This window comes from Mycobacterium sp. (assembly GCF_025933915.1).
Taxonomy (GTDB): domain Bacteria; phylum Actinomycetota; class Actinomycetes; order Mycobacteriales; family Mycobacteriaceae; genus Mycobacterium.
The window spans coordinates 1-50,447 of sequence record NZ_JAICZA010000012.1 but is presented as its reverse complement, the minus strand read 5'-3'; the positions used below and the strand labels follow the sequence as shown (position 1 = coordinate 50,447).

Sequence of the window (50,447 nt, the reverse complement as noted above, 5' to 3'; positions counted from 1 at the left end):
CTGATCAAGGGGGACACCCCGTTCCTGGACGGCGAGGTCCCCGCCGCGAACGGCGTGGTGACCGGGCGGGGCCTGGCCAAGATGTTCGCGGCGCTGGCCAACGACGGCCGGATCGACGGCAAGAAGTTCCTGTCCGAGGAGCTGGCCCGGGGGCTGGCCGGACAGGCGCGGCGCAAGTGGCCCGACGCAAACATGGTGGTGCCCATGCCTTTTCACCTCGGCTATCACGAGTCGCCGGTACCCGGTTTGCTCCGCGGTTTCGGTCACGTCGGGCTGGGGGGAACGCTCGGCTGGGCCGACCCCGAGACCGGCAGCGCCTTCGGCTTCGTGCACAACCGGCTGCTGACGCCGCTGCTGTTCGACATGGGATCCTTTGCGGGCCTGGCTCGTCCGCTGCGCAATGCCATCGAGGCGGTCCGCGATCAGGGTCCGCTCGCGGTGCCGCCGCTGGGGGCCCGCTACGCCAAATCCGCTCGGCGCACGGCGGCTCTATAGCCCGACATGCGCGTTGCCCCGGGGCAGTGTCAGCGGAAGGTCGGCGTAGGTGGCGATGCCGGGCGCGGCGGCGACGACGGCTCCAATCGCGTTGATCGCCGGCATCGCGGTCATGATGTGACCGAGGTCCATGAATTCCTCGAGGGTGGTGGCTTCGAAGTATGGCGGCGGCAGGAAGCCCACCTTGGTGGTCACCGTGGGTTGCCCGTCGACCTGGATGACCCAGCCGTCCTGCTCGATCTTCCAGTCCGGGTCGAGCGTCTGTCCCTTGCGCCACCGCACGTTCAAATCAATCAGGGTCTTGCCGTTGACGATTCCCTGCCAGCTGATGTAGGTGCCCGCAACGTGTCCCGCGGGGATGGTCCAGGACGCCATGACGAGATCCTCGGTGGTTTGGGCGAACTCGGCCACGCAGCGCACCTCGTCGAGTTCCACGCCGAGGGCGTCGCCCACCAGTCGGACGGCCTCGCCGAAGATGGCCGTCCCCTTCGCGGCCATCGCCGGCAGGTCCGGATGGTCGATCGGCTGGCCGAAGCCCACCGGCTTCTCGGTTTCGGGTGAGTCGTAGAACGTGGTGTCGGCGGCCTCGTTGACGGTGACCTTGTCGATGCGGTTGCACACCATCGCCGACACGATGGCCAACAGCTCGGCGAAACCCGGGCTGACACCGGACCCGAAGATCGTGGATCCGCCCTTCTGGCACGCCTCCACGATCCGGTCGCGGCCGTCGCCGAGGTTTCCGCCGGTGATGAACGACGCCGTGGTCACCACGTTGACGCCCGCGGACAGGATGCGCACCAGCTCGTCGACGTCGAACCACATCGGGTTGTAGACCACGCAGTCCGGCTTGAGGGCCAGGAGCGCTTCGACGTCATTGGTGGCCGCGACGCCCACCGGTGCGATGCCGACGAGCTCACCGGCGTCGCGCCCGACCTTGTCTTTGGACCAGGCGTAGCACCCGACTAATTCCAGCGTGGGGTTGGTGACGATCGACTTCAGCGAGCTCTTGCCGACGTTGCCGGTGTTCCACTGAACCACTCGATAGTTGTTTGGCACTCGCTCAGCATAGGGAATCGCCGGGGTTCTTAGTAGGCCTAATAGCGACCGCGATCGGTGGCTGTAGCCTCAGCCGCCCGCCGGAACGAACACGTCCTTCATCTCCCGAAGCCACGACTTCAACGGCAGCGCCTCAAAACCGAGCATTTTCGGTGTGAAGCACCGCTCGGTGCCGTGCAAGCTGTTGCCGCTCTTCAGCAGCTCTTCGATGAAGGGAACCTCGTGGTGACAGTAGGTGAGGATGTACTCGGCGGCGTCGTCGCGGCGGTAGTACGTGCGCAGCCCCTCACCGAGTTCGCGCAGAAATGCTTCGTCCGTGCCGTCGTAGCCGATTGGCACGCCCCACGCGTCGCTCATCATCTGCGGGATCTTGCTGAACATGACCAGGTCGTCGATGCCGTTTTCCAGATGAACGGTCTCGCCAATCTCGGTCAGCGACGGATTCAGAAGGAGCTCGGCTACGCAGCGGCCGATGTCGCGGGTGGCAATGAAGTTCATTGGCCGATCGGCAGCCATGACGAACGTCCGCTTGTCGCGGATGGGGTCGAGGAGAAATCCGGAGAAGTCCTCGAAGAACCACCCCGGGACGTTGGCGTAGACGACCGGCACGCCTGCACCCGTTAAGACCTTGCGGGCGCGCAGATGCTGGACATTCATCTTCTCGTCGTCGAAGCCCGGCAACGTGGTGACTTCCGACTCATCGCGGAGCCCCGGCGGGTCGCCGATCAGCCGGATGAGTCGGACCAGCGCGCCCGATGCTTTGATCGCGCCGGCCACATTGGTCATGGCGGTCTGCTCGTCCAGGAAATCCGGAGTGACGACGAATGCCGCATCGATCCCATCGAAGGCCGCGATCATGTGGTCGGCGTCCAAATAGTCAGCGATCATGACTTCTGCACCCGGGTGCACGTTGGCGAGATCGGCGGCCATGTCTGGCCGGCTCGAGACGACGCGAATTTTTGCCGTCGGATGCCGCTCGGCGAGCCATTGGGCACACGGACCACCAATGTGCCCGGCGGCGCCGAAGACAAGAAACGACGGGTCGGACGGCAATGTCATGTTGGATTCCTTTGTAGCGGCGGGCAGTTCGGCGATCAGCCGAGGATGACGTTCTCCTCCTGGACGTACATCGTCACGCCGCCGGTCGCGAAGTTGGCGACATCGGCCCCGGCGGCTTGCATTTCCGGTGAGGTCAGGCCCGCTTTGAGCGACGCGGCGGTCTCGAAGCCCAGCTTGGCCACCATGTAATACGGTGGCTCGGAACGGTCCAGCGACCGACATTTTCCGGTGGTAAAGCTCACCAGCCCAGGCACTTTCAACGCCAGCGGCGCGTGGGTACCGGCGTAGTAGTCGTCGAATGCGGTCGGGTCGGTGGGCTGGCGGTAGCAGACGGAAACGACATGCATCAGTGCTCCTCGCAGGTGATGGGTTGCTTGGCGACCAGTGTCAACACGTCGTAGGTCGCCACCGGTGAGTCGTCCTGATTGGTGACGACTGCGTCCCACCGGACTTCGCCGTAGTCGGCGGAAATTCTCGGGGTGAGCTGTTTGGCGGTCAGCGTGACGGTCAGCGCGTCGCCCGCCTTGACCGGGGTGAGGAATCGCAGCGCGTCGACACCGAAGTTGGCCAGTACCGGACCGGGCTTGGGCTCGACGAACAGGCCCGCCGCCAGCGACACCACCAGGTAGCCATGCGCGACGATGCCGCCGAACAGCGGATTTTGCGCCGCGGCGTCGGGATCGGTGTGCGCATAGAACGTGTCGCCGGTGAACTCGGCGAAGTGGTTGATGTCGTCGAGCGTCACCGTGCGCGGCCCGCCGATGATCGTGTCGCCGATCCGCAGTTCCTCCAGGTGTTTCCGGAACGGGTGCACGTCGCCGACGTCGCGGGCCGCACCGGTCGTCCACCGGCCGGTGATGGCGGTCAGCATGTCGGGGGAGGCCTGCACGGCGCTGCGCTGCATGTGGTGCAGCACGCCGCGGATGCCGCCGAGTTCCTCACCGCCGCCGGCGCGTCCGGGCCCGCCGTGCACCAGGGTGGGCAGCGGGGAGCCGTGCCCGGTGGATTCCTTGGCGTCGTCGCGGTCCAGCACCAGCATCCGGCCGTGGTACGGGGCGATACCGATGACCACGCGGCGGGCGATGTCGGGGTCGTGGGTGACGACCGAGCCGACCAGGCTGCCGTGACCGAGGGCGGCCAGCGTGATCGCCTCCTCCACGTCGCGGTAACCGATGACGGTGCTGACCGGGCCGAACGCCTCCACGTCGTGCAGCGCGGCGGCGGTGTTGTCGTCGGCGCGCAACAGCAACGGCGGCAGGAACGCACCGCGATCGGCGTCGGCGCCGTGGACCGTGAAGTTGTCCGGGTCACCACTGACCAGGGTGGCGGCGTCGGTCAGGCTCTTCAGCGAGCGCAGCACTTCGTCGCGTTGGGCGAGGCTGGCCAGTGCGCCCATCGTCACCCCGTCGGCGTCCGGCTTGCCGACCACCACCGAGGCCAGGCGGGCGCGAGCGGCATCCACCACGTCGTCGACCAGGTCGCGCGGAACCAGAGCGCGGCGGATGGCGGTGCATTTCTGCCCGGCCTTGGCGGTCATCTCGGCGACGAGTTGCTTGATGTAGAGGGCGAATTCGGGCGTGTCGGGGGTGGCGTCGGGCCCCAGGATCGAGCAGTTCAGCGAGTCGGCTTCGGCGTTGAACCGCACACCCGCACTGACGACGTTCGGGTGGGCGCGCAGTGCCGCGGCCGTGGCGGCGGACCCGGTGAACGCAACGAGATCCTGCTCGCCGAGTTGGTCGAGCAATCCGTGCGGGCTGGCGCACACCAGCTGCAGCGAGCCTTCGGGCAGCAGGCCCGAGTCGATGATGTGTCGCACCACCAGTTCGGTCAGGTACGCCGTCTGGTGGGCGGGCTTGACGACGGTCGGGACACCGGCCAGAAACGCCGGCGCCAGCTTCTCCAACATGCCCCACACCGGGAAGTTGAACGCGTTGATCTGCACCGCGACGCCGGGGCGTGAGGTGTAGATGTGCTGGCCGACGAATGTCCCTGCGCGGCCGATGCTTTCGGTCGGGCCGTCCAGATAGACCGTGTCATTGGGTAGCTCGCGGGTGCCGTTGCTCGCGTAGCCCAGCAGCGTGCCGATGCCGCCGTCGACGTCGATGGCCGAGTCCCGCGCGGTCGCGCCGGTGGCGAACGACAGCGGATAGAACTGCTCCTTGTCGGCCATCAACCGCTTGCCGAGCTGCTTGAGCCGCGCGGCCCGCTGATGGAAGGTGAGCTCGCGCAGGGCCGGCCCCCCGACGCGTCGGCCATGGTCGACGACGGCGGCGAAATCGAGGCCCTGTGTCGAGAACCGCGCCACCGCCTCGCCAGTGGCGGCGTCGGCGAGTGCGACGCCGTCATCCGGTGCGGTGCACCACTGCCCGTTGACGTAACTCTGCAACAACGCAGCCATCCGACCCGATCCTTTCCCAACCGTCCGTTCGTTCGGTTATCAGACTGGCAGCCGAGCGAGTCGGCGTCAAGCGCCGTCGGGTGACCGCGCGAGAACCGGACCGGGTCAGCGTTGGCTGGAGGGAACCACGCGCAAGCCGTCGAACAGCACCGTGACGACCGCGTCGGCCAGTTCATCGGCGCCCAGGCCGCGCGTCGGCTTGTACCACTCGACGAGCGAGTTGACCGTGCCGAAAATCAGCCGGCTGGTCAGGGCGGGGTCGACGTCCGGTCGTACGCTGCCCTCGGCGCAGGCGTCGGCCACCAGTTGCTCAACGATCTGATCGAACTCGCGACGACGCGCCAGCGCGCGGCGCTCGACGGTGGTGTTACCCCGGATTCGCAGCAGCAGTGTCACGTACGGAAGCTGGTCTACCAGCACATGAATGCTTCGCCGGACCAGATTCTCCAGCCGATCGATAGCCGGTCCGGTGGTGGTGTCGGATGTCCTGGTGGCCGCGAACAGCGCATCGAGTGCCCGGTTGACCGATAGCCGCAGCAGCTCGGCCTTGCCGGGCACATGGTGATAGATCGACGACTTGGTGATCCCGAGTCGGCTCGCTAGATGCTCCATGCTGGTGCCGTCGTAGCCCCGCTGGTTGAACACCGTCACAGCGACGGCCAACAGCGAGTCCAGGTCGTAGCCCGGGCGCCCGACCTGGCCGGCGGGTCGAGAGTGCAGCGCAGCCATACCGCACATCATCGCACTGCGGAAGCCGCCGACCGCGCCGATCGGCCAACCCCACCTTGATAACCGACCGAAAGGTCGGTTATTGTTGCGCCTGTGACGGTCTTCGACACGCTCCGGGTGCACGCGGCCAATGATCGTGTCGTCGTCGAACTGCACCGACCGCAGCAGCGCAACGCCATCAACGCCGCGATGGTCGCCGAGTTGCACCGGGTCTGCGCCGACCTGGAACGGGATCCGCGGCTGCTCATCATCACCGGCGCGGGAAGCGACTTCGCCGCCGGCGCCGACATCGCCGAACTGCGGGCGCGGCGCCGCGACGACGCGCTGGCCGGGATCAACCGCGCGGTATTCGATCGGATCGCCGCCCTGGCGATGCCGACCATCGCCGCCGTGGAAGGCAATGCGTTGGGCGGCGGCGCCGAACTGGCCTACGCCTGCGACCTACGTATCGCCGGCGCGGGTGCCCGGTTCGGCAATCCGGAACCCGGATTGGGCATCCTGGCCGCGGCCGGCGCCGGCTACCGGCTCGCCGACCTGGTCGGCAGGTCGATCGCCAAACAGGTCATCCTGGGCGGTCGGCTGCTCGACGCCGAGGCCGCCGCGCGCCACGGACTGGTGTGCGAGGTCGTCGGGGCGGGCTCGGCGCTCTCCGCCGCCCACGCGCTGGCCGACCGCATCGGGCGCTGCTCCGGGCTGGCGCTGCGGTTGTCGAAAGCCGTGCTCGACGCGGCCGCACCGCACCCGCTGCTCGATGACCTCGCGCAGGCGGTGCTGTTCGAGAGTCACGACAAGACCGACCGGATGACCCGATTCCTGGAAAGGAGCGGCGCATGACCGGCCTGCCCAGCACGGTCGCGGTGATCGGCGGCGGGCGGATGGGCGCCGGCATCGCCCAGGTCTTCGCCGCCGCGGGCGCGACGGTGACCATCGCCGAAGCGAACGCCCACACCGCCACGGCCGCGCGGGACCGGGTGGCTCGTGGCCTGACCAAGGCCGCACAGAAGCAGTCGCACGACCATCAACTCGACACCATCCTGGCGCGGCTGCACACCGTCACCGCACTGACCCACCTGCCGTCCGACGCCGGCCTGGTAATCGAGGCGGTGCCCGAACGCGTCGAGGACAAGATCGCCGTGCTGAGCGCCGCCGAGAAAGTCGTCGGCGGTGATGCGGTGCTGGCCAGCAACACCAGTTCGCTGTCCATCGCCGATCTCGGTGCCGCCCTGGCGCAACCGCGCCGTTTTGTGGGTATGCACTTCTTCAACCCGGTCCCGGCATCCAGCCTCATCGAGGTGGTGCGCGGACCCGACACCGATGACGCGACCATCGAATCGGCACTGCGATGGGTCAAAGTGCTCGGCAAAAGCGATGTCCTGGTGAATGATTCGCCGGGATTCGCGACCAGCCGCCTGGGCGTGGCGCTCGGGCTGGAAGCCATCCGCATGCTCGACGAGGGGGTCGCCGATGCGGCGGCCATCGACCGCGCCATGGAACTTGGCTATCGCCACGCGATGGGGCCGCTGCGCTCGACTGACCTGGTGGGCCTGGATGTGCGGCTGGCGATCGCCCAACACCTGCACGAGACCCTGGGCGAGCGGTTCCGGCCGCCGCACCTGTTGCGGGACAAAGTCGCCCGCGGCGAGCTGGGTCGCAAGTCCGGCCAGGGCTTCTACTCCTGGCCTCCTACCGAAGGAGGACAGTCCCGATGACCACCGTCACCTACACGGTCGATGACGGCCTCGCCAGTATCGACCTGGACCGTCCCACGGCGTCCAACGCCCTGGATTGCGCCATGAAAGAGCTTCTGCTGCAAGCGCTGTCGGCCGTTCGCTACGATGCGACCATCCGAGCGGTGGCCCTGACCGCGTCCGGGAAGAACTTCTGTGTCGGCCAAGACCTCGGCGAGCATGTCGAGGCGCTGCGAGCCGACCCCGGCCACGCGATGGACACCGTCACGCAGCATTACAACCCGATCATGCTGGCGCTGGACGCCATCGAAGTTCCGGTCGTCGCCGGCATCGGCGGAGCCTGCGTCGGCGCCGGCCTCGGCATCGCACTGGGCGCCGACATCCGCATCGCCGGGCAGCGCGCCAAGTTCGGCACGGCCTTCTGCGGGATCGGGCTGGCGAGCGACTCGGGGCTGAGCGCGACCCTGGCCACTCTGATCGGCAGAAGCAGGGCTACCGGGCTGTTCATGCTCGGCGACACCATCGACGCCGACACCGCGCTGGCCTGGGGTCTGATCCATCGAGTGGTGCCCGACCCCGACGTCACCTCCGAAACCACCGCGCTGGCACGACAACTCGCGACCGGGCCAACGGCCGCGTTCAAAGCAGTCAAACAGTTGATTACCGACAACGCGGGCGCGGCCCTGGGCGACGTGCTGACCCGCGAAGCCCGCGCCCAGGCGCTGCTCGGCGCCAGCACCGATCACACCACCGCCGTCGAGGCGTTCCTGGACAAACGGCGTCCGGCTTTTGTCGGGCAGTGAGGGCCATCCGATGACTGACACCTTCGACAAGGTGATCGCCGCCGGGCAGCGGGTAGAGCCGCGTGATCAGATGCCCGACGGCTACCGCAACACGCTGATCCGCCAGATCGCCCAGCACGCGCATTCGGAGATCATCGGCATGCAGCCCGAGGGCAATTGGCTGACCCGGGCTCCGTCGCTGCGTCGCAAGGCGATCCTGTTGGCCAAGGTGCAAGACGAAGCCGGCCATGGCCTGTACCTGTATTCGGCCGCGGAAACCCTCGGCGCCGACCGCGCCGACCTGACCGCGAAACTCATTGCCGGCCAGCAGAAATACTCGTCGATCTTCAACTATCCGACGCGCAGCTACGCCGACGTGGGTGTGATCGGCTGGCTGGTCGACGGCGCGGCGATCTGCAATCAGGTGCCGCTGTGCCGCAGCTCGTATGGACCCTATGCCCGCGCGATGATCCGGATCTGCAAGGAGGAGTCGTTTCACCAGCGGCAGGGCTACGAACTGCTGATGACGATGATGCGCGGGACGGATGCGCAACGCGTCATGGTGCAAGACGCGGTGGATCGGTGGTGGTGGCCGGCGTTGATGATGTTCGGGCCACCCGACGACCAGTCACCCAACACCGCCAAGTCGATGGCCTGGGGCATCAAACGCCACACCAACGATGAGCTGCGGCAGCGGTTCGTGGACATGACGGTCCCGCAGGGCGCGGTCCTCGGGGTCCGGTTTCCCGATTCCGGTTTGGTGTGGAACGAGCAGCGCGGATCCTACGACTTCAGCGCGCCCGACTGGTCGGAGTTCATGGCCGTCGTCAACGGGGACGGCCCCTGTAACGAAGAACGGATCGCCACCCGCAGATCCGCCCACGACGAGGGCCGCTGGGTACGGGAGGCCGCTACCGCCTTCGCCGACAAGAGGAAACACGATGAGCAGCAAGCAGGTTGATGCCGCCTGGCCGCTGTATGAGGTGTTCGTCCGCGGCAAGCGTGGCCTCAACCACGTCCATGTGGGATCGCTGCACGCCGCCGACGACGAGATGGCTCTACGCCACGCCCGCGACGTCTATACCCGACGCAACGAGGGCGTCAGCATCTGGGTGGTGCGTTCCGCGGCGATCACCGCGTCGAGCCCCAGCGAGAAAGACCCGTACTTCGCGCCCAGCGGCGACAAGGTCTACCGCCATCCCACCTTCTACGACATCCCCGACACCGTCGCGCACATGTGAGGTGAGGAGCAGCCATGATTGACCACGATTCGGCCTACGCCGGCCTCGTCGACCTCGACGCCGCCGACCAGTGGGCGTTCGGGACCAGCTTTGACGACCCGCTGGCCGGGGTGGACACCCGCCTGGCCGACGGTATCGACGGCACGGATCTGGCCGGCTACTGCCTGATGCTCGGCGACGACGCGCTGATCGCCGCGCAGCGCCTGACCCAATGGGTCACCCGCGCACCCGAACTCGAAGAGGAAGTGGCACTGGCCAATATCGGCCTGGACCTGCTCGGCCAGGCGCGACTGCTGCTGGCCCGCGCCGCGGCCGCCGACCCCGGCGTGGTGCCCGTCCTGCCCGCGGGGTCGCCCGTTTCCGCCGAGGATAGGCTCGCGTTCTTCCGCGACGAACCGCAGTTCCGCAACGTGCGGCTGGTCGAACCGGCCAACGGCGACTTCGCCGTCTCCATCACCCGGTTGCTCGTCTTCGCCACCTACCGGCTGGCGCTGCTGCACCGGTTGGGCAGCTCCCGCGATCCGGTCCTGGCGGCGGTGGCGGCCAAGGGCGTCAAAGAGGTTACCTACCATCGCGACTACGCCGCCCGCTGGCTGATCACGCTGGCCCGCGGTACCGACGAATCCCGTCGCCGCGTCGATGCGGCGGTCGCCGTGGTCTGGCCGTACGTCGGCGAGCTGTTCACCGGCCATCCGATCGAGATCCGGCTGGCGACGGTCGGCGCCGGTGTCGACCCGGCCAACCTGCGCGCCGAGTTCGACGCGGTGATGACGCAGGTGCTTCACGCCGCCGAACTACCGATTCCGGCGACGGCGACTGCGGGTGGCCGGACCGGGCGCGACGGCGGTCACACCGAAGCGATGCGAGTCTTGCTCGCCGAGATGCAGTCGGTCGCCCGCGCACACCCATTGGGGCAGTGGTGATCCCGCTGGACCGGGCGCGGCGCGCCGTCGCCGCGGTCACCGACCCGGAGATGCCGATGCTGACACTTGCCGACCTCGGGGTGCTGCGCGACGTGTCCTGCGACGAGCAGGGCCGGGTGGTCGTCACCATCACGCCCACGTATTCCGGTTGCCCCGCGATGGCCGCTATCCGAGCTGATCTGCGACGGGCGCTGGTCGCGGCGGGGTTCGCCGACGCGCAGGTCCGCACGACGCTGAGCCCGGCGTGGAGCTCGAACTGGATCAGCGCCGACGGCCGGCGCAAACTCGCCGACTACGGCATCGCGCCGCCCGGGGTCGTGTCCAGCTCGGGCGCCGGCCCGGTGCTGCTCACCCTGACTCCGCGTCGCCAGGTGGTCGGCTGCCCGCGGTGCGGGTCGGTCGACACCGAAATGACCTCGGAATTCGGTGCCACACCGTGTAAATCGCTGCACCGCTGCCGGTCCTGCGCCGAGCCGTTCGAGCGGGTCAAGGAGATCTAGAATGCCCACCCGCACCAGACCATTTCACCCGCTGTCGGTGGCCGCGGTGCAGCACCTCTGCACCGACGCCGTCGCCATCACGTTCGCGATACCCGACGAGCTGCGAGCCGACTTCGCGTTCCGCCCCGGACAGTCGGTGACAGTGCGAAAGACGGTGGACGGCAACGAAGAACGGCGCAGCTATTCGATCTGCGCACCGGCCGGCGGGCCGCTAAGGATCGGTGTGCGGGAAGTCGCGGGCGGTAACTTCTCCCCGTGGCTTGTCCGCGACATCCGTCCCGGCGACACGGTCGAGGCGCAGACACCGTCGGGCAGCTTTGCCGCGGCACCGCAGAGCGGTGAACGACACGTGCTGATCGCCGCGGGATCCGGCATCACCCCGATCCTCTCGATCGCCGAGAGCGTTCTGCGGCAACCTGATTCGCACGTGACGCTGTTTTACGGGAATCGGCACGTCAACTCGGTGATGTTCGCCGAGGAACTCGCCGACCTCAAGGACAGGTTTCGGGCGCGATTCGAATTGGTCCACGTTCTCTCCCGCGAGCCCCGCGGCGTGGACCTGTTCAGCGGCCGTCTCGACGCCGCCCGCATCCAGGCGCTGCTGCAAACGCTTGTCCCGATCGGTGCCGTCGACCATTTCTGGCTGTGCGGGCCGCTCGGCATGGTCATCGAGGCCCAACAGGTGCTGCGCGACCTCGGCGTCGCCGAGGACCGGGTCCATCGAGAACTGTTCTTCGTCGAAGATGTTGCCCCGCAACCGGTCCATCACGTCGATGCCACCTCGGACGGGCCCACCAGCGAGGTCACCATCATCCTGGACGGGCGTTCCAGCACGCGCAGCCTGCCGCGGCACAGCACGGTGCTCGACGCCGCGCAACGGTCCCGCGACGACTTGCCCTTCGCGTGCAAGGGTGGAGTGTGTGGCACCTGCCGCGCCAAGGTGACCCACGGCGTCGTCGACATGCGCCGGAACTACGCGCTCGAAACCGCCGAAGTGAACGCTGGTTTCGTGCTGACCTGCCAATCGTTTCCGTCGAGCGACACCGTCATCGTCGACTTCGACGCCTGACCCGCGACCGAGGAGTCAGCTATGACCGAAACCGTCGACCGTCCCGGCGCGCGCGTCCCCCGCCCGCCGGATGAGCTCGAGCCGATCGAGACCGCCTCCCGCGACGAGATCTGCGCGCTGCAGCTGCACCGGCTGCAATGGTCCCTGCGGCACGCCTACAGCAACGTTCCGCACTACCGGGCGGCATTCGACGCCCACGGGGTACACCCGGGCGACCTCAAAGAGCTCGGCGACCTCGCGCTGTTCCCGTTCACCACCAAGGCCGATCTGCGGGCGAACTACCCGTTCGGCATGTTCGCCGTGCCCCAGTCGCAGGTGGCGCGGCTGCACGCATCCTCCGGCACCACCGGGCGTCCGACCGTCGTCGGCTACACCGCTGCCGACATTGACACCTGGGCCAGCCTGGTCGCCCGCTCGCTGCGCGCCGGTGGCGTCCGCTCCACCGACAAGGTCCACATCGCCTACGGTTACGGGCTTTTCACCGGCGGGATCGGCGCTCACTACGGGGCCGAACGACTCGGCTGCACCGTCATTCCGATGTCGGGTGGCATGACGGAACGACAAGTCCAGCTGATCACCGACTTTGCGCCCGACGCCATCATGGTCACCCCGTCCTACATGTTGACCATCGTCGACGCCATGGACGCGGCGGGCATCGACCCACGCAGCACGTCGCTGCGCATCGGTGTTTTCGGTGCCGAACCATGGACCGAGGAGATGCGCGCTGAACTCGAACACCGCGCCGGGATAGACGCCGTCGACATCTATGGCCTCTCTGAGGTGATGGGTCCCGGCGTCGCGCAGGAATGCGTGGAAACCAGAGACGGTCTACACATTTGGGAAGACCACTTCTACCCGGAGATCGTCGACCCGGACACCCGAGAGGTGTTGCCCGATGGCAGTGACGGCGAACTCGTGTTCACGTCGTTGACCAAGGAGGCGTTTCCGGTCATCCGGTATCGCACCCGCGACCTGACCGCACTGCTGCCCGGCACCGCTCGCTCCATGCGCCGGATGCGCAAGATCACCGGGCGCAGCGACGACATGATGATCCTGCGCGGCGTGAACGTATTCCCCAGCCAGATCGAGGAACTGATCTTGGCTCAGCGCGCCTTGGCGCCGCAGTTTCAGTGTGTGCTCGACCGTCCGGGCCGGCTCGAACAGCTAACGGTTCGGGTGGAGCACCGCCCCGGCGTTGCCGTCGAGCACCGTCAGCTCGCCGCTGATGCACTGGCGCAGCAGATCAAGAGTCGGATCGGCGTCAGCGTCATCGTGAGCGTCGTGGAATCCGGCTCGATCGAGCGCTCGGCCGGCAAGGCCACCCGCATTGTCGAACGCGGGCGGCGCTCATGACAGCAGCGCGGCGTCCTCCGCGGTCAGAATCCCGGCATCGGCCAGCCGCGCCACAAATCGTGTTAGGCGCGGGTTGCGCCGGGTGGCGTCGGCCAGCAGGCGTTGAGCCTCGTCGCATCGGCCCCAGCGGGCGTGCAGCACCGCAGACCAGAATGTGGCCTCGGGATTAGGGCCCAGCACACCGTCGGCGGCTGCGAGTGCCGTTGCGGCCGCGGTGTATTCGGCGTCGGATCGCTGAGCACCGAGAATGGCGCCCGACGGGTCGAACACCACCCGCGACACCTTGTCGAATGCGTCGTGGAGCTCCACGAGCCGAGCCAGTTCGCCGATCGGATCGGCGTGGTCGTCGACTCGCAGGTCATGCAGCAGACCCTCCCACGGTGCGTCGGTGCGCCGACCGTCGACGACGAGCAACGCGGCCGACTGGCTGCCACGGATGTCGCCGCCCGCCCGGTCGCCGCTACGCAGGCCGGCGATCAGGCGATGGGCCAGATCGCCCTCGGCTTGCTCGAAGCCGCGCAGCATCGCGCCGAGCACCGCGTCGCTCTCCAGCATGTTGCCCAGCGCGGCGGCGTGATCGTTGGCCGCGACGTCGGCGGCCGCGACACACCGGTTCCCGCTGTGGATGCCCAGGCACCCCGACGAGTCCAGGTAGGCGACTTGCCGCAGCTCCCGATGGGGGTCCGCGTCGAGCAGTAGCGATAATGCCTCGGCGGCGGAGTTGCCTTGCCTCATCAACGCCAAGCCCCGCGGGCCGTAGGCACGGTCCGGAATCGCCTGGGTCGCCACCACGCCGACGCCCGCTTCGGCCCACGTCACTACCGCCCCGACGCCGAGATAGTGGGACTGGGATGCAACACCCAACGCACCGGTGGCCGGCTCGCGGGCCAGTAACGAGAACGTCATCGGTCAGAATTCGGTTTCCTCGACCAGCTGCGCGTAATGGTTGCGGTATTCGGTGGTCTGCGTAATCGGCATCAGCGCCGCCAGCTTCGCGACATTGCCGGACAGCTTGACCCGGCCCTCCATGAACGCGGCATTCGGCGCCAGCTCGCCGCGCAGCATCGCGACAGAATCGGCGTACGACGCCGACATGGTGCCATCGGCAGCCGGGTCGTCGCCGATTCGCTGGTCGACGATGCGGCCATCCTGCACGTCGGCGAAATAGCGGATGTCATCACCGTCGGGAGCGTGAGTGAGGCGATACTGCACCCGCGCCGACGCGCCGGGCCGCCGACCGAACGCCTGCTGCAGCTCGCGCTGCCGATCCAGCCATTCCTGCGATGCGTACTTCATACTGTCTCCCTCGGTTGAGTGGTGGTGTTCTCTCGATCGAGCACGGCCAGCAAGCGTTCCGCGGTGATCGGAATGGTGTCGACGACCTCGCTGCTCTCCGAATCCAGCGCGTCGCGGATGGCGTTGGCCAGCACCGCGGGCAGCGGGATCGCGCCGCTCTCTCCGCAGCCCTTGGCGCCGTTGAGCGAGAACGGCGATGGTGTCTCCAGGTGGACCAGCTCGACGGCGGGCATGTTGCCCGGCAGCGGCGGAAAGTAGTCCCACAGCGACTCGACCACCGGCTGCCCGTCGGCGGTGTACGGCAGCTGTTCATACAGCGCCGCGCCGAGTCCCTGGGCGGCGCCGCCGATGATCTGCCCGGCGACGTTGGCCGGGTTGAGTTGCACACCGCAGTCGTGCCCGAACACCAGGCGCTGCACCGACACCGCCCCGGTGTCGCGGTCAATCTCCACCACGGCGGCCACCGCGCCATAGGCGAACGCGAACGCTTGCGGATCGTAGGTATACGACGACTCCAGCCCGGGCTCGGTCTCAGGTGGAAGATCCCGAGCCTGATAGGCCGATTCGGTGACCGCGGAAACCGTTACCGTGCAGCCTGATTCGTCGGCGAAGCCACCCTCGACGTCGCGCACCGCGCTGGGATCGGCGGCCTCCAGCAGGTGGGCGGCAATGCCGTGCATCCGCTCGCGCAGCCGCCGCGACGCCATCATCACCGCCGAACCGGCGACGCCGGCGCCCCGGCTGCCGCCGCTGCCGTACCCGGTATACGGGCAAGCCAACGTATCCCCGCAGATCACCGACACCGACGCCAGGGGCACCCCGAGCTCGTCGGCGGCGACCTGCGCCAGGACCGTCTCGAGTCCCTGACCCATCGGAATCTGGCCGGTCAATACCGTGACCAAGCCCGACTCATCCATCCGGACGACGGCGCGGTCGTGGCCCGGGCTGTTGATCCCCATCATCGCCGCCGTCAACGACGGGCCGAAATTGGTGGCCTCCAGGTAGCATGCGACACCGACGCCAACCAGGCGCCCGTCGTTGCGGGCTTCGCCAGCCTCCCGCCGCGTCCGGGGCCAGTCGATCTGCGCGGCAACAAGATCCAGCAACTCGCTGTAGCGTCCGCTGTCCAAACACATCATTGCCGCCGTCCAGTACGGCAGCTCGTCGGGGCGCAGCAGGTTGCGCCGGCGGATCTCGATCGGATCGATGCCGAGCCGCCGCGCGCCCTCGTCCATCGCGCGCTCGATGGCGAACGTCGCTTCGGGCATGCCGAATCCGCGGTAGGCGCCAATCGGTGTCTTGTTCGTCACCACGGCCACCAACTCGGACAGCGCGTCGGGAATTCGGTACGGACCGAGCACCGTAGCCGCGGTGACCATCCCGGTCCCACAGCCCACCATGTACGGCGTCGCGCCGCAGTCGAGCAGGACATTGGCCCGCAGCCCGGAGATCGCTCCGTCGGCGGTGAATCCCAATTCGAGGTCGACGACCGTGCCGCGACCGTGCACCGTGGCGACGAACGCCTCCGACCGGTTCTCGATCCAGCGGACCGGCCGGCGTACGGCGCGGGCCGCGAAGGCCACCAGAGTCTCCTCGATGTAGGCGCACGCCTTGTTGCCGAACGCGCCGCCGACATCAGGACATTGCACGCGGACGCAGCTCTCCGGGACCCGCAGCGTCGCGCTGAGTGAGCTGCGGACCTGGTGCGGCGATTGCGTGGAGGTCCAGACCGTGACCGACTCGCCGGTGATATCCCAGATGGCGCGTACCCCGCGGGCCTCCAACGACAATCCAGCGACGCGGCTGTTGGTGTAGCGCCCGCTGACGACCACCGCCGCATCGTCGAGCGCGATGGCGGCATCGCCCGCCTCGAAACGGTTGCGGCCGAACACATTATCCGGCCAGTCGTCGTAGAGCAGTGGCTGGCTGTCCGGACGCGCGTCGACCACCGCGGGCAGCCGCTCGTAGTGGACCTCGACGAGTTCGGCGGCGTCCTCCGCCTGATACGCGTCGTCGGCGACAACGGCGGCGATCGGCTCACCGACGTAACGGACCTTGTCCGTCGCTAGGCACCAGGTGGGTGCGGAGGCCTGGATCTGCGCATTCCACATCATCCCCATCGGCTCGGTAACATCGCGAACATCAGAGCCGACCAGCACCGCGTGAACGCCGGGCGCGGCACGGGCCCGCCGCGGATCCACCGAGATGCGGGCGTGCGGTTCCCGGGAGCGGACCACCACCAAATGCAGCTCGCCGGCGGCGTATTCGTCAGCCAGATAGCGCCCGCCGCCGGCCGCCAACCGCCGCAGGTGCGGCCCCGGCGGGCCCGCACCGACCTGCCGTGGCGCGCTCATCGGCTCTGCTCGACAATCTTGGCGGCGACGAGTTCCTCCGTGGCCGCCACGATCGGCGCGTAACCCGTACAGCGACATAACGACGCGGCCAACCGATCCCGCAGTTCGGCCGACGTGGGTCGGGCGCCCGCGTCGACCTCGGCCAGCAGCTCTTCGATCAACACCACGAATCCGGGGGTGCAGAAGCCACACTGCAGCGCACGGTGTCGTATCAGGCAGTCCTGGACCGCAGAGGGCTCCGCCGAGTGGCTCAGGCCCTCGATCGTCACGACATCCGACCCGTCGGCCTGCACCGCCAGCGTCAAACACGCGCGCACCGAACGAGAGTCGAGTAACACATTGCAACTGCCGCACAATCCTTGACCACAGCCGATATGAGTACCGGTCAGGCCGAGCCGCTCGCGCAGGAAGTCGGCCAGTGACATCCGCGCGGGCACATCCGCACGGGTCGGTCTACCGTTCACCCGTAGCTCGATGGTCACGGCAGGTCCTTCCGTAGCCGACGCAACAGCCGCGCGACAATATGTACCGCGAGCCGACGGCGATGGTCCGCGGAGCCGTGCGGGTCGCCGGTGAAGGAGAGGCCCGCTGAAAAGTTATGGGCGGCACGCTCGACCGCGTCGTCGTCGAGTCGCCCGGACAGCCCGCCGGTACTCGCCGGATCGGCGAGCACCGGTATCTGTCCGGCGCCGCCGACCACGATGCGCACGTCGGTGGCCTCGCCATCGACGACGCTGCCGGTGACGGCGGCACTGATCAGTGGCGTGTCGCCGGCACCGCGCAGCGTGACTTCGTCGAAATACCCGACGGATTCGGTCCTCGGCCGATGAAACATGACGCTGTGCACCAGTTCACCGGGTCGCAGGTCGGTTCGATGCGGTGCCCGGAAGAAATCGGCCGCTGCGATCTGACGGAACCCATTCGATGAGACGGCGGTGACCGCACCCCCGAGGGCGAGCAGACAGACACCGAGTTCGGCCGCCGGGTTGGCGTGGGCGATGCTGCCGCATACCGTGCCCCGGTTGCGTGTGGTCACTTTGCCCACGCGGGGAAGCGCTTGCGCGAGAACATGGAAACCGGCGATTGCGGCAGAGAACTCGGTGGTGCGTTGGGTGACGGCGGCGCCGATGCGCAATCCATCGACAGTGGTGTGCAGATCGCGTAGTTCGGCGATCCGGGTGATGTCGACCAGCCGTCGGGGCCGCTCCAGCCTGCGGACCATCCGTGGCATCAGGCTCTGTCCGCCGGCGAGAACCCGGGTACCGCAGGGATCTTCACGTAGGGCGGCGCAGGCGTCGTCGACTGAAGTAGCTGCCAGGTAATCGAATGGAGCCGGATGCATTGCGAAGCCTCAGCGGATCGGCACGCTGTCGACGTGCCGCAGGTGTTCGTCGATCAGCCCGGCGACGAGCATCGGATCCTCGATGTGGGCCAAGTGCCCGCGCCCGGCCAGCACGCGGCACCCGGTACCCAGTGCCGCCGCGAACTCGGCGCCGAGCACCGGGGGGCATGTTTGATCGTGTTCGCCGGTCAGTACCAGAGCCGGTGCGTCTACTTGGCTTGCGGCCGCGGAAATGTCGGCTGAGAATGCGCCGTCGATGATGTGCTCGACCGTGGGGCTGTCGTTGCGGACCGCCCAGCGGACCGAGTCGGCAAGCAGCGCGTCGTCGGTACCGGGCGCAAAGCTCAGCGCGGCGAACTTCTCGAAGAACAGCGTCGGGCCGAGCTGGCGTAACTCACCGACGACAGCGGCGCTGTCCACATCGGCGACACGCAGCGCTCCACCGATCACCGTCACCGACGCAACTCGCGCCGGCTGGGTAGCCGCGAGTGTGACGCACGTGCTGCCACCGAAAGAGGCGCCCACCAGATGGGCGCGCGCAATGCCGAGACCGTCCATGACCGCCGCGACGTCCGCGGCGTAATCCGCGGCGCCGTAGGTTCCGCCGGGGTCGGAAAACCCTTGTCCCCGTAAGTCGACCGCCACCGTGGCGCGGTCAGCGAGTGCCTCCATCACCGGCGACCACTGCGCGGCGGCGCCGTTGATGTTGTGGACGAAGACGACGGGAGTTCCCGGTCCGTCAGATGTTCGTCGTACACCCCCGATCAGACCGACCGGGCCCGACACCGAGAATCGCTCCATGGTCGCTACCGGTCACCGGTCGCATCGGGTGCATGGGCGGAGAAGTGCGCGTGCACCAGCTCCCAGTCGCCTTCGCGGCGCCGCCAGATCTCGGTGCTGCGCATGCCGGCGTTGTAGTTGCCCAGGTCGCCGAAGTCGGCCTGGTAGTGGTTGAGGTAGGTCACCCAGGCGACATCACCGACCACCTCGATGCGCTCGTCCCGGAGCTCGGCGCTTATTGCCTCGCCCCCCATGGCCGACGACAGCATGTCCCACAGCTGCGCAATGTGATCCTGCCCGACGTAGACCGCGCCGTTGAGGTTGTACCAGACCAGTTCGTCGGGTATCGCGGTCACGCGTCGCCGCAGATAACTCGAGTCGAGCGGACCGTTGGCGTCGACGAATTCGCGGTGCAGGCGCATGATCTCCTGTGCGTCGCCCTCGAGCAGGGTGTCGGTGTCGGTCATGGGCGGGTTCCGTTCTTTGGTCCGAGTTGGGCGGCGAGCCGGGGGCGGGACTCGGCTATCAGCGCGAGGAGGTCGGGCAACTGGTCGGGGGGTGCGAACGGCACGATCGCGATCTCGTCGATGCCGGTCTCGGCGTAGGCCGCCAACGATTCGCCGACGGCTTCGGGCGGGCACACCATCGCCACCGCATCGACAACCTCGGGGGTGAGGACCTTGGCGGCCTCGACGGGGCCGCCCCTGGCGATTGCCTCTACCAGCGCGCCGTCCGGGATCGCCCCGGCGGCAAGGTATTCGGTGGTCGCCGGGTCGAACGCGGACAGCAGCTCCGCCACCTGAATGCGGGCCGTCTGCACGTCGTCGGTAATGAATGCGGTGACCACAGCGGAAATTCGGAAGTTGTCACGCGGGCGGCCGGTGTCGGTGAGTGTCGCCTCCACCCGTTTCACGGTCTCGGCCAGGTACTTGCGCGATGAGCCGGCGCTCAGGCAGACACCGTCGGCATAGCGGGCGGCGGTTTCCACCATCCGCGGGCGCACGGCCATGATGTCCAGCGCGGGCGGCGCGGACAACGGGTTCAACCTGTATTGCTCGAATCGGAATCCGGGGAATTCGGCGGTCAGCTCGTCGCCGGCCAGCGCGCTCTTGAGCGCACGATGCAGCGCGATCGTCGACGCGATCGGCTTGTCGATCGACTTGCCGAGCGTGGCGATCATGTCCGGCACCCCGGTCCCGATCGCCGCCCGGACCCGGCCCGGTGCGATTTCGGCCAGCGACGCCAGCTCCATCGCGGCCACGCCGGGGTGACGTCCGGCGGCGCTGATCCCCATCAGGACGACTTCGAGCCGCTCGGTCTCCCGCAAGTACACGGTCGCGGGCACCACCGCATCGTGCGCGCCGATGTGTTCGGCGTACCACAGACCGTCAAAACCGTTTTCGTCGGCGGCCCGGACGGCCGGCAGGTCGGCAAGGATTGAGCCGAACCCGGTAAACGACAAACTGACTCGCACGGTCCGATCCCTCGCTGCTCGATCCGCCGGAAACATCATCGGTCCGGACACCGTAACTTCATCTGTGACACGGTGTCAACGTTATAGTTGTACATGCCGTCTGGACGTGCCAGACTTGGCGATGTGACGACGCGACAAAGCGATCTGCAGGCGCGCCGGCGCGAACACCGGCGCAATGCCCGGCGACGGCTACTCGACGCCGCCCATCGCCTGCTGGAGAACCAGCCCTGGGCTGAGATCTCGCTCGACGACATCACCTCCGCTGCCGAGGTCGCCCGGACCGCCTTCTACCGGCATTTCGAGGATCGTCAGCATCTGCTGATGGCGATGCTGGACGACGTCGGTCTGGAGTTGGGTCATGTCGCCGACGAGTGGATGGCCGATCACGATGACCCGGCCGCCGATCTTCGGCACAGCCTGGCCGACCTGACCGAGATATTCGTCGAACACGGCCGGCTCATCCAGGCGATCTCGGATACCGCGAGATACGACCCGGAGATCAGCGAGCTGTATTCCGCTCTGGCTGAAGGTCTCGTGACGGCGACCGCGCGCCGGATCCAAGCGGACATCGCGGAGGGCCGCAGCCAGATTGCGCAGCCTGGCGAGGTGGCGCGCGCCCTGACGTGGATGAACGAGCGCTACCTGCTGGCATCGTTCGGGCAGCGACCGTTCGCCGACCCGGCCGCGGCGACCGACGCGTTGACAACCATCTGGATCAACACGCTCTACCGGCAATCGGCGGAGGGACCGTGAGCCCGCGGCTGCTCGTCCACGGTGGGAGCGTTTTTGATCCGGTCTCCGGAACGGCGTCTCCCGCCGATGTGGTCATCGACGGTGAACGCATCGTCGAGGTGGGGCCGGGCCTGGACGGCGACTCCGCGCTGGATGCCACCGGACACCTGGTGGTACCGGGTTTTATCGACTGCCACGTCCATGTCACGCTCGACGATGTCGACGTACTACGGCTGATCCAAAGTCCGTTCTCGCTCAGGTTCTTTCAGGCAGTCCGCAACCTGCGCTTGACCCTGCACGCCGGAGTGACCACTGTCCGAGATGCGGCCGGCGCGGACCTCGGCGTCAAACAGGCGGTGGACACCGGGCTGATCGACGGCCCCGACATGCAAATCGCGATCGGTATGCTCAGCCAGACCGGCGGCCACGCCGACGAATGGATGCCATCGGGCGAGTGCGTGCACGCCCTGTGGCCGCCCCACCCCGGCTGCCCGTCGACAATCGTCGACGGCGTCGACGAGATGCGCCGCAAGGTCCGAGAACTGATCCGCGCCGGCGCCGACGTCATCAAGGTCGCCACCACGGGTGGGGTCGTCAGCCCGTGCAGTGACCCTCGCCGCGCGCATCTCGCCGCCGAAGAACTTGCGGTGATGATGGTTGAGGCTCGAGCCGCGCGGGTCCACGTCATGGCGCACGCGCAGGGCACCGATGGTGTCAAGAATGCCGTGCGGTGCGGTGTTCGTTCCATCGAGCACGGGGTGCATCTCGACGAGGAAGCGGTCGCGATGATGGTGGACAACGGAACCTGGCTGGTGCCAACACTATCCGCACCGCACGCCCTCTTACGCCTGGCGCAGACTGGCGCCGGCATCACCGCGACCACTCGGACAAAGGTGGCCGACGTGGTCGAGGCACACGGCGAATCGCTGAGGCTCGCGCACGCCGCGGGCGTCCGCATCGCGATGGGAACCGATGCCGGGATTGCGCCCCACGGGCACAACCTCGCCGAGCTTGAGCTGATGCATGGCCAGGGCCTCTCGCCGGCCGATGCGCTGCGCGCGGCAACAACGTCGGCGGCCGAATTGCTCGGTGTCGGTGACCAGATCGGTGAGTTGGCGCCCGGCAAGCGAGCGGACCTCGTGCTGTTGGACGGCACCGACATCGGCGTGCACGGTTTGTCCGAGCGGGTGCGGGCGGTGATTCACCGCGGCACCATCCATGTCGACAAGATCTCCACGCGGATTGCGCAGTGGGTGTGAGCGAGGAGATACGCCAGCGGTGGCTGCGCGGCGAAGCGGTCGCGGCGGCGACCGTGGTCCGAACGTGGGATTCGGCGCCGCGGCCGCCCGGGTCGATGATGTTTGTCGCCGAGGACGGTTCGGTCATCGGCAGCGTGTCGGGCGGATGTGTCGAATCGGCCGTGTATGAACTGGCACTTCAGGTGCTCACGGACGGAGTACCGGTTCTGCAGTGTTTCGGGTTGGCCAACAACGCCTTTGAGGCAGGCCTTACCTGTGGCGGCACCCTCGAGATCTTCATCGAGAGGATCCACCGCGACAGCTATCCGGAGTTCGGCGAAGTGGTTGGCCCGAAGCGGGAGTCGATGGTTGTCGCAACAACCGTCCGGGCGAGGGACCCGGCCTGGGTGGGCCGGCGACTGATCGTCCGACCCGGTTCGATCAGCGGCTCACTGGGCTCAGCTCGCGCCGACGCCTATGTGACGCGGACAGTACGCGGAACATGGAGCGCCGGTGGCCCGGCGGTGCTGCGTTACCGCTCAACAGGCGGTGGTATCGACGACGAACTCGAGATCTTCGTGTCCGCGCATCACGCGCAGGCCCGGATGATCGTCTTCGGGGCGATCGACTTCGCCGCGGCGACCGCGGGAATCGGCGCGTTTCTGGGCTATCACGTCACCGTTTGCGATCCGAGAGCGGTATTCGCCACGCCGACAAGGTTTCCCGATGCCGACGACATCGTGGTGCAGTGGCCACACTGTTATCTGAGGGCGGAGCGTGACGCCGGTCGCGTTGACGGTCGCACCGTCTTGGTGGTGTTGACCCATGACCCGAAATTCGACGTCCCCTTGCTCGAACTCGCCCTGCGTGATGGGGGCTGGAAGGAGCGACCGGCGTACGTCGGCGCGATCGGTTCCCGGCGGACCCATGCTGACCGTGCGGCTCGGCTGCGTGAAATCGGATTGACCGAACGGGAACTCGGCCGGCTGCGGGCACCCATCGGTCTGCAACTCGGTGCGATCACGCCCGAGGAGACGGCGGTCTCGATCGCCGCGGAGATCATCGCGGATCGCGGTGGCGGGAACGGAGGCCGGCTGACCGGGACCGACGCGCCCATTCACCCGTCGGTGGGATCCACGCAACATGCTCTCCGGGATCGAGTCGCGGCTCGGCCGACTGAACATGATGCACTCCGATCCGGTGGATGTGGACAATCTGTGTCCATTTTCGCGGCGTCAGATGCAAGCCTATCGTCAGATACCTAGGTTCTGTAGACGCATAGGGTTTCCGGTCAGAAGGGCTTCATCATGAGTTTGGACGATGTGTTGCGCTGGGACGGGGAATTGACGGTGACCCGTCACGACCCCGAGACCGGGGCATCGTTTGTCATCCGGGTGGACTCGACGCGGTTAGGGCAGGCGGCCGGCGGCACCCGGGCGGCGCAGTATTCGTCGCTTTCCGGCGCCCTGGACGACGCCGGGAAACTCGCCGGGGCAATGACGTTGAAGATGGCGGTGAGCGGCCTTCCCATGGGCGGCGGGAAATCCGTGATCGTGCTTCCGTCGCCGCGCAAAGACATCGAGGCGGCGGCCTGGCAGCGGATCTTGGAACTGCATGCCGAGAACATCGACCGGCTCAACGGCACCTACTGGACGGGACCCGACGTCAACACCAACTCCGCCGACATGGACATCCTCAACGAGACAACTGAATTCGTCTTCGGCCGCTCGGCTGATCGCGGCGGCGCCGGCTCCAGCGCCGTCAACACCGCGCTCGGGGTGTTTGAAGCCATGCAGGCTACCGCCGTACATGCCGGCCTCGGAGCGCTCGACGGACTGACCATTCTGATCCAGGGGCTGGGCGCGGTCGGCGGCCAGTTGGCCGCTTTCGCGTCGGAAGCCGGCGCCCGATTGTTGGTCTCCGACACCGACGTTGCGCGTCTCACCTGGGCTCGCCAATTCGGTTGCACCGTCGTCGAACCCGAAGACGTCTCGACCACACGCTGCGATATCTTCGCGCCGTGCGCGATGGGCGGTGTCATCGACAGCGCAACTGCCGCGCGGCTGACCACGTCCGCGGTCGTCGGGGCGGCCAACAACATCCTTGCTCATGACCAGGCCGGTGCCATTCTGCGCGACCGCGGCATTCTGTATGCGCCCGACTTCGTCGCCAATGCCGGAGGCGCCTTCCACCTTATCGGTCGCGAAGTGCTCGGGTGGGACGACGACACTGTCGCTGCGCACACCAGACGAATCGGCGATACCGTCATCGAGGTTTACGCGATCAGTGAGGCCGAGGACATCACCACCGCCGCCGCCGCCCGGATACTGGCCCGCCGCCGGATGAAAGCCGTGGGCGCAGCGCTTCCGGCTTGACGTAGCGCTGTTCAAAACCAGCCGGCCGGCAGGCCATTCCACTCCTCGAACACCAACCAGGTGCGGGTTGCGCGGATGCCGGCCATGCCGTGCAGCCGTTCCAGCACCACCGTGCGCAGGGTCGCATTGTCGGGGGCGCGGACCACGACGAGAACGTCGAAGTCGCCGCCCACCAGAGTGAACCGTTCGACGAACCGCAGTGTCTTCAACTGTGCCGACAAGCCGCGCCAGGCGTCCTGTTGAATGGACAACGCGATCAGCGCCGACGTCGCAAAGCCGGCTTTTTCCAGGTTGATTCGTGCGGTGAAGCCCTCGATTATCCCGCGCTGTTCGAGCCGCTCGATCCGCGCGTACACATGGGTGCGAGAGATGTGCGCCCGCTTGGCCAACTCCAGCATCGACACCCGGCCGTCTTTGACCAATTCCCGGATCAGCCGCCGATCGACATCGTCCAGTTCCAGAGATGCTGTCGTGTCGTCGTCCATCTGTTCGCCGCCTCGCCTCGTTCGATCAGGGGTATGAACAGTATGCATATAAATCCTCATGGCTAGGCCAATACATCCTCAAGTCCCGCGGCCACGATGCATTAATGGCCACAAACGTCGACTATTGGAGCGCAGGTAGTCAAATTGGGAGGCAGTTGTGGCGGTGGTTGAGCGCGTCGGCACGACGTACGCGAATTTTCTTCCGGCCGACGCTCCCGTGCAGTACCTCGACCCGACGGGTCAGCTGACCGACAGTGCTGCGAGGTACCTCCGGCCGTCCGGTCAACGACTGGTCGACATGTACCGAAACATGGTTCTGGGGCGCCGTTTTGACGAACAGGCGACGGCGCTGACCAAGCAGGGCCGGTTGGCGGTGTATCCGTCCGCACGAGGACAGGAGGCTTGTCAGGTCGCTGCCGCGATGTCGCTGCGGGCAACGGATTGGATGTTCCCGACGTACCGCGATTCGATGGCGTTGGTCACCCGGGGTGTGGATCCTGTCGAGGTCCTCACCATGGTGGCAGGCGATTGGCACTGCGGCTATGACCCGGCACGCCACCGCACCGCACCGCAGTGCACGCCGTTGGCGACCCAGCTTCTCCACGCGGCCGGGCTGGCGCATGCCCAGACCCGCAAAGGCCTCGACGCAGTGGTGCTGGCGCTTTGTGGCGACGGTGCGACCAGTGAAGGCGACTTTCACGAAGCCCTGAACTTCGCGGCGGTTTTCGGTGCGCCTGTGATTTTCTTGGTGCAGAACAACGGTTTTGCGATCAGCGTGCCATTGTCGAGGCAGACGGCCGCCCCGTCGTTGGCGCACAAAGGTATCGGATATGGCATCGGCAGTGAGCAGGTCGACGGCAACGATCCGGTGGCGATGCTGGCGGTGATGGACGAAGCGCGTAGCTATGTGCTGGACAGCAATGGCCCCGTAATCGTCGAAGCTCATACCTACCGGGTTGAGGGTCATACCAACGCCGATGATCCAACCCGGTACCGGACCAACGACGAAGTCGCGCACTGGCGCGCGCGGGATCCCATCGCCCGGCTCGAGACCTACCTGCGGGCCGAAGGCCTGGTTGACGACGCCCATGTGAGTGCTGTCGCCGCCGAAGCCGAAGACCGCGCCGCGGCGCTACGAGTCGGGATCAACGCCGATCGGCCGACTGATGTCGACGACCTTTTCCGTTACGTATTCGCCGAACCGACCAGTCAACTGCGCGAACAACAATCGCAGCTGCGAGCGGAATTAGCCGCCGAGGCCCGGGAGGCCTGACAAGGATGACCGTGATCACCATGGCGCAGGCTCTCAACACTGCGCTCCGCGACGCACTCGAGCAAGACGAATCCGTGTTGGTATTCGGCGAGGACGTCGGCGACCTGGGTGGGGTTTTCCGTGTCACCGACGGCCTCGCCAAAACGTTCGGCAGGGATCGGTGTTTCGACACACCGCTGGCCGAATCGGGAATCATCGGGTTCGCCATCGGCATGGCGATGGCGGGTTTTCGCCCGGTGGTGGAGATGCAGTTCGACGCCTTCGCCTACCCGGCGTTCGAGCAGATCGTGTCCCACGTCGCCAAGCTCAGGAACCGCACCAAAGGTGCGCTGTCGGCACCGATGGTGATCCGGATACCGTTCGCCGGCGGTATCGGCGGGGTCGAGCATCATTGCGATTCCAGCGAGGCGTACTACGCGCACACTCCCGGCCTCAAAGTCGTTGCGCCGGCGTCGGTCGCGGACGCCTACAGTCTGTTGCGGCACGCGATCGACGACCCCGATCCGGTGGTGTTCCTCGAACCCAAACGCCTCTATTTTTCCCGCGACGACGTCGACCTCGAGCGAGGCACCCCGATCGGGAGAGCGCGAATACTCCGGTCGGGACACGACGCCACGATGATCGCGTATGGGCCCGCGGTCGAACCCGCGTTGCAGGCTGCCGCCGCTGCTGCCGACGACGGGCGCGATGTCGAAGTGATCGACCTGCGGTCGATCGTCCCGTTCGACGACGAGACCGTCGCGGCATCGGTGCGAAAGACCGGTCGATGCATCGTGGTGCACGAGGCCCAAGGATTCGCCGGGGTGGGAGCCGAGATCGCGGCCCGGGTTCAGGAACGCTGCTTCCATCACCTGCAGGCGCCGGTGCTGCGCGTCTGCGGCTTCGACATTCCCTATCCGGCACCCAAATTCGAGGGGTTGCACCTGCCCTGCTGCGACCGGATTCTCGACGCACTCGGTCGGCTGCAATGGGACGACCGCATCGACACCCGATGGGCTCCGGCCCACGCATAACGACACATCGTCAAGTGAGAAGCATTGCCCGTCAACGTGATATGGATACCGAACAAGAGGAGTGAATCCGTGCTCAGTGCCATCGTAACCCTGTCATCGATGCTCTTGCTGATCTTGTTCCCGCTACTCATACCCGCGCTCGTCACCGTCGGGCACGCCCTGGGCACCGCGCGGTGGCGTCGGCATCGGCCCCGCAACGGCCCCAGGGCCGCGGCGAGCCGGGTGTTCGATCACCCGCGGGCGTCGGCAGCCGGTGTCAGCCCGTTGCGGGAGACGTCACCTGCCACGCCTGACGCAGACGGCTCACCCGATCGGGATGAGCCACTTCGGTTCCCGCCGAGTCCTATCCGCGAACCGCAAACGAAGCCCGCAACAAAAATGGTGCCCTAATGACCGACCAGACATTCGTGCTGCCCGACCTCGGTGAGGGCCTCGCGGAGGCCGTCATCGCGGACTGGCGAGTGCAGGTCGGCGACACCGTGACCGTCGACCAGGTGGTCGTCGAGGTCGAAACCGCCAAAGCGGCAGTCGAGGTTCCGGTCCCATTCGCGGGCAAGGTGATTGAACTGCACGCCGAAGTGGGTTCAACCCTGGCCGTGGGCGCTCCGTTGATCACTGTCGCCAGCGCCGGTGAACGCACAGAGGAGGGGCCGGGCTCGGGAAATGTGCTGATCGGGTACGGCACTCGTGAGCCAGATCCTCGTCGTCGCCGTCGAACGCCGGTACAGCAGCCGATCGCTCCGGTAGCCGCCACGACCAAGGTGATCTCGCCGGTGGTGCGAAAACTGGCCCGCGACAACGGTGTTGACCTCGCCCTCCTGGCGGCCGCCGGACCGGGCGGCGTGATCACTCGCGCAGATGTCGAACACGCCCTGACCCAGACCGCAACCAGCATGCGAGACGAAGTACGCACCCCAATCACCGGAACGCGCAAGGCGATTGGGGAGAAGCTGGTAACCAGCCGCCGCGAGATTCCCGATGCGACCACCTGGGTCGATGTCGACGCCACCGGACTGCTCGACGCCCGACGATCCGTCCAGGAGGTCGCGGGCCGCAAGGTCAGCCTGCTGGCGCTGCTGGCCCGGTTCGCCGTCGCCGCACTCCGGCAGTTCCCCGACCTCAATTCGTCGGTCGACACCGCACGATCGGAATTCGTCCGCTACCAACACGTCAACCTGGGAATCGCGGCCCAAACGCCGCGCGGGCTGGTGGTCCCGGTAATCAAGAACGCCGACACGCTCGACCTCCTTGCGTTATCCGATGTGTTGACCGCGACAACGACATTGGCCCGCAAGGACAATCTCCCGCCCGCCCGGCTCACCGGGGGAACGTTCACGCTGAACAACTACGGCGTCTTCGGTGTCGACGGGTCCACACCGATCATCAATTACCCCGAAGCCGCGATCCTGGGGATCGGCCGAATCGTCGACCGGCCCTGGGTGGTCGACGGCGAATTGACCGTGCGCAAAATGACGCAAGTTTCGCTGAGCTTCGATCACCGGGTGTGTGACGGCGCTACCGCCGGCGGATTCTTGCGACTGTTCGCCGATTTCATCGAGAACCCGATCGCGGCGTTGGCGCGGTTGTGATGGGCGATTCCCGGCCGGCCCAGCACAGCGACGTGCTGATTCTCGGCGGCGGCTCGGCCGGCTACGCCTGCGCGCTGCGGGCAGGTCAACTGGGCCTCTCCGCGACCCTGATCGAGACGGACAAGGTCGGCGGCACGTGTCTGCATCGCGGCTGCATTCCCACCAAAGCGCTGTTGCATGCGGCCGAGGTCGCCGACATGACGCGCGCGGCCGAGGGTTTCGGCGTGCGCGCAACCCTGACCGCCATCGACATGGCGGCCGTGCACGCCTACAAGCAGTCGGTGGTGGACCGGCTACACACCGGACTAAACGGGTTGATCGCCGGCCGCGGTATAGCGGTCATCCAGGGTGTCGGCCGCTATGTCGGAAACCGTACCGTCGTCGTGGACGGAAATCCCTACACGGGCCGGGCGGTGGTCCTGGCGACCGGTTCCGCCTCTCGAGCAATCGCGAACATCCCGATCGGTGACCGGATCATGTCCAGCGATCACGCCCTGCAGCTGCCCGAGATCCCGCGTACTGCGATCGTGCTCGGCGGCGGTGTGATTGGCGTCGAGTTCGCGAGCATGTGGGCGTCGTACGGCGCCGAGGTGACGGTGCTGGAAGCGATGCCCAGGCTGTTGCCCGGCGAAGACGACTGGAGTTCGACGACGCTCGAACGGGCGCTGCGTCGCCGGGGTATCACGGTCAAGACCGGCGCGACCGTCTCCGCGGCCAGACAGAACGGCGCCGGGGTTGCCGTGGAATTGGCCGACGGTGAGGCGATGGAGGCTGACGTGTTGCTGGTGGCCGTCGGCCGCGAACCCAGATCGGCCGGCTTCGCCGAGGCCGGAATCGCCACGGATCGCGGGTTTGTGGCGGTCGATCGCCGACTCACGACCAACCACGGCGACGTCTACGCAGTCGGCGACCTCGTGGCCGGGGCACAACTGGCCCACCGTGGCTTCGCGCATGGCGTTTACGTTGCCGAACAGATTGCCGGCCGGGACCCGGTACTGCTGGCGGACCAGCTGATTCCGCGGGTAACCTACGCCCACCCGCAGGTCGCTTCGGTGGGGCTCACCGAGTCGTCGGCGCGCGAGCAGTATGGCGAGATCACAACGATCGTCTACGACCTCGGTGGCAACGCGAAGAGCCAGATCCTACGAACTGCGGGCGGAGTCAAGGTAATTCGCCGCGGACGAGCCGACGGTGACGGCCCGGTGGTCGGTGTTCACATGGTGGGCGATCGCGTCGGCGAGCTGATCGGGGAGGCTCAGCTGATGGTTGGCTGGGAAGCGCTGCCTACGGACATCGCACCGTTTGTGCACGCCCATCCCACCCAGAACGAGGCGCTGGGCGAAGCGGTGCTGGCATTGGCCGGCTCGCCGCTACATATGCACGTGTGATCCCGCGGGCGTTAGGCTTGCCCACGGTCGACGACCCGTTGTGGCGGTTGCGCGCAGCGGGGTTGACCGAGGCGCAATCGGCCTGGATCTCGGCGCCCGGATGCTTTGGAGGCAACAGCCGTGTCGATCATCGCGGACATCAGCGCGCCGCTGGGGCGCATTCAGGACAACATGACTCCATGAGCCCCCGTATCGTTGGAGTGCTGCTGGCCGCCGGCGCCGGGCGACGCTATGGAAAGCCCAAGGTGCTGGTGGACGAGTGGCTCCGGATCGCTGTGCGAGCACTGCGCGACGGCGGGTGCGGTGCCGTCGTGCTCGTGCTCGGCGCCGCGGAGATCCCGGCTCCACCCGGTGTGGTTACGGTTACCGCGGCGGACTGGGATGAAGGGCTGAGCGCCTCGTTGCGCACCGGGCTGGCTCAGGCGGAGCGCATGGACGCCGACTACGTCGTGCTGCACCTCATCGACACCCCCGACGTCGGGGCGGCGGTTGTTGCCCGAGTCCTGCAGCGCGCGTTGGCCTCCCGCGAAGGACTAGGTCGAGCCTGGTTCGATGAACGGCCCGGCCACCCCGTCGTGATCGCACGCCGGCACTGGCCCCGCGTACTGGCCGCGGTATCGGGGGACGCGGGTGCCGGCGCCTACCTGCGCACCCGCGACGATGTCGAGAACGTGGACTGCAGCGACCTCGCCAGCGGGGCCGACATCGACGAACCGTAGTCGGCCGTCGTGCGTTTGTCCGTTGGCGGGAACCGTTTCATCGACGATTGCAGTTATCTATGAAGCATCCGAAATATGCTGGTCTGCGGCACACCAAGACGGTCAGGAGGCCCGCGATGCTCAGCGTGAAGTGGTTGGAAAAGCCAGAGGCCCATGACTTTCCGGCGGCGGCGAACTACCTCACCATGCTTGCGGATGCGCAGACGGTGAAGAAGGTGATCAAGAAGCTGAAGGCCGGAACGGTCACGCACAAAATGGCCAAAGACATTCTGCGGGCGGCGCAGTTGGGGCTGTTGCCGGTGGACAATCCCCACGTTGCCGCCGACCTGACCAAGATCGAGAAGGGCCTACCGCTGTCGCCCATCCTGCTGGTGCGCGGCGACTTCATGACCGGTGTTCCGTTGCAGATCGCCGACGGCTACCACCGAGTCTGCGCGAGTTATCACACCGACGAGAACACGGCCATTCCCGTGGTCCTCGCGGTGGTACGCCGCTGATTGCGCTCGCTAGTCCTCGTCGGCGGATTCGGTGGATTCGTCTAAGGCCACGCCGGCCCGAGTGCGCCTGCGCCGCATCCGATGCGATCCCTTGCCCGTCGGGCGCCGGTTTTGCAACTTGGCCCGCGGCTCGCTCTCTTCGGACGACTCGGACGCCTCGGCGGTGTCGGCTGCCGGTGCTGCCTGGGTCTCGGCGGATTCGTCGGCTGTCTGGGTGGCTTCCGTGACTTCCGTGGTTTCGGACTTCTCGGTTTCTGCGGCGTCTGCTTCGACGGCTTCGCCCGTCTCGTCAGGCTCGTCGGTTTCGTCTTCGTCGTCTTCGTCGGCGGCGAATTCCGCGTCGGCCTCCTCGCCCTTCCTGCGGCGAATCCCCCTCTTCTTGGTTTCCTTGGGCTTTTTCGCCTTGATCGGTTTGGGCGGCGGTGGTGGCAACTCGGCGACAAAGGAGAGATAGAAGGCAAAGAAGCCGAGCAACGCGATCGCCGCGGCGGCGCCGTAAATCCCGAACAACCATCGTCCGGCGGCGTCCAGTTTCAGCCAGATCTCGCTGATCGCTGTCCCGATGATCAGCGCGCCGGCCAGCACATGGGCCACAACCGAGGCGACCCGGAGGGACAGCGCCATGTGAGGGGTGCCCAGTTCCGGCTTGCGGGTCCGCAACAGGGTGAACACCACGGGCAGCGCCGCGAGCGCAAGGAGCACACCTGCCACGATGCGCAGCGCCGTCCCCAACGAATGCGTGGTGTCACCCATCAGCTCAGGCCAGCGGGGCAACACGAAAAAGAAGTAGAGGACGCCGGCAGCGATCGAAAATGACGCGTGCCACGGGATGGCGACCTTGCGCCCCATAAGCCTCCTCATGCTGGGTTGGCTCTAGCCAGCCTTCGAGCCAGCCTAGGTGCGACCAACTCGATTCCAAACCGCTTTGTGCGAGTCCGCGTGGCGGACCGATGGCGGAGGATGCGGGATTTGAACCCGCGAGGGCTGTTAACCCAACCCGCGTTCCAGGCGAGCGCCATAGGCCACTAGGCGAATCCTCCGTGGCCATGGTAACCGAGGGTCGGGCGGCCGCCGCCAGTTGCTCCGGCTCAGGTATTAGACTCTCGGTGGACCCCGCGCGGCGTCTATCCTGTGAACTCCCCCAGGGCCGGAAGGCAGCAAGGGTCAATGGGCTCTGTCGGGTGCGCGGGGTCCCCTAGGTTAAACGGGTGCCGACCCGCTGCGCCCGGCTTCGCCGCGCTTGCGATCGCCACTAGGTCCATGAGTGGCGACCCGCTGCGCCCGGCTTCGCCGCGCTTGCGATCGCCACCTCTCACGCTTTCGATAGCGAAAGGGTCCATGGTGTCGCTGGAGTCCCTCAGCCCCGCCGAGCTTGCCGCCGCACACACCCGCCACCAGCAGGATTACGCGGGCCTGCAGGCCAAGAAGCTGGCCCTGGACCTGACCCGCGGCAAGCCGGCCCCCGCCCAGCTCGACCTGTCCAACCCGCTGCTGAGCCTGCCCGGCGACGACTACCGCGACAGCGAGGGCACCGACACCCGCAACTACGGCGGCCTGCACGGCCTGCCGGAGCTGCGAGCCATCTTCGGAGAGCTGCTCGGCATCCCGGTGCAGAACCTGATCGCGGGAAACAACTCCAGCCTGGAACTGATGCACGACCTCGTCGCCTTCTCGATGCTGTACGGCGGCGTGGATTCGCATCGGCCTTGGATGCAGGAGCAGGACGGCATTAAATTCTTATGCCCCGTCCCCGGCTACGACCGGCACTTCGCCATCACCGAGACGATGGGCATCGAGATGATCCCCGTCCCGATGCTGTCCGACGGCCCGGACATCGGCCTGATCGAGGAACTGGTCGCCGCGGACCCCGCCATCAAGGGCATGTGGACCGTGCCGGTGTTCGGCAACCCCACCGGGGTCACCTACTCGTGGGACACGGTGCTGCGGCTCGTCCAGATGCGGACCGCGGCCCCCGATTTCCGACTGTTCTGGGACAACGCGTACGCGGTGCACACCCTGACGCACGACTTCGTCCGGCAGGTCGACGTGCTCGGCCTGGCGGCCGCGGCCGGCAACCCCAATCGGCCCTATGTGTTCGCGTCGACCTCCAAGATCACCTTCGCCGGCGCCGGCGTGAGCTTCCTGGGTGGATCGCTGGGCAACATCGCCTGGTATCTGCAATACGCCGGGAAGAAGTCGATCGGACCGGACAAGATCAACCAGCTGCGGCACCTGCGCTTCTTCCGTGACGCCGACGGCGTGCGCCTGCACATGCGGCGGCACCAGCAGATCCTGGCGCCGAAGTTCGCACTGGCGGCCGAGATCCTGGATCAGCGGCTCAGCGATTCCAAGATCGCCTCGTGGACCGACCCCAAGGGCGGCTACTTCATCAGCCTCGACGTTTTGTCCGGCACGGCCAAGCGGACCGTCGCGCTGGCCAAGGACGCCGGCATCGCGGTAACCGAGGCGGGTGCGTCGTTCCCGTACCGGAAAGATCCGAGCGACACGAACATCCGGATCGCCCCCACCTTCCCGTCGCTGCCGGATCTGCGCGACGCGGTCGACGGCCTGGCCACCTGCGCGCTGCTGGCGGCTTCGGAGTCGCTGCTGGCGCGCGATCGAGTGTGAGTCCGTCGACCGTGAACTGACGGCTTCGGCCGGGCACTGAGGGCGGACGCCAGCCGCGCTCTCGTCAGCGCACGCCGGTAGCCTGCTGACCGTGGCCCTCTACCGCAAGTACCGTCCGGCAACCTTCGCCGAAGTGGTGGGGCAGGAGCACGTCACCGAGCCGCTGTCGATCGCGCTGGAAGCGGGCCGGATCAACCACGCCTACCTGTTCTCGGGTCCGCGCGGCTGCGGAAAGACCTCCTCGGCGCGCATCCTGGCCCGGTCGCTGAACTGCGCTCAGGGACCGACGGCCACTCCCTGCGGAGTCTGCGACTCGTGCGTGGCGCTGGCGCCCAACGCGCCCGGCAGCATCGACGTGGTCGAGCTCGACGCCGCCAGCCACGGCGGTGTCGACGACACCCGCGAGCTGCGCGACCGCGCCTTCTACGCGCCGGCGCAGTCGCGCTACCGGGTGTTCATCGTCGACGAGGCGCACATGGTGACCACCGCGGGGTTCAATGCACTCCTCAAAATCGTGGAGGAACCCCCCGAGCACCTCATCTTCATCTTCGCCACCACCGAACCGGAGAAAGTGCTGCCGACGATTCGGTCGCGCACGCATCACTACCCGTTTCGGCTGTTGCCGCCGAAGACCATGCGGGCGTTGATCGGCCGGATCTGTGAGCAAGAGGGTGTCGTCGTCGACGACGCGGTCTACCCGCTGGTGATCCGCGCGGGCGGCGGTTCGCCCCGTGACACTCTGTCGGTGCTGGACCAACTGGTGGCCGGCTCTGAAACTGGACCGGCAGGCGCCCACGTGACCTACCAGCGGGCACTGGGCCTGCTGGGGGCCACCGACCTGGCGTTGATCGACGACGCCGTGGACGCGCTGGCCGCCGCGGATGCCGCGGCGCTGTTCGGTGCGGTGGAGTCGGTGATCGATGCGGGCCACGACCCACGGCGTTTCGCCACCGATCTGCTCGATCGGTTTCGCGACCTGATCCTGCTGCAAGCCGTCCCGGACGCGGCCAGCCGCGGCGTGGTGGACGCCCCGGAGGACGTGCTGGAGCGGATGCGCGACCAATCGACCCGGATCGGGACGGCGACCCTGACCCGGTACGCCGAGGTGGTGCAGGCGGGGCTCGGGGAGATGCGGGGTGCGACGGCGCCGCGCCTGCTGCTCGAGGTCGTGTGTGCGCGACTGCTGCTGCCCTCGGCCAGCGACACCGAATCCGCGCTGCTGCAACGCGTCGAGCGGATCGAGACCCGGCTGGACATGTCCATTCCCAGCTCCGAAACCACCGCGAGTGCTCCTCGCGGCGCGCCCCCACCGGCCGAGCCCGTCGACCGGCCGGCCCGGTTCACCCGCCCGTCCGCGGCACCTGCCGCCAAGCCCGAACCGAAGCCCGAACCGAAGCCCGAACCGAAGCCCGAGCCGGCTCCGGCGGAAGCACCGGCGCCGGCTCCCGAACCCGCCGTCGCGCCCGCATCCGAATCACCCTCTGCTCCTGGTGAACTCAACGCCGCCGCGGTGCGAAGCATGTGGTCGACGGTGCGGGACAAAGTGCGTCAGCGCAGCCGCACCACCGAGGTGATGCTGGCCGGCGCGACCGTCCGGGCAATCGAGGACAACACGTTGGTGCTGAGCCATGAGTCGGCGCCGCTGGCCAAGCGGCTCTGCGAACAGCGCAACGCCGACGTCATCGCCGAAGCGCTCAAAGACGCGCTGGGAGTCAACTGGCGCGTGCGGTGTGAGGCCGGCGCGCCGGCACCCGCCGCGGCCGGCCCGCTGACCCCTAAGCCGGAAGAGCCTGCCCCCGAACCGGATTCCGCCCGGCGGGCCGAAGAGGAACACCTGCTTGCCGAAGCGGTCCGCGACGAGCCGTCGGCGCCGCGCCGCGATCCGGAAGAGGTTGCGCTCGAACTGCTTCAGAACGAGCTGGGTGCTCGCCGCATCGAAAACGGCTAAACCGCTCGCGTCAGGCCGTCCACCACGGCCGCAGCGGCAGGTTGGCGTCGCCCCGGGCGTCGGTTTTGGCCGCCAGTACGTGGTGTAGCTGAAGGTTGTTCTGCTCGAAGGCAACTCGCGATGCCGCCATGTACAGACCCCACACCTTCGCGGTCGGCAAGCCGACCTCGGCGACCGCGGCGTCCCAGTGCTCGACCAGATTGTGGCACCAGTCGCGCAGCGTCATCGCGTAGTGATGGCGAAAGTTCTCCGCGTGCAGCACCTCGAATCCGCAGTCCTGGATCTCGCTGGTGATGCGGCCCGAGCCGGTCAGCTCCCCGTCGGGGAAGACGTAGCGATCGGTGAACCCGCCGGCGAACGATGTGGAGGTGTTGTCGGGACGGGTGATGCAGTGGTTGAGCAGCAGGCCGCCGGTGCGCAGCTTCGACCTCAAGAACCCGAAATAGGCGGGGTAATTCTTGACGCCGATGTGCTCGGTGAGCCCGATCGAGGACACGGCGTCGAACGCGGCCTCGCCCACATCGCGGTAGTCGGTGTGGCGCACTTCTGCCAGGCCTGCCAGCCCCTCGTCGGCGATCGCCGTCTGCGCCCACTTCGCCTGCTCGGCCGACAGGGTGGCGCCGATCGCCCGGACGCCGCGGTGCGCGGCGTAACGCACCATGCCGCCCCAGCCGCAGCCGACGTCGAGCAGCCGGTCGCCCGGCTGCAGCCGCAGCTTCTCGAAGATCAGCCGGTACTTGTTCTGCTGCGCCTCTTCCAGCGTCGCGTGGGCATCGGGATACACCGCGCACGTGTAGGTCATCGACGGCCCCAGCACCATTTCGTAGAAGGCGTTGGAGACGTCGTAGTGGTGGTGGATCGCCTCGGCGTCACGGGTCTTGGTGTGCATCAGCCCGTCGGCGACGCGCCGCCACCGGGGACGCGTCTCCTGCGGCGGCGGCGCGACCGGCACCAACTTCTCGATGCCCATCGAACGGACGACGTTGGCCAGCACCCGTGCCGGCGGCCGCTTGAATTCCATCCGGTCGTTCAGCGTCTTGAGCAATTGGTACGGATCGCCGGGGTGCACGCCGTAGGCCTGCAGGTCGCCCGACACGTAGGCGCGGGCCAGACCGAGTTCGCCGGGCGCCGTGGCCAGGTATGTGGCGCCGCGGGGGCTCCGAAGATCCAGACCCAGCTCGGCGTCTTCGCTGCCCGCGGTGCTGCCGTCGTAGGCGGTGAACTTCAGCGGATGTCGTCCGGTCGCGGCGAAGACCTCCAAGATCTCGGCCATGCTGAGTTTCCCCGTCGACGAGCGGTGGGGTTCTTTGGTCTCCCTCATCGATGTCATCGCCGTTGTACCGCCTTTGCGTAGAGATCGAGTAAACGAGAATCGGGGTCGTAGGTTTTCTTGACGGTGTTGTAGGCCTCACCGCCGTACAGCTCCTCGAAGTCCTCGCGGGAGTAGTAGGAGTCGGAATACAGCGACTTGTGCCCGTCGAGTTCGCCCACCTTGGCTTCGATCATCCGGTTGGTGGCTCCATCGGTAGCATCCGCCGGCACCGACGACCAGAAGCCGACGTTGACGTAGGTGTGATCCGGCCGCATCGGGTACAGCGGCCAGTCGTGGTGGTCGCGTAAACGCAACGGGCACAACCAGATTGGCGTGATGGGCACGTTGTCCAGGAACCACTCCAGGAACTCGCAGGTCCGTTCGACGGGCAGCTCCACGTCCTGCACCACCCGTTCGCGTGCGGGTCGACCGCTGCGTGCTTCGATGCGGTCGGACACCCCGAAGCGCCGGTCCACGGCGATCAACTTCGAGTAGACACTGCTGCGCCGGTAGCGGCGGGGCCACCAGCGTCGCAGCCGCGGATTCTGCAGGCCGAACGCGCGTGAGCACCAGAACCAATCGGTGTCCCAGCGCCAGAAGTAGTCGTGCGTGGTCAGCCGGTCGTCCTTGGTGGCTTCCACACCGGGGGCGTCGTGCCGGATGGATTGGTAATAGATGTTGCGTCCGGTGTAGTCGCTGACCGGGCCGGGGGTGGTGGTGCGCCGGCCCACGCACAGGTAGCTTTCGTCGGCGCTGAACACCACCCCGTCGAGGTAGTCGACCGGTGTTCCGCCCTGTCCGCCGGTGTCGATGATGCGTTCGGCCGCCGCGATCAGAGCGGGCAGGGAGCGGAAGCGGACGTGGCGCAGCGCCACAAACGGTGCCACCGATTCCAACTCGATCCGTAGCCGGGTCGAATATCCAAGTGTTCCATAGGAATTCGGGAAGGTGCGGAACAGGTCCGGATGCTGGGTGCGGGATGTGGTGAGCAAATCGCCAGCGCCGGTGAGGATATCCATCTCCAGCACCGATTCATGCGGCAGTCCATTGCGGAACGACGCCGACTCGATACCCAGGCCGCTGACCGCGCCGCCGAGGGTGATGGTCTTCAGCTGCGGGACGACCAGCGGCGAGAGACCGTACGGTAGGGTCGCGGCCACCAGGTCCGCGTAGGTGCACATGCCGGCCACGTCCGCGGTGCGGGCTTCGGGATCCACACCCAGCACGCCGGTCAGCCCGGACGTGTCCAAACCAGGGGCATCACGTTTGGTGCGGGCGCGGAACAGGTTTGATGTCGGCTTGGCCAGCCGGACTGCGGACGTTGCGGGGATGGATCGATAACTTGCCAGCATCCGGTCAACGCCCGACTTGTGGGCCGAGAGTGCGGATCCAGGGACAGGCACCACATATACCCTAGTCTTCGACAACAGCCCGTGCACCCGTCGCGAGCGGTGCACCGGGAAAATCATCACGAGGAGGGGTCGCCGTGGGACAGGTGAGCGCAGACAACACCATCTTGATCAACGCCGAACCGGCGGCGACCCTTGCCGCCGTCGCGGATTACCAGACGGTGCGTCCCAAAATTCTCTCCCCGCAGTACAGCGACTACCAGGTGCTGCAGGGTGGCCAGGGGGCGGGCACCGTCGCCAAATGGAAGCTGCAAGCCACCAAATCACGCGTTCGCGATGTCCAGGTCGACGTCGACGTGGCCGGGCACACCGTCATCGAGAAGGATGCGAACTCGACCATGGTGATCAACTGGACGGTGGCGCCCGCCGGGCCCGGCTCCAGCGTCACATTGAAGACCACCTGGACCGGCGCGGGCGGCGCCAAGGGCTTCTTCGAAAAGACCTTTGCGCCCTTGGGGCTGAAGAGGATTCAGGGCGAGGTGCTGGCGAACCTGAAGAAGGAACTGGAAGCCTGAGCCAGGAGTTTCACGCGTTGCCGAAGCCGGGCAGTGGACGTCACTCACGCTTTTAGGCGGAATTACTCCTTTGCCGCGCGACCGGCAACCATCGCCGTCGCACCCTGCGGTCGGGTACGGAATTCGACGGAAATCGCCGGGTCGGCGTAGTGGGCGAGTGCACGCAGCGCCGACGGGCTATAGGCGCGTAACGAGCTGATGACCGCATCGTGTAACGGCGCGTTCAGCCCAGTCAACGGGAGCGTGAACGTCAACAGCACCAATTGGAGCGGCGCCCGCCACCTGCGGAGGTCGATGACCAACAGCTTCTTCGCCGCTCGGGTCCCTTCGGCGAGCACCTGAGCGGCCTGTTCGGGCGCCAGGTGATGCAAAGACAGTGCAAACACCGCGAGGTCGTAATACCCGTCGGGGGCGTCGATCGCGGTGGCGTCCATTTCGCGCACCGTGGCGCGCGGGTGGCTGCCGAGGTCGCTGGCGGAGACGGCGGCCACATACTCGGGATCGATGTCGGTGACCGTCACCTGAGCGGTGGGGTGATACTCCAATAGTTTGCGCGACAAGCCGCCAAGGCCGGCCCCGAGTTCGAGGATCTTCGGCGAGGCGATCTCGGTCACCTCATCAAGCGCCGCGCGGGCGCACAGCGTGTAATTACCCAGAAACCGTCGCCGTCCGGTGCGGTCGAGTGCCTGGATCACCTTGTGCTTGAGATCGTCGACGTCGTCGCGGTCCAGGTATTCCAGCCGGTCGGTGCGCAGCCGCCGGTCCAGCCACGAGGCGTCCGGCCCGCCCCGGGGCATGCTCGCGATGTCGTGGGCCATCCTGTCCATGCGGACATCATGGATGACGGCACCCGTGCTCCGGCATAAAACAGTGCACAAATTCACCCAGAACCGCACAAATTCAGAAGCCAAACGGTGTCTGACTTAGGTTGGGCCCCGGGTGCCTTCGTCGAGCGCTTGTCAACTCATCGATCCCGGCCGCGCGGAATGCTGACGGCAAGTGGGGGCATCGGTCCGAGGTGGGAATTTTGGCGAGTATCGGCTACGTAGTGACGCGGGTGAAATCACCGCAAATCAGGTGGCACTACTCTAATGAGGCCGATTACATACTCGGTTTACTTAGGGACTCGATCAATCGTCGTGAAAATGCGATTGGCGTTGGGAAAAAGGATTGCCGGAGATCCCAGCTCGCCGGCGATTTGAGCGCCCCGCATCGTTGCAAGTTATGACGACATGGCACTGAGCAGCTGCCCCGAGCAAAGTCCGATGGCGGTCGACCCGCTGACGGTGGCGTGGGCCGAGGTGGGGGCCGCGGCGCCCACGCCCTCCGCCGGGCATGGAGGTCGATGATTAACAACATGTTTGCTGCGTGGGTCGCTTCAGTGAACACCTGCGCGGCCAATACGGTGCGGCAGGTTCTGTAACGGGCAACCCAAACACCACGAGACGCAGACCTCCGTTGAGCCCTCATTTCCGAGTGTGTGAGCGACCACGGGCACCGTGGAAAGCCGCGCGCCTTCCCGACAGCAGTTGCCGCGGAGGGTGGCCGTGGCCTGCGGATCCCGAGGTTGAGACGGACGGCTTGACCGGCCCGGGACGCGCACTCGGATCGACCGACCCGGCACCCTGCATCCCGGCCGGCGGCGCGCACCGCACACGGAGAGGTGAGGACGTGCTGTCGGGAACCTCCCAATCGACAAAACCAAGGTGTCCAGGACCGCGAAGAGTGTTAGCCTGACCAAATGGAAGGACCCGAGCCTTCCAGCGCCGTCGGCGCGACCTCTCGCACGTTTCTTGGACGCTTCGGCCGGACGATGAGCACTTCGTGAGCAACGGAGGTTTACGACCATGGCGCCCTCCGACCGGCCCGATTGGGTTTGAATCATGGGATCTGACCACATGAACTCCAGAAAGGTCCGCTCCTTCTCGGATATAGAGCAATTGTGTCACCGTAATGACACCATCGTGACGTTGTGCGGTGGCGGATTGGACAGTGCGTATCTTTTGGCGCAGCTGTCGAAACTCGATCTGCGACTCATTGCATTGTCTGTCGATGTCGGTGATGACTTCGAGCTTGAACAATTTTCCTGCATCGCAGACAAGTTTGACGTAGATATCACCAGACTCGACTACAGAAAAGAATTCGCCGAGGAGTTCGTGTGTGCGGCGATTCTCGCGGGCGGCAGATATCTCGGTCAGCATCCCATTAGTGCATCGCTGTCACGACCATTGATTGCCCGCGTCGGTGTGGAGTTCGCGCGATCGGTCGGTGCGAAGTGTCTGCTGCATACGGCCAACCAGTCGCAAAACAGCTTGAGGAGGCTCAACGGCGCTATTTCCGACCTTGGTTTTGAAGGCTACTTCGGATCGCCTTATGAGTTCGATGCCCTGAGCCGCGAATTCAAGCGTTTCGAACTTCAGGAGGAGTTTGGCATCTCTGGTTTCGCGAATCGGATGACCAGCACCGACACCAACTTGTGGTGCAGAGAGTTCGAAAGCGGGAGCCTAGACGATCCCGAACAATTTGAAATCGATCAGAACCTCTATCAGTGGTCTGTCCAATCTGAAACGGCAAGCCGTGTCATACAGCTGCGCTTCGATAGAGGGCATGTCGTATCGGTGGACACTGAACCTGTCGCTGACTTCGTCGACCTGATACGCGGCCTGAATACCACAATCGGTCGTTACGGTATCGGACGCTTCAGCAGCCTGGAGCATCTCGAAAACGGCGAGAAGGTGCTTGAGGTCCGCGAAGCTCCCGCCGCGACGCTCATCCTCGAAGGTTTCGCACAGCTCGCGTCAGCGACCGTCGAGGTGGAAACCCTCCATTGGATGCGCACTCTCGGTGAGGCTTTGATACTGGAGGCTGTAGAGGGGCGATGGTTCCGCGGTCTCCGGGAGGCCTTGCAGTCTTTCCTCGAGGTGAGCGCGCACCGCGTAAGTGGCGAAGTCCGGTTCACGCTTCGCAACGGTGGTTTCGAGCTCGCGGGGTTGAAGGCCGTATCACCGCTGTACATCCGTGATCGCGAGCAGTGGGAGTACGCCAAAGCTACCGCGGCCAAATCGGTGACAACGAGGCGATTCGACGGCTCCTCCGTCTTGGCCGAACAAGGGTACGGCGTTGGTCTCGGCCGGCAAGTCGATTGGCTCGACGCCGGCCTGGCGCATCGCCCCAGCAGCGAGAGAACGTGGCAGGTCCACGAACACACGCCGCATAACGCTGCTGCACCCCGTTTTTCATCGCAGAACCCGTTGCCTGGCGCGGCGGATGGTCCTCATTCGACGACTTCGCTCGACTGAACCAGCAAGCCTTCGCCGACCATGCGCGAGCGCCGTGACCGCCGCCGATCTACTGCGGGGTCGTGCTGCATGGGCCGGTGAAGGCCGCGCAACAATTCGCCTGGGGCTCTGCGGCTTTCCGCTATGCGGTGAGGAGCGTCGTTGTATCGGCCCACGTCGTCGCCGTAACCTCGAAGCATGAGTGGGCCCGACGACCGTGTTCGCGGCATCGACGCGAGTCACCGCAGCGAGATCGGCGAGATGGATCTGCGGGTGCGGGCGCTGGAAAGCGTGCTCGTCGAGAAGGGCTACGTCGATCCGGCGGCACTGGACGAGCTCATCGACACCTATGAGACACGAATCGGTCCCCGCAACGGTGCGCGTGTGGTCGCTCGCGCGTGGGTTGATGCGAAGTACCGCGACTGGCTGCTGAGCGACGCCACTGCCGCGATCGCTTGGCTGGGCTACACCGGCCGGCAGAGCGAGCACATGATCGCAGTGGAGAACACGCCCCAGCGACACAATCTGGTGGTCTGCACACTGTGCAGCTGCTATCCGTGGGCGGTGTTGGGTCTGCCGCCCGCCTGGTACAAGAGCGCGCAGTATCGGTCGCGTGCGGTGCGTGACCCGCGTGGTGTGCTAACCGAATTCGGCGTGACCCTGTCGCCGGACACGGACATCCGTGTCTGGGATTCGACGGCTGAGGTCCGTTATCTCGTGGTGCCCATCCGGCCGGAAGGAAGCGAAGACCTCGGCGAAGAGGAGCTTGCCACGTTGGTGACACGCGATTCGATGATCGGCACCGGTGTACCCCTGCGCCCGAGGCCCTCGACGCATGAGTAGCGACGATTACGTCACGCACGCTGACCTGGGCGGTCAGCTGGGACACGGTTCCATCAAACTCGAGTCCGGGTTCGAGCCTTGGCACGCGGCCTGGGAGCCGCGTGTCTTCGCGCTTCAGCTGTCGATGGGCGCCTCCGGAGTCTGGAATCTCGACATGACACGTTCCGCACGCGAAACCCTGCCGGACTACGACCAACGCAGCTACTACGAAATCTGGTTCGGCGCTTTGCTCAAGCAGCTCGAGGAGCGCGGGTTGGTCTCCGCCGACGAACTGGCCGCCGGGCGGTCGCTCCGCCCGCCGATCCCGGTGCCCCGCATCGTGCGCGCGCGCGACGTGCCGACGCTGCAGGCCCACGGCGCGCCCACCGAGCGGTCCGCAACCAAGGCGCCTCGGTTCGCTGTCGGCCAGCGCGTGCGCACGATTTCCGGGCCCACCCCGCATCACACCCGCCTGCCGGAATATGGGCAGGGCAAGCCGGCGGTGATCGAACGGTTGCACGGGATGCACGTCTTCGCCGATGCGAACGCCAGTGGTCACGGGGAACAGCCGCAGTGGCTGTATACGGTGGTGTTCCGCGGCACCGACCTCTGGCCGGACGCCGAGCGGGGCTTGACCGTGTCGATCGACGCATGGGAACCGTACTTGGAAGCGGCATGAATCGGCCCGCACGCTTTCGTCGGGTCGTCGGCGCAGACGAGCCGGTGTTCGCAGAGCCTTGGGAGGCAAGGGCTTTCGCAATGGCGGTTTCATTGCACGAGCGCGGGCTGTATACCTGGTCCGAGTGGGCCGACGCGCTGGCCAGTCGTATCACAGCGTCACCAGCACATGCCGACCCCGACGTGGGCGACACCTACTACCAGCACTGGCTTGATGCGCTCGAAGACCTGTTGGCGCGCAAAGGTATCGGCTCGGCCGAGACGGCACGCTGGCGTGCTGCGTGGCAACACGCGGCGAACCGCACACCGCATGGTGCACCGATCGAACTACAAGCCGAGGACTTCGACCCAGCTCACAACGCCGGCACCGGGCGGCAATGACCGATGATTCCGGCTGCGCCCCCGCGCGATCCCGGCTCAGCCTTGCGCCCGAACGTCGATATCCATCGGCTTGCGCGCCGACGCGATCACATAATCCGTCAAGCCAGTCCCTCGTTCCCACACCTCTACACCGCGGCACTGGGCGCGATCGTCATCCGAAATCTCGACGACCACTTCATCCATCTTCTTGCCCTCGAGGCGTTGCCGAGCGTATTTGGCCATCCCGGGGAACACGTCTTGCCGGATCGATTCCACGAGCACGTCGTCGAACCCCGCGGCCGACAGCCGACGTGAATACTCATCGCGGTCATAGTTATTGGCCTCGGGAATGTGGCCGTACCTTCGGCCGAAGGTAGTTGCTCGAGCCGGTTTCCTGCCCGGGGTCGGGAGCATGTCGGCGAGCGCGATCGTTCCTCCCGGTTTGAGGACGCGAAACGCTTCGCGCATGAAGTCGTCACGCGTGTCGAAGTGAAAAGCGCATTCCAGGGCCAAGACTCGCTCAAACGATGCGGTGGGAAAATCCATTGCGGTCGCGGAACCGAGCCGAATGTCGATCTGTTTCTCCAGTCCGCGCTCGGCGACGCGTTCCCGACCCTTCTCGACGTGAACGGGCGTGATGTCGATACCGGTGATATGAGACACCTTGAACCGATCGAGAAGAGCAAAATCCTGCTCCGCGAAACCCACACCCACGTCGAGTATTTCGTCGCTGGGCTGCAGTCCGGCCCGCGTCCCCAGAAGCTCGACCATCGCGATGCACGCATCGGGATAAGTACGAGCGGCTTTCCAGTAACCGTTGTTGAGCCACAGCGGCTTGGATTGGTCGGCATACCTGTCATTCATGAAGTCGATGACGTCATCGCCGAGGACCGTGTAGTAGCCCGCGGCGTCTTTCTGTCGGATCAGGCTGAAGGAGCGCACGACCGTCAAGAAGGCCCAGTAAATCGAAAGGGCAATTCGCCGCATTTGTTCCTCCTCGACGGGCTAGAGCAGTCCGAGCAATTGCAAATCGGTGACGTATTTGATGATGATCGGCGGCGAGATGTGTGGGATGTCCGGGCTGTCCTTGTCTCGACCGATTCTTGCTTCTTGCACCGCCGCCCGGAATCGGTCGGCCGGCGCGAACGACCCACGGGTCGGCTCGGGGGGATCGACTGGCGCGGAATTGCGCAACAACAGCATCTGCAGCAACGAGTGCTGGCGCTGCCAATTCGGCAGGGCACCGAGGGCGGTCTCGAACCGCTGCAACCACTCCCCAAAGTCTCCGATGCGCTGGATCGGGTAACCGGCGTCGATCAGCCAGTCGACATATTCGTCGGGCCCGATGCCGTCGTCGTGCGGGTTCATCACGTGATAGGTCTCAAACCCCTCGACCGCCCGTGCACCCAGTGTGGCGATGGCCTCGGCGATGAAGTCGACGGGCAGCCCGTCAAAGTGGGCGCGTTGCCGGTTGCCCCTGCCGTCGAGCCGGAAGAACGAGCCGGGCGCGATGCCGGCGGCCACCAAGCTCAGCACCATCCGGGTGACCGTGTCCGACAGGTTCAGCTGGCCTGCGTACGTCGGGTCGGCCAAGATCACGTCGCAACGGAACACCGCCACCGGCAGCCCGCACAGGTCATTGGCTTCACGCAGCAGTACCTCACCGGCCCACTTGCTGTTGGCGTAGCCGTCGCCGTAGTTGTCGCCGACTGTGCGGGTGGGGCTGATGACCCGGATGTCGGCGTCCTCGGTGAAGGCGGCCGAATCGATCTGGGTTCGCACGTCGGCAGTCGACACGAAGTTGTAGGACTTGAGTTTCGTGGTGAGCGCGATCCGGATCAGCTCGGCGGTGCCCACCACATTGGGCCCGAATAGCTCGCTGTAGGGGAAGACGGCATTGACCAGGGCAGCGGAGTCGACGATCAGGTCGACGGTATCGGCCAGCCGCTGCCAGGTCTGTGGGTCGAGCCCCAGGTTCGCTTCCCCCTTGTCACCGGCGATGACCACCAAATGATCGGCGGCCAGTTCCCGGAAGTGGCGCAACAGCCCCGAGTCGCCGCTGTCGAAAGTCTTGCTCAAACGGGCCAGCGCGTCCTCGTCGCACCCTCCTCGCACCAGGCAGATCAGCGTGCCGTCGACCAGCTTCATCCGCTCCAGCCATTCCAGCACCAGGTAGCGGCCGAGGAAGCCGGTGCCCCCGGTGAGCAGAACGGTTCTCACCTCGGCGCTGGGCCCCGGCAGAGTCGGTGCCTTGGTCAGCGTCGTCGCGTCTATGAACTTGTCCAGCGTGAGGTCGGCGGCGTGCACCTCGGTGGAGTTGCGGCCGTGCACGGACGCGAAGCTGGGACCGTTGGCCGAGCCGGCACGTCTGCCCAACTGCTCGCCGAGTTTCCGGACGGACGGCGCGTCGAACACGGTGCGGACCGAAAGGTCGGTGTCCAGGCGGGAGTTGATCGCGGCGATCAGGCGCATCGCCGACAGGGAATTCCCGCCGAGGTCGAAGAACGAGTCGTCAGTTCCGACCCGCTCGACCCCGAGCACGTGAGTGTAAATGCCGGCCAGGATCTCCTCAGTCGGGCTGGCCGGGGCCCGGTACTGGGCCGCCGAGTACTCAGGCGCAGGGAGGGCGCGGGTGTCGAGTTTGCCGTTGGGGGTGAGCGGTAGCGACTCGATGGTCATCACCGCGGCCGGCACCATGTAGGCCGGTAGCCGCTCGGTCAGCTGAATGCGTAGGTCGCGGGGGTTGGCGGTGCCGGTGATGTAGCCGATGAGGCGTTTGTCGCCGGGGCTGTCCTCGCGGGCGATGACGACGGCTTGGTCGACGCCGTCGAGAGATGTTAGGGCGGTGCGGATTTCGCCGAGTTCGATGCGGTAGCCGCGGATCTTGACCTGTTCGTCGGCGCGCCCCACAAACTGCAGCTGCCCGTCGGCGCGCCATCGCACCAGATCGCCGGTGCGATACATGCGGGCCCCTTGCCCCCCGAACGGGCTTGCCACGAACCGCGATGCGGTCAGCCCGGGTCGGCACCAATACCCCACTCCCACACCGGCGCCGGCGATATATAACTCGCCGACCACCCCGGCCGGCACCGGACGCAACCACCCGTCCAGAACGAAAAAGGCCGCACCCGCCACCGGCGAGCCCATTGGCGGCGACCCCGACCCGGATTTCAGCGGCGCGCTCATGGACGTGTACACCGTGGTCTCCGTCGGGCCGTAGGCGTGGACCATCAACCGTCCCGGAGCCCACCGATCCACCAGCTCTCCCGGGCAGACCTCGCTGGCCGCCACCAACGTCACCGAATCCAGCCCCTCCGACGACAACATTCCGGCCGCCGACGGCGTCTGAATGAGCATGCTGACGTTTTCGGCCACCAGCAAGGCGTGCAGGTCTTCCGGCGAGCGGCCCACCGACTCGGGGACCACCACCAGCCGCCCACCGCGGAACATCGCACCCCACATCTCCCACGCGGAGACGTCGAAGGCCAGCGAATGCCATTGCGACCACACCTGTTCCGGCTCCAGCCAGGTGTCCAGGGACTTCAGCAGCTGGGTCAGGTTGTGGTGGGTGATGGCCACGCCTTTGGGTACGCCGGTGGTGCCCGAGGTGTACATGAGATAGGCGATGTCGTCGGGATCCGGTCCCCTCGGTGCGGTGGCGGGCTGGGTGTCGAGACGGGGATCGTCGACATCGATGATCGGTAGGTCGGTCCCGTTCAGTCGGCCGGCCAGCGCGGCGGTGGTGATCGCGGCCATCGGTGTGGCATCGGCGATCATGAATTCGATTCGCGCCGCCGGCAGCGCCGGGTCGATCGGTAGGTAGGCCGCGCCGGTCTTGAGCACCGCCAGGATCGCGACGACTGCCTCGGCGGAACGTGAAAGCAGCAGCGCCACACGCTGTCCCGGTCCGACGCCGTGGTCGACCAGCACGTGCGCCAACCGGTTGGCGGCCTCGTCGAGTTCGCGGTAGGTCATCGAGTTGCCGTCGCAGGTGACAGCCACCGCTTCGGGGGTGCGGGCCAACTGTTCAGCGAACGACGCGGGAATCGACGTGGCGGGGGCTGCCGGCCGGGTCAGCACCGCGCGGTTACCAAACTGATCCAGACGTGCGCGCTCATCCTCGTCGAGCAGATCCACCGTCGACAGCCGCTGTGTGGGGTCGGCGGTCATCGCCGCCAGCACCCGCTGGAACCGGTCGATCAGGGCCTGGATGCTGTCGGCGTCGAACACGTCGGTGTCGTACTCGAGACGAAGGCCAAGCTCCGGTCCCGGGGTGGCTTGCACGGTCAGCGGATAGTGGTTGGATTCGCGGCCGGTGAATTCGGTGATGGCCAGCTCGTGGTCGCCGGCGAGGGCGGTGGTGTCGACGGGGTAGTTCTCCAGCACGAACAAGGTGTCGAACAGCTGATCGTGGCGGGTGATGCGGTGGATCTCGCTGAGTGCCAAGTGCTGGTGGTCCAGTGTGTCGTTGTAGGTGGTTTGCAATTGGTCGAGCAGGTCGGCGGTTGTGCTGGCCGGCGTGATGCGCGCCCGCACGGGCACGGTGTTGATCAACAGGCCCACCATCGAATCCGAACCGATCACCTCGGCCGGCCTGCCCGAGACCGTGGTGCCGAAGGCCACATCATGCTGGCCGGTCAGCCACATCAGCAGCTGCGCCCATGCGGCCTGCAGCACGGTGTTGACGGTGGCGCGGCGCGAGCGCGCGAGTTCGCTGACGGCGCGGGAGGTTTGGGCGTCGACCCGAATCGATTCCACGCCTCGGCTTCCCAGCCCCGAGCGATGCGGCGGGCCGACCAGGGTGGGGGTGTCGAAGCCGTCGAGGATCTCGCGCCAGGCCGCCTCGGCGGCTTCGAGGTCTCGATCGGCCAGCCAGGTGACGAAGCTGCGATAGGGCGCGGGCGCGGGCAGCCGCTGCCCGTGATAGGCGGCGAATATCTCGCCGAGCAGGATCGGCAGCGACCAGCCATCCACGACGATGTGGTGATTGGTCAGCACAAACCGGTGCCGGTTCTCGCCGGTACGGATCAACGCCACCCGGAACGCCGGCTCGTCGGCCAGCTCGCGCACCGCGGCGCGTTCCTTGGCGCACACCCGTTGGATCCGCTCTTCGAGATCGCCGTCGTGGTCGGCGAGGTCGGCGTACCGCCACCCCGGGGCGGGATCGGCCGGGATGATCTGCACGGGCCGGTCGAACTGTCCGCAGAAGCGGGCCGCCAGATGCGGATGACGGGTGACCACCGCGTGCACCGCGTCGCGCAACCGGTAGTACTCGAGCGGGCCGGTCACGGTGAAAGCGAGCTGCACCGCATACACGTCATCGCTCGCCTTCATGATGCTGGCGTGGAAGAGCAGCCCTTCCTGTAAGGGGGTTAATGGCAGCACGTCGGCGATCGCATATTGCCCCTCCAGTTCGTCGAGCTGGTGTTGGGTCAGCCGGGCCGGGGCGATGTCCGACGGCGTGAGCCCGCCGCCGCCGGCGCGCACGTGGGCGCAGATGCCGGTCAGGGCGTCGAACCACAGTTGCGCGAGGCGGTTGATCTGGGGGTGGTCCAGTGTTGAGGGCGCCCAGGTCCAGGTGGCGTGCAACAGGGGGCCGGTGTCGGTGTCCTCGGTGGCGGCGTTGAGTTCGACGGTGTGGGCCAGCGG

47 protein-coding genes, 1 tRNA gene and 1 other RNA gene are annotated in these 50,447 nt (G+C 66.6%); 28 read left to right on the top strand and 21 right to left on the bottom strand.

Translation table 11 applies throughout. From position 1 onward, the window contains the following. Positions 1-495, top strand: a 495-nt coding sequence (locus Q0W90_RS03445; protein WP_297697648.1) for a serine hydrolase, incomplete at its 5' end; no start/stop codon positions are given. Here Q0W90_RS03445 and Q0W90_RS03440 read toward each other — a convergent pair. The 5 genes from Q0W90_RS03440 to Q0W90_RS03420 form a co-directional block, all read right to left on the bottom strand. After that, complete coding sequence (locus Q0W90_RS03440) at positions 490-1,551, bottom strand: ABC transporter substrate-binding protein (RefSeq protein ID WP_297593586.1); 1,062 nt, start codon at positions 1,549-1,551, stop codon at positions 490-492. The two genes, Q0W90_RS03445 and Q0W90_RS03440, sit on opposite strands and share 6 nt — an antisense overlap. 69 nt (positions 1,552-1,620) lie before the next feature. Further along, complete coding sequence (locus tag Q0W90_RS03435; protein ID WP_297773167.1) at positions 1,621-2,604, bottom strand: NmrA family NAD(P)-binding protein; 984 nt, start codon at positions 2,602-2,604, stop codon at positions 1,621-1,623. A 41-nt stretch (positions 2,605-2,645) separates the two neighbouring features. Continuing rightward, positions 2,646-2,957 carry an EthD family reductase gene (locus Q0W90_RS03430; RefSeq protein ID WP_297593590.1) on the bottom strand — a complete coding sequence of 104 codons (312 nt, stop codon included), beginning with the start codon at positions 2,955-2,957 and terminating at the stop codon, positions 2,646-2,648. Beyond that, entirely contained in the window at positions 2,957-5,008 is a 2,052-nt protein-coding gene (paaZ, locus tag Q0W90_RS03425) for a phenylacetic acid degradation bifunctional protein PaaZ (RefSeq protein WP_297773164.1), read from the bottom strand. The genes Q0W90_RS03430 and paaZ overlap by 1 nt, the downstream gene beginning before the upstream one ends. A 105-nt stretch (positions 5,009-5,113) precedes the next feature. Then, positions 5,114-5,737, bottom strand: a complete 624-nt coding sequence (locus Q0W90_RS03420; protein WP_297593594.1) for a TetR/AcrR family transcriptional regulator — start codon at positions 5,735-5,737, stop codon at positions 5,114-5,116. A 93-nt stretch (positions 5,738-5,830) separates the two neighbouring features. Here Q0W90_RS03420 and Q0W90_RS03415 point away from each other — a divergent pair, with 93 nt between their 5' ends. The 9 genes from Q0W90_RS03415 to paaK are packed head-to-tail and all read left to right on the top strand — an operon-like array spanning position 5,831 to position 13,293. Then, positions 5,831-6,571 carry an enoyl-CoA hydratase/isomerase family protein gene (locus Q0W90_RS03415; protein ID WP_297593596.1) on the top strand — a complete coding sequence of 247 codons (741 nt, stop codon included), beginning with the start codon at positions 5,831-5,833 and terminating at the stop codon, positions 6,569-6,571. After that, complete coding sequence (locus Q0W90_RS03410) at positions 6,568-7,446, top strand: 3-hydroxyacyl-CoA dehydrogenase family protein (RefSeq protein WP_297773159.1); 879 nt, start codon at positions 6,568-6,570, stop codon at positions 7,444-7,446. The genes Q0W90_RS03415 and Q0W90_RS03410 overlap by 4 nt, the downstream gene beginning before the upstream one ends. After that, a complete protein-coding gene (locus Q0W90_RS03405; protein WP_297773156.1) occupies positions 7,443-8,228 on the top strand; it encodes an enoyl-CoA hydratase-related protein in 786 nt (261 codons plus the stop codon). The genes Q0W90_RS03410 and Q0W90_RS03405 overlap by 4 nt, the downstream gene beginning before the upstream one ends. A gap of 10 nt (positions 8,229-8,238) precedes the next feature. After that, entirely contained in the window at positions 8,239-9,168 is a 930-nt protein-coding gene (paaA, locus tag Q0W90_RS03400) for a 1,2-phenylacetyl-CoA epoxidase subunit PaaA (protein ID WP_297593602.1), read from the top strand. Beyond that, positions 9,149-9,448: a 1,2-phenylacetyl-CoA epoxidase subunit PaaB gene (gene paaB / locus Q0W90_RS03395; RefSeq protein ID WP_297593604.1), complete on the top strand. Its 300-nt coding sequence runs from the start codon at positions 9,149-9,151 to the stop codon at positions 9,446-9,448. Before paaA ends, paaB begins: the two co-directional genes overlap by 20 nt. A gap of 14 nt (positions 9,449-9,462) precedes the next feature. After that, a complete protein-coding gene (gene paaC, locus Q0W90_RS03390; protein ID WP_297593606.1) occupies positions 9,463-10,371 on the top strand; it encodes a 1,2-phenylacetyl-CoA epoxidase subunit PaaC in 909 nt (302 codons plus the stop codon). Next, positions 10,365-10,871, top strand: coding sequence for a 1,2-phenylacetyl-CoA epoxidase subunit PaaD (gene paaD, locus Q0W90_RS03385; protein ID WP_297593608.1), 507 nt, complete (start codon positions 10,365-10,367; stop codon positions 10,869-10,871). Before paaC ends, paaD begins: the two co-directional genes overlap by 7 nt. A 1-nt stretch (position 10,872) precedes the next feature. Continuing rightward, positions 10,873-11,940 (top strand): 1,2-phenylacetyl-CoA epoxidase subunit PaaE, encoded by a 1,068-nt coding sequence (gene paaE / locus Q0W90_RS03380; RefSeq protein WP_297593610.1) that lies wholly within the window; start codon positions 10,873-10,875, stop codon positions 11,938-11,940. 21 nt (positions 11,941-11,961) lie between these two features. Then, positions 11,962-13,293: a phenylacetate--CoA ligase PaaK gene (paaK, locus tag Q0W90_RS03375; RefSeq protein WP_297593616.1), complete on the top strand. Its 1,332-nt coding sequence runs from the start codon at positions 11,962-11,964 to the stop codon at positions 13,291-13,293. Here paaK and Q0W90_RS03370 read toward each other — a convergent pair. The 8 genes from Q0W90_RS03370 to Q0W90_RS03335 are packed head-to-tail and all read right to left on the bottom strand — an operon-like array spanning position 13,288 to position 20,539. Further along, positions 13,288-14,199, bottom strand: coding sequence for a DUF1028 domain-containing protein (locus tag Q0W90_RS03370; protein WP_297593618.1), 912 nt, complete (start codon positions 14,197-14,199; stop codon positions 13,288-13,290). The genes paaK and Q0W90_RS03370 overlap by 6 nt on opposite strands. A gap of 3 nt (positions 14,200-14,202) precedes the next feature. After that, positions 14,203-14,589, bottom strand: a complete 387-nt coding sequence (locus Q0W90_RS03365) for an SCP2 sterol-binding domain-containing protein (RefSeq protein ID WP_067251162.1) — start codon at positions 14,587-14,589, stop codon at positions 14,203-14,205. Beyond that, positions 14,586-16,943, bottom strand: a complete 2,358-nt coding sequence (locus tag Q0W90_RS03360) for a xanthine dehydrogenase family protein molybdopterin-binding subunit (protein ID WP_297697655.1) — start codon at positions 16,941-16,943, stop codon at positions 14,586-14,588. The genes Q0W90_RS03365 and Q0W90_RS03360 overlap by 4 nt, the downstream gene beginning before the upstream one ends. Beyond that, positions 16,940-17,425 carry a (2Fe-2S)-binding protein gene (locus Q0W90_RS03355; protein WP_297593628.1) on the bottom strand — a complete coding sequence of 162 codons (486 nt, stop codon included), beginning with the start codon at positions 17,423-17,425 and terminating at the stop codon, positions 16,940-16,942. Before Q0W90_RS03355 ends, Q0W90_RS03360 begins: the two co-directional genes overlap by 4 nt. After that, a complete protein-coding gene (locus Q0W90_RS03350; protein ID WP_297593630.1) occupies positions 17,422-18,285 on the bottom strand; it encodes an FAD binding domain-containing protein in 864 nt (287 codons plus the stop codon). The genes Q0W90_RS03355 and Q0W90_RS03350 overlap by 4 nt, the downstream gene beginning before the upstream one ends. A gap of 9 nt (positions 18,286-18,294) precedes the next feature. Further along, positions 18,295-19,086, bottom strand: coding sequence for an alpha/beta fold hydrolase (locus tag Q0W90_RS03345; protein WP_297697657.1), 792 nt, complete (start codon positions 19,084-19,086; stop codon positions 18,295-18,297). 5 nt (positions 19,087-19,091) lie between these two features. Next, complete coding sequence (locus Q0W90_RS03340; protein ID WP_297593634.1) at positions 19,092-19,532, bottom strand: nuclear transport factor 2 family protein; 441 nt, start codon at positions 19,530-19,532, stop codon at positions 19,092-19,094. Then, entirely contained in the window at positions 19,529-20,539 is a 1,011-nt protein-coding gene (locus tag Q0W90_RS03335; RefSeq protein WP_297593636.1) for an LLM class flavin-dependent oxidoreductase, read from the bottom strand. The genes Q0W90_RS03340 and Q0W90_RS03335 overlap by 4 nt, the downstream gene beginning before the upstream one ends. 123 nt (positions 20,540-20,662) lie before the next feature. On the opposite strand from Q0W90_RS03335, the gene Q0W90_RS03330 reads away from it, so the two are divergent. From Q0W90_RS03330 to Q0W90_RS03315, 4 genes are read left to right on the top strand one after another with little or no spacing between them, the layout of a single operon-like run. Then, a complete protein-coding gene (locus Q0W90_RS03330) occupies positions 20,663-21,292 on the top strand; it encodes a TetR/AcrR family transcriptional regulator (RefSeq protein ID WP_297593638.1) in 630 nt (209 codons plus the stop codon). Then, complete coding sequence (locus Q0W90_RS03325; protein WP_297697659.1) at positions 21,289-22,530, top strand: amidohydrolase family protein; 1,242 nt, start codon at positions 21,289-21,291, stop codon at positions 22,528-22,530. Before Q0W90_RS03330 ends, Q0W90_RS03325 begins: the two co-directional genes overlap by 4 nt. Continuing rightward, the gene (locus tag Q0W90_RS03320; RefSeq protein WP_297773146.1) at positions 22,521-23,774 is read left to right on the top strand and encodes an XdhC/CoxI family protein; all 1,254 of its coding nucleotides are present in this window, start codon (positions 22,521-22,523) and stop codon (positions 23,772-23,774) included. The genes Q0W90_RS03325 and Q0W90_RS03320 overlap by 10 nt, the downstream gene beginning before the upstream one ends. Before the next feature lie 42 nt (positions 23,775-23,816). Continuing rightward, entirely contained in the window at positions 23,817-24,884 is a 1,068-nt protein-coding gene (locus Q0W90_RS03315; protein ID WP_297773144.1) for a Glu/Leu/Phe/Val dehydrogenase family protein, read from the top strand. An 11-nt stretch (positions 24,885-24,895) separates the two neighbouring features. Here the strand turns inward: Q0W90_RS03315 and Q0W90_RS03310 are convergent, their stop codons facing one another. Next, positions 24,896-25,369 carry an Lrp/AsnC family transcriptional regulator gene (locus Q0W90_RS03310; RefSeq protein ID WP_297697662.1) on the bottom strand — a complete coding sequence of 158 codons (474 nt, stop codon included), beginning with the start codon at positions 25,367-25,369 and terminating at the stop codon, positions 24,896-24,898. Between the two features lie 157 nt (positions 25,370-25,526). On the opposite strand from Q0W90_RS03310, the gene pdhA reads away from it, so the two are divergent. From pdhA to Q0W90_RS03280, 6 genes are all read left to right on the top strand, one after another. Further along, entirely contained in the window at positions 25,527-26,642 is a 1,116-nt protein-coding gene (gene pdhA, locus Q0W90_RS03305; RefSeq protein ID WP_297593649.1) for a pyruvate dehydrogenase (acetyl-transferring) E1 component subunit alpha, read from the top strand. Positions 26,643-26,647: 5 nt separating this feature from the next. Further along, entirely contained in the window at positions 26,648-27,655 is a 1,008-nt protein-coding gene (locus Q0W90_RS03300) for an alpha-ketoacid dehydrogenase subunit beta (RefSeq protein ID WP_297697664.1), read from the top strand. Positions 27,656-28,044: 389 nt separating this feature from the next. After that, the gene (locus tag Q0W90_RS03295) at positions 28,045-29,244 is read left to right on the top strand and encodes a dihydrolipoamide acetyltransferase family protein (RefSeq protein ID WP_297773141.1); all 1,200 of its coding nucleotides are present in this window, start codon (positions 28,045-28,047) and stop codon (positions 29,242-29,244) included. After that, on the top strand, positions 29,244-30,632 hold the full coding sequence (gene lpdA, locus Q0W90_RS03290; protein WP_297773139.1) for a dihydrolipoyl dehydrogenase: 1,389 nt from the start codon (positions 29,244-29,246) through the stop codon (positions 30,630-30,632). The genes Q0W90_RS03295 and lpdA overlap by 1 nt, the downstream gene beginning before the upstream one ends. A 179-nt stretch (positions 30,633-30,811) precedes the next feature. Further along, positions 30,812-31,351: a nucleotidyltransferase family protein gene (locus tag Q0W90_RS03285; RefSeq protein WP_297697671.1), complete on the top strand. Its 540-nt coding sequence runs from the start codon at positions 30,812-30,814 to the stop codon at positions 31,349-31,351. A gap of 116 nt (positions 31,352-31,467) precedes the next feature. Then, positions 31,468-31,848 carry a hypothetical protein gene (locus Q0W90_RS03280; protein ID WP_297593659.1) on the top strand — a complete coding sequence of 127 codons (381 nt, stop codon included), beginning with the start codon at positions 31,468-31,470 and terminating at the stop codon, positions 31,846-31,848. 9 nt (positions 31,849-31,857) lie between these two features. On the opposite strand, the gene Q0W90_RS03275 is transcribed toward Q0W90_RS03280, so the two are convergent. Together Q0W90_RS03275 and Q0W90_RS03270 are read right to left on the bottom strand one after the other, a co-directional pair. Then, positions 31,858-32,697 carry a hypothetical protein gene (locus Q0W90_RS03275; RefSeq protein ID WP_297593661.1) on the bottom strand — a complete coding sequence of 280 codons (840 nt, stop codon included), beginning with the start codon at positions 32,695-32,697 and terminating at the stop codon, positions 31,858-31,860. Positions 32,698-32,799: 102 nt separating this feature from the next. Beyond that, positions 32,800-32,888 (bottom strand) — tRNA-Ser (locus Q0W90_RS03270). Between the two features lie 65 nt (positions 32,889-32,953). On the opposite strand from Q0W90_RS03270, the gene ffs reads away from it, so the two are divergent. From ffs to Q0W90_RS03255, 3 genes are all read left to right on the top strand, one after another. Beyond that, positions 32,954-33,048: signal recognition particle sRNA small type (gene ffs, locus Q0W90_RS03265), an RNA gene on the top strand. Between the two features lie 141 nt (positions 33,049-33,189). Continuing rightward, on the top strand, positions 33,190-34,476 hold the full coding sequence (locus tag Q0W90_RS03260; protein WP_297593687.1) for an aminotransferase class I/II-fold pyridoxal phosphate-dependent enzyme: 1,287 nt from the start codon (positions 33,190-33,192) through the stop codon (positions 34,474-34,476). A 91-nt stretch (positions 34,477-34,567) separates the two neighbouring features. Further along, a complete protein-coding gene (locus tag Q0W90_RS03255) occupies positions 34,568-36,424 on the top strand; it encodes a DNA polymerase III subunits gamma/tau (protein ID WP_297773136.1) in 1,857 nt (618 codons plus the stop codon). Between the two features lie 10 nt (positions 36,425-36,434). Here the strand turns inward: Q0W90_RS03255 and Q0W90_RS03250 are convergent, their stop codons facing one another. Together Q0W90_RS03250 and Q0W90_RS03245 are read right to left on the bottom strand one after the other, a co-directional pair. Next, complete coding sequence (locus tag Q0W90_RS03250) at positions 36,435-37,745, bottom strand: class I SAM-dependent methyltransferase (protein WP_297593689.1); 1,311 nt, start codon at positions 37,743-37,745, stop codon at positions 36,435-36,437. 5 nt (positions 37,746-37,750) lie between these two features. Next, on the bottom strand, positions 37,751-39,142 hold the full coding sequence (locus tag Q0W90_RS03245; protein ID WP_297697675.1) for an FAD-binding oxidoreductase: 1,392 nt from the start codon (positions 39,140-39,142) through the stop codon (positions 37,751-37,753). 80 nt (positions 39,143-39,222) lie between these two features. Here Q0W90_RS03245 and Q0W90_RS03240 point away from each other — a divergent pair, with 80 nt between their 5' ends. Next, complete coding sequence (locus Q0W90_RS03240) at positions 39,223-39,660, top strand: SRPBCC family protein (protein ID WP_297697678.1); 438 nt, start codon at positions 39,223-39,225, stop codon at positions 39,658-39,660. A gap of 62 nt (positions 39,661-39,722) precedes the next feature. On the opposite strand, the gene Q0W90_RS03235 is transcribed toward Q0W90_RS03240, so the two are convergent. After that, positions 39,723-40,487, bottom strand: coding sequence for a class I SAM-dependent methyltransferase (locus tag Q0W90_RS03235; protein WP_297773133.1), 765 nt, complete (start codon positions 40,485-40,487; stop codon positions 39,723-39,725). Positions 40,488-41,558: 1,071 nt separating this feature from the next. Between Q0W90_RS03235 and Q0W90_RS03230 the strand changes: the two genes are divergently transcribed. From Q0W90_RS03230 to Q0W90_RS03215, 4 genes are all read left to right on the top strand, one after another. Next, the gene (locus Q0W90_RS03230) at positions 41,559-42,959 is read left to right on the top strand and encodes an argininosuccinate synthase-related protein (RefSeq protein ID WP_297593671.1); all 1,401 of its coding nucleotides are present in this window, start codon (positions 41,559-41,561) and stop codon (positions 42,957-42,959) included. A 177-nt stretch (positions 42,960-43,136) separates the two neighbouring features. After that, positions 43,137-43,781: a nitrile hydratase subunit alpha gene (nthA, locus tag Q0W90_RS03225; protein ID WP_297593673.1), complete on the top strand. Its 645-nt coding sequence runs from the start codon at positions 43,137-43,139 to the stop codon at positions 43,779-43,781. After that, entirely contained in the window at positions 43,774-44,439 is a 666-nt protein-coding gene (gene nthB / locus Q0W90_RS03220) for a nitrile hydratase subunit beta (RefSeq protein ID WP_297773131.1), read from the top strand. Before nthA ends, nthB begins: the two co-directional genes overlap by 8 nt. Continuing rightward, the gene (locus Q0W90_RS03215) at positions 44,412-44,819 is read left to right on the top strand and encodes a nitrile hydratase accessory protein (RefSeq protein ID WP_363319579.1); all 408 of its coding nucleotides are present in this window, start codon (positions 44,412-44,414) and stop codon (positions 44,817-44,819) included. The genes nthB and Q0W90_RS03215 overlap by 28 nt, the downstream gene beginning before the upstream one ends. 36 nt (positions 44,820-44,855) lie before the next feature. Here the strand turns inward: Q0W90_RS03215 and Q0W90_RS03210 are convergent, their stop codons facing one another. Continuing rightward, entirely contained in the window at positions 44,856-45,785 is a 930-nt protein-coding gene (locus Q0W90_RS03210; RefSeq protein ID WP_297593679.1) for a class I SAM-dependent methyltransferase, read from the bottom strand. Between the two features lie 18 nt (positions 45,786-45,803). Beyond that, a partial coding sequence (locus Q0W90_RS03205) for a non-ribosomal peptide synthetase (RefSeq protein ID WP_297773129.1) occupies positions 45,804-50,447 on the bottom strand: 4,644 nt, incomplete at its 5' end.

What these genes read in the sequence shown, in the direction of transcription:
- Q0W90_RS03295 (WP_297773141.1), top strand. Translation starts at nt 28,045, where the DNA reads ATGACCGACCAGACATTCGTGCTGCCCGACCTCGGTGAGGGCCTCGCG.
- Q0W90_RS03235 (WP_297773133.1), bottom strand. Translation starts at nt 40,487, where the DNA reads ATGGACAGGATGGCCCACGACATCGCGAGCATGCCCCGGGGCGGGCCG.
- Q0W90_RS03250 (WP_297593689.1), bottom strand. Translation starts at nt 37,745, where the DNA reads ATGAGGGAGACCAAAGAACCCCACCGCTCGTCGACGGGGAAACTCAGC.
- Q0W90_RS03420 (WP_297593594.1), bottom strand. Translation starts at nt 5,737, where the DNA reads ATGGCTGCGCTGCACTCTCGACCCGCCGGCCAGGTCGGGCGCCCGGGC.
- Q0W90_RS03285 (WP_297697671.1), top strand. Translation starts at nt 30,812, where the DNA reads ATGAGCCCCCGTATCGTTGGAGTGCTGCTGGCCGCCGGCGCCGGGCGA.
- Q0W90_RS03360 (WP_297697655.1), bottom strand. Translation starts at nt 16,943, where the DNA reads ATGAGCGCGCCACGGCAGGTCGGTGCGGGCCCGCCGGGGCCGCACCTG.
- Q0W90_RS03410 (WP_297773159.1), top strand. Translation starts at nt 6,568, where the DNA reads ATGACCGGCCTGCCCAGCACGGTCGCGGTGATCGGCGGCGGGCGGATG.
- Q0W90_RS03340 (WP_297593634.1), bottom strand. Translation starts at nt 19,532, where the DNA reads ATGACCGACACCGACACCCTGCTCGAGGGCGACGCACAGGAGATCATG.
- paaB (WP_297593604.1), top strand. Translation starts at nt 9,149, where the DNA reads ATGAGCAGCAAGCAGGTTGATGCCGCCTGGCCGCTGTATGAGGTGTTC.
- Q0W90_RS03300 (WP_297697664.1), top strand. Translation starts at nt 26,648, where the DNA reads ATGACCGTGATCACCATGGCGCAGGCTCTCAACACTGCGCTCCGCGAC.
- paaZ (WP_297773164.1), bottom strand. Translation starts at nt 5,008, where the DNA reads ATGGCTGCGTTGTTGCAGAGTTACGTCAACGGGCAGTGGTGCACCGCA.
- Q0W90_RS03350 (WP_297593630.1), bottom strand. Translation starts at nt 18,285, where the DNA reads ATGCATCCGGCTCCATTCGATTACCTGGCAGCTACTTCAGTCGACGAC.
- Q0W90_RS03365 (WP_067251162.1), bottom strand. Translation starts at nt 14,589, where the DNA reads ATGAAGTACGCATCGCAGGAATGGCTGGATCGGCAGCGCGAGCTGCAG.
- Q0W90_RS03215 (WP_363319579.1), top strand. Translation starts at nt 44,412, where the DNA reads ATGGGAACCGTACTTGGAAGCGGCATGAATCGGCCCGCACGCTTTCGT.
- Q0W90_RS03430 (WP_297593590.1), bottom strand. Translation starts at nt 2,957, where the DNA reads ATGCATGTCGTTTCCGTCTGCTACCGCCAGCCCACCGACCCGACCGCA.
- Q0W90_RS03345 (WP_297697657.1), bottom strand. Translation starts at nt 19,086, where the DNA reads ATGGAGCGATTCTCGGTGTCGGGCCCGGTCGGTCTGATCGGGGGTGTA.
- Q0W90_RS03210 (WP_297593679.1), bottom strand. Translation starts at nt 45,785, where the DNA reads ATGCGGCGAATTGCCCTTTCGATTTACTGGGCCTTCTTGACGGTCGTG.
- paaE (WP_297593610.1), top strand. Translation starts at nt 10,873, where the DNA reads ATGCCCACCCGCACCAGACCATTTCACCCGCTGTCGGTGGCCGCGGTG.
- paaC (WP_297593606.1), top strand. Translation starts at nt 9,463, where the DNA reads ATGATTGACCACGATTCGGCCTACGCCGGCCTCGTCGACCTCGACGCC.
- Q0W90_RS03315 (WP_297773144.1), top strand. Translation starts at nt 23,817, where the DNA reads ATGAGTTTGGACGATGTGTTGCGCTGGGACGGGGAATTGACGGTGACC.
- Q0W90_RS03310 (WP_297697662.1), bottom strand. Translation starts at nt 25,369, where the DNA reads ATGGACGACGACACGACAGCATCTCTGGAACTGGACGATGTCGATCGG.
- Q0W90_RS03405 (WP_297773156.1), top strand. Translation starts at nt 7,443, where the DNA reads ATGACCACCGTCACCTACACGGTCGATGACGGCCTCGCCAGTATCGAC.
- Q0W90_RS03280 (WP_297593659.1), top strand. Translation starts at nt 31,468, where the DNA reads ATGCTCAGCGTGAAGTGGTTGGAAAAGCCAGAGGCCCATGACTTTCCG.
- Q0W90_RS03370 (WP_297593618.1), bottom strand. Translation starts at nt 14,199, where the DNA reads ATGACGTTCTCGTTACTGGCCCGCGAGCCGGCCACCGGTGCGTTGGGT.
- paaK (WP_297593616.1), top strand. Translation starts at nt 11,962, where the DNA reads ATGACCGAAACCGTCGACCGTCCCGGCGCGCGCGTCCCCCGCCCGCCG.
- paaA (WP_297593602.1), top strand. Translation starts at nt 8,239, where the DNA reads ATGACTGACACCTTCGACAAGGTGATCGCCGCCGGGCAGCGGGTAGAG.
- Q0W90_RS03275 (WP_297593661.1), bottom strand. Translation starts at nt 32,697, where the DNA reads ATGGGGCGCAAGGTCGCCATCCCGTGGCACGCGTCATTTTCGATCGCT.
- nthB (WP_297773131.1), top strand. Translation starts at nt 43,774, where the DNA reads ATGAGTAGCGACGATTACGTCACGCACGCTGACCTGGGCGGTCAGCTG.
- nthA (WP_297593673.1), top strand. Translation starts at nt 43,137, where the DNA reads ATGAGTGGGCCCGACGACCGTGTTCGCGGCATCGACGCGAGTCACCGC.
- lpdA (WP_297773139.1), top strand. Translation starts at nt 29,244, where the DNA reads ATGGGCGATTCCCGGCCGGCCCAGCACAGCGACGTGCTGATTCTCGGC.
- Q0W90_RS03230 (WP_297593671.1), top strand. Translation starts at nt 41,559, where the DNA reads ATGAACTCCAGAAAGGTCCGCTCCTTCTCGGATATAGAGCAATTGTGT.